The organism is Streptomyces sp. NPDC001270, from assembly GCF_042896695.1.
Taxonomy (GTDB): domain Bacteria; phylum Actinomycetota; class Actinomycetes; order Streptomycetales; family Streptomycetaceae; genus Streptomyces.
In genome coordinates, this window is sequence record NZ_JBIAXM010000012.1 from 1 (window position 1) to 57,671 (window position 57,671).

A 57,671-nucleotide genomic window follows, 5' to 3' on the forward strand; every position below is an offset into this window, starting at 1 on the left:
CGGAGATCGCGCGGACGGACAACAAGGTCGCGCTGTTGCTGGCGTTCGTCGGTGCGGTGCTGGCCGGTGCCTGGACGGTCGGCCGTGAACTGCCCCTGAACTGGCCCGCCGCGATCGTCGGCGGTGTGGGCGTGGCGCTGCTGGTCGGCGCTGCTGAGCGGCTGCTGCGGTCGGTCCGCCCGAACTTGAAGGGCCGGCACGGCTTCCCGCTGTGGGCCACCCTCACCCCCGAGGAGATCACCGACACGGTCTCGGGTGACCTGGCCGCGGACATCGCCGGACTGTCCCGGCTGGCCGTGGCCAAGTTCACCTCCCTGTGCCACGCCGTCCAACTCATCCGTGCCGGTGGGGCCCTGCTCATCCTCGCTGCTGTGCTCACCGTCTTCGGGGGTGCGGCGTGAAGTGCAGCGCCCGTATGACCAACAGCTTCATCGGCGAGTGGGATCTGTACGTCGTCACCGACGGCACGTCGCGGGAATGGCCCGAGCATTCCTTCGAGCGGACCGGGCCGGTGCCCACGGTGCAGGAGCGGACAGACGCGCTGGCTCTGCTCGGCTACGTCCTCCCGGACGGTGCTGTCTGGGAATGGCAGGAGATCCCCGACGGCGCCATGGACCGGGTGGAACTGCTGGCGTCGGTCGACGTCCGGCCGATGGACGGTGCGGCATGAGGTACATCAACGTCAAGAGGCTGCTGACCGTGCTGCCGGCCGTCGCGATGACGGCCGTGTCCATGGTCCTGACTCTGGCCGTGGTCGTGATGTGGCTGGGCACGGCCATGCCCTGGTACGTCGCCCTGATCGTCGGTCTGGGCATCGACGGCGGATGGCTGGCCACCCTCGCCTATGAGCGCCGACTGGCTGCGCAGGGCGACCACAGCACCGCCGTGACCGCCGTCGGCTGGTCCTTCGGCGCGGTCGCATCCGGTGTCCTGGTCACCCACGCACTCACGGCCGACGAGTCGATGGGGGCGTGGCTGGCCGTGGCGTGGCTGCCACTCGCCGCCAAGGCCCTGTGGCTCGTCCACGGGCTGTGGGAGCGCACCGCCCTCACCCCCGGCGCGCTGAACACGATCCGGGGCATTCAGCAGGAAGCCCGCGACGACGCGGCCGTGGCCCGTGCTCGCCTGCGGGCGGAAGCGGCCACGGAGGAGACGCGGCTGACGGCCGTGACGGAGGCGGGGGCACGCGTCGCACGCGTCCAGGCCGAGACCGCCGCCACCCTCGCCGGGGCGTGGTCGACGCTGGAGACGGCCCGCAAGGGCGAGAGCACCGGACGCGCCCTGACCAGCGTGACGACCCGCGTCACACCCGGCGTCACACCCTCGTGGGAACTGCCGGTGTGGGGCCCCTCGGAGTCGGTTCCGGCGCTGGAGCCGGCCCCCGTCCTCACGGACGATGCGCTTGACGTGCTGGTCGACGAGATCCGCCTGAGTGAGGATCCGGCACTGTCGTACCGGGAGATGGCCGCCCGCTTCCGCGCGGCCGGCCACTCCGCGTCCGAGGTCCGCCTCCGTGCGGCGTGGAAGCGCGTGGCCTGATGGCTGCGCTGCCGGTGTTCCGGTGGCACCTCGCACCGGACGGATACGCCACCTACCGGCAACTGAGGGCCCGCGGTCTGCGGCCTGGTGGTCAGGGCGTGGCTGCTCAGCTGGAGCGGCCACGCCGCCGGCGCCCGCCGCTGGTCGCCTACCTCTACCGCATCGACCAGGCCAAGCCCGTACGCCCGATGACGCCGGCGAAGCGGGCGGCGCTGGCCAAGGCGAACACCGCCCGCCGCACCTGCCCGCAGTGCTGCCGGGATGCGGGCTACGTCATCCCTCCCTCGCTCGGCGCGTGCGTGCCGTGCACCTACCCCGACCCGCACGGGTCCGAAGGGACTGCCTGAGATGGGCAACTCCGAGATCCGCCGTATCGACCGCGAGATCGGCAAGGCCGAACGCAAGCTGGAGGCCGTCCGCGAGGGCGAGTTGTGGCCGCTGACCGGGGCGGAGAAGCGCAAGGTACTGACCGCGCTCGCCGGCGGCTCCCGCAGCGTCCTGCGGGGCAACAGCACCTCCCGCGCCGAAAGCAGGCTGGACCGGCTGTCGGACCAGATCGAGACGCGTCTTCGGACCGAGTTGAGCGCGCTGCATACCGAGCGGGAGACGCTGGTTCGCGAGGACGCCAAGACCAAGGCCAAGAACACGGCCGCGGGCAAGAAGTCGTCCGGGTGGTGGTGACCGTGGTCCGGCAGGACACGCCGCCCGGCGAGTGCCCGCAGTGCTGGCAGCACGCCCACGACCGGCGCGTACACCGCCACCTGAAGCCTCGTGAGGACTGCCCGCAGTGCGTGGACCACATGGTCAACGGCTGCCCCTACATCGTGCCCAAGAAGAAGTCCTGGTGGTGGTGAGCATGGACAATCGCTGCCCCGCCGCTCACCCGGACGACCCGACTTCCTGTGCCGGTTCGGTCGTCGTGACTGTGCTCGATGCCCGCAATGCCGGGGCTGACGGGTGCGAGCACCACGCCGCCCGTCTGCTGGCCTCCCTGGACCGCGGACGCGTCTACCCCCTGCCGGATGCCCCGGACGGCGCGGCCGTCCGCGTGTTCACGGCGGCCGGCACGATCCGCCCCTTCTGCTGGCTGGCCGGTCCCCGCACCGACCCGTACCGGCTCAGCCGTGCCGAGAACCGCGCACGACGCCACGACTTCCCCTCAGGAGACCTTCCGTCATGACCGAACTCGCCGCGGAGGAACCCACCGTGGGAACCGTCCACCGCCTCGACGACCACCGCCCCGCCCCTGCCTGCACGGCGCCGGTCGACCTCTCCAAGTCGTCCCTGACGTCCCTTCCCACGGGCACCGACGCCCCGGAGGGCGAGGCCGTCGACCGGCCTGGTAACCCGCTGGCCGACTGGCTCGTCCTTCCCGACACCGACGTCCTGCCCGCCTGGGCCCGCTCAGGAGCGTCCGTGATCGCCAACGTCCGCGCATTCGGGCGGCTGACCTGGTGGCACACCCGCTACCACGGCTTCCGCACCCCGAAGTACCTGTTCAAGACGGTGCTGCTGGCCGCCCGCGGCTTCTACCGGGCTGCCGCCGGTCTGTGGCCGACGCTCTCGGCGCAGGACCACAGCGCGGTGGTCAAGGCCCTGCGGGCGCAGTCCAAGGCCAAGCCAGAGGATGTGGAACTGGCCGCCCGGCTCCAGATCGCCCACGGCATCCGCACCCGGGCCCGTCGTTGGCGGTTCGGTGCCGCCGCCGCCGCGGTCGCTGCCGCCGCGATCGGTGTCTGGCTGGCGCCCCCGCTGCTCCAGGCCGGGATCGGCGCGGCCGTCGTCACGCCTCTGGCCTACCTCGGGCGGGGCAAGGAGACGCGGCTGCTGGACCAGGCCGCGCCCCCGTTGAAGGTGGACATGTCCGCACAGCAGCTAAACGACGCGCTGCGGGCCGCCGGCCTCCTCAAAAGCGGTGGCGGCAGGGACGACAAGGACCTTCCGAAGGTGCATTGCACGATGGGCCCGGTCCGGGACGGCCGTGGCTGGGCCGTGATCTTCGACATGCCCCGCGGCGGCGGCAAGACCGCCTCCGACGTCCTGGCCAAGCGTGAGGTCATCGCGCAGGAACTCGGGGTCGACGAGATCCAGGTCATCATGTCCCGCGTCCGCGCGGCCAAGGGCGGCAACGCCGGCCGCGTCTCGATGTGGGTCGCCGACGATGACCCCTACCTCGGTCCGCTCAACCCGTCCCCGCTGCAGAAGGCGGAGAAGTTCTCCATCTGGGAGCCGGTCCCGTTCGGTCAGGACGCCCGCGGCAACCGGGTGGCGGTGCCGGTGATGTGGCAGTCGATGTTCTTCGGCGGTCTGCCCCGCCGCGGCAAGACGTTCTCCCAACGCCTGCTCACGGCGGCCGGCCTGCTCGACGCGTACGTGCGGCACTACGTCGCCGACGGCAAGGGCGGCGCCGACTGGATGCCCATGAAGGCAGTCGCCCACCGGCTCGTCATGGGGGCCGAGGACGACGCGATCGAAGCGCTGAAGGCCATGCTGAAGGAGCTGCTGGCGGAGATGGAGCGGCGGTTCGCGCTGCTGCGGGACCTGCCCGCCTCGGTGTGCCCGGAGGGCAAGCTCACCCCGGACATCATGGTCAAGTACAACCTGCCGGTCGTCTTCGTCACCATCGACGAACTCCAGGAGTACTTCACCGCGATGGACCGCGAGGACCGCGACCAGGTCATCGACGACCTGTGCCGCGTCGCCCGCCGCGGGCCGGCCGCCGGGTTCATCTCCAACTTCGCCTCCCAGCGCCCCGACGCGGAATCGGTGCCGCCGAAGCTGCGGGAGATCATCACCATCCGCTACTCCACGCAGGTCGTCGACCGCACCAGCTCCGACATGGTGCTGGGCAAGGGCAAGGCCGCACAGGGCGCGGACGCCTCCGTGCTCTCCGAGGACCACAAGGGCGTGGGCGTGCTGGTCACCGGCCCTGCCTCGTTCGTGACCGTCCGCGCCGACTACCTCGACGGCCCCGGGTTCGCCGCCCTGTGCCGCAAGGGCCGCGCCCTGCGCGAGACGGCCGGACAGCTCACCGGGGACGCGGCCGGCGACGTCACCGCCGCCGCCGACGCCGCCGGCGTGAGCGTGCCCGCCATCGTCTCCGACGTCCTGGAAGTCATGCGGCACTCCCCGCGCATGTTCACCACCGACCTGCTCGCCGCTCTCGTCAACCTCGACGAGGACACCTACGGCGACTTCAACGCCGAACGCCTCGCCGCCGACCTGGAGACAGCCGGCGTGAAGCGGACCAGCAAGCAAGTCAAGATCGGCGGCGCCAACGGGGCCGGCTACCAGCGCCGCGACATCGAGGCCGCCGTCCCGGCGGAGATCCTCCTCAGCACCGGCAGGTAAAGCCCTCCCCCTCTACCCATCCCCCACCGCAGACCCCCTCCGGCCGGTCGTTCGCGGTCTTCCGCGACCGCTACCGGGTAGAGGGGGCTCTTTACCCCGGTAGAGGGGGAGGTAAAGCCCCCTGACCTGCAAGGTAAGGCCGGTAAAGGGGGCCCGGCGGCCCCCGCCCCAACCCCTCCACAGCCCCCGTTTCGAGGGCGCCCCCGCATGCCCAGCCGAACCCGGAAGGGATCCCGCATGTCCCCCGACACCACCCCCAACACCACCCGCCCGGACACCGGGATGAGCGACGACGCGGCCACCGCCGAAGCCCGGCGGATCATCCACGAGGCGGCCCGTGACCTGGCCCAGACACCCACCGCCCACCGCGACACCACCCCGCTGCCGCGGTACGGCGACACGCCCCCCGTGCCACAGCCCGGCATCCCGCCCATGACCCAGCGCGCCACCGATGCGAGCCGGCTCATCCTCACCACCGGACTCGCCACCGTGCCCCCCGGCCTGATCGCCATCGGCCTGCTCCTCGCCTCCGGACAAGCTGACCCGACCGTCGTCGGCATGATCTGCGCCGCCCCCGCCGCCGTCGCCGTGCCCATCCTCGCCATCGCCCGACTCCTCCGCCGGGCAAAGGACGCCATGCCCGACGTTCACCACCACCACTACACCGGGTCGGTCACCCAGCAGCACACCACCCAGACCACCCACACCCACGGACTCATCGCCCGCACCCACAACGAACTGCCCCGCTGACCAGGAGGAACACCCCCGCATGAACCCCCGCACCCTGACCCGACTACGCATCCACGTCCACGGCTGGTCACGCCGCACGCTGATCCTCACCGACACCCCCGACCCCAACTGCGCCAACTGCGAGGGAGACGGCGGCTTCGAGCACGACTACGGCGACCACAACGGCGAGTACGCCGGTACCAAGTGGGAGCCCTGCGAATGCTGGAACGAAAACCGCAGCTGGACCCTGCTGACCCTCCCGCGCAAGCCCCGGTGGCTGCGCCGTCGTGGCACTGGCCGTGACCCGTGGGGCCCCGGCGGCTACAGCGACGAACCGCCCTTCTAGCTGCGCCAAGGGCGGCCCCGTCTCGCCAAAGTCCGAGGCCGCCCTTGTCCAACCTGCCGTGAACTGACCTGTTGGAGGTCTCCCAGCATGACCCATGACCCCCGTTCCGCGCTGCTGTCCACGGCGCTGCATCTGGCCGCGTCCGGCGTGCCAGTGCTTCCCCTGCGCCGGGGGAAGCTGCCGTTCGGCAACTGCCCCGCCTGCACCGCCAACGCGTGCGGGGGACGACCGAACATGAAGACACCGGGGCCCTGCGCCTGCCCGCAGCCGTGCCACGGCTGGGCAGCCGCCACCACCGACCCACACATTCTCACCTCCCCCGCGTGGGCGTCGGCGTGGCGGCACGCGGCGACGGTCGCCTACCACCCCGGCGGTGCCGGGGTGACGGTGGTCGACCTGGACAACGCTGCGGCCGTCGACTGGGCCCGCCAGACCCTGCCCGCCACCCGGACCGTGCCCACCAGCCGCGGCGAACACTGGCTCTACCGCGGCACCATGCCCTCCGCCAACGGAGTACGGCCCGGCGTGGACATCAAGTCGACCATGGCCTACGCCCGTTGGCTGGGACCCGGAAACGGCCCCACAGCCGCTCTCCCGGACGCCGTACGCGCCCTGGCAGTAAAGGAGCCGACCCCGCCCCGCAGGGCTCCACAGACGCTCACAGTGCCCCTCAGGGGAGGGCAGGGGGAATGCCGACACCGCACGCCCGTCTACCTGGACCGTGGCATCGCCATGGCCGAGCAGCGCATCACCGAGGCCCGCAGCGCCGTCCACGCCACCGTCTACCGGACGTTCCTCGCTGTGCTGTCCACCCACGGCCGTTGCGGCTGTCTCACGGACGCCCATGTTGCGCGGCTGTTCACCGCCGCTCAGGCCAAGGGCGAGTCCCCCCGGCACTGCACCGACGCGTGGACCAACGCCTTGACCACGTTGGGACTGTGACCATGTCCGAGGACGACAAGAACCCGGCCCGCGAGATCATCACCGACTACGCACAAGCGCACTTCCGGTACTTCCGCACCGCCGACGGGACCGTGTACGCGCAGAAGAACGGCCACCCCGTGGCCCGTCCGATCCGCTCCCAGGGCACGACGGGAAGCCACCGCCAGGAACTCATGGTCGGCCTGTTCAAGGACGGGCACGGCGTGTTCAACGGGACCGCCCTCAAGGAGGCACTGGACTTGATCGAAGCACTCGCGCTGACCGAGGACGTACAGTCCGTGCACATCCGCGTCGCACCCGGGTTCGACGGGGCGACGTGGCTGGACCTGGGCCGCGCCGACGGGCAGTCCGTCCGCATCCACCCCACCGGATGGGACATCACCATCCCCGACCCGCGAGAGGTGTGCTGGCGCCGCACCCAGCTCACCGGCGAACTCCCCCTGCCTGCCAAGGACACCGACGGCAAGGGCATCGATCTTCGCTGCGGCTGTGCAACTTCGCCACTGCGGAGACGGAGTGCCTGGCCATCGCGTGGCTGATCGGCTGTCTCGGACCGTCCGTTCCCGTCCCCGCCCCGTTCCTCACCGGCCCGCAGGGCGCCGGCAAGTCCACCGGCGGCCGGATGCTCGTACGGATCATCGAAGGCATGAGCGGCGACCTGCGCCGGGCCCCGAAAGACGAAGAGAACCTGATCGCGGCCGTGGCCGCCGGATGGGTCACCGCCCTCGACAACCTCTCCCACATGACCCCGGACCTGTCCGACGCCATGTGCTGCATCGTCACCGGCGCCGAGAACGTCAAACGCGCCCTATTCACAGACGGGGACGTCTTCCGCGCCCGCTACCGCCGCCCCCTGCTCCTGACCGGCATCGACGTCGGAGTCATCCGCCCCGACCTCGCCGAACGCCTCCTGCCGCTGCGTCTGGAACGGCCCCGGGTCCGGCGCACCGAGGCGGAACTGTGGACGGAGTACGCGGAGGCGCTGCCCGTCGTCCTCGGCTCTCTCCTCGACCTGACGGTCAAGGTCCGCGCGGTGGAGGCAGAGACCCCCACCGACCTGCGCATGGCGGACTTCGCGCACCTGTGCGCACAGCTCGACGCCGCCACCGGCCTGGGGGCGCTCACCGCCTACCGGGCCAGCCTGGATGACCTCAACGACGACGTCATCGAGGGCGACCTCCTCGCGCAGACCGTCCTCCGGCACGCCGCGGACATCGAGCCGGGCGCCGAGCAGCGGATGACCTCCACGGAGTGGCTGTACTGCCTCACCCGCCTCTACACCGGCGAGGACTTCCGCCCCCTGCCCAAGGGCTGGCCCACCACCGGCAAAGTCCTCTCCGACCGCCTCAAGCGTCTCCAGCCGACCCTGGCCGCCCGGGGCGTCCTCATCGACTCGGGCCGCACCAAAGAGGGCCGCTACATCGAGATGACCCGCTCACCCGCCCCACCCTCGCACGAACAGCAGGCATTCTGACCGGCACCCGCGACCACACAAGCAAGAAGAGCACCAGCGCCCGGCGTGCTCCTCTTGCTGTTCGGCGGCGGCGCCGCCCTGCGGTAGGCGCGCCGCGAAGCGGCTCCTTCTTCACGCCCTGAGCCGCACTGCACCACCACAGACACTCCCCCTTTCTTCCTAAGTGGAGAACGCTGCGTCACCTGCGTCACCCGGGGGCGGAAAACGCCCCGTGACCTGTGCATACAGCGGTGACGCAGGACGGCGAAGTCTGCGTCACCCCGCGTCACCTGCGTCACCGATGACGGACGGACTGCGTCACCGATGACGCACCCCCACTCCTCTGCGTCACCCAAAACCCGCAGGTCAGAAGCCTGAATGACGCAGATGACGCGGGTGACGCAGAAATCCGCACCTCGGACACGCGCCCCGCCTCGCTCTCTCCTTACCCCGAGAAGGAGTCACCACCTTGTCCCGCGACCACAAGCTCAAGCTCCCCGAAGTCCTCGAAGAGATCGAGATGAGCCGCGCCGCCTTCTACCGCATGCGCGCCCGCGGCAAGGCACCCAAGCTCATCAAGCTCCCCAACGGACAGATCCGCTGCCGCCGTAGCGACCTCGACGCGTGGTGGGCCAAGCACGAGATGTCCGCCTGAACCACCACCGCCCCGAAGGGACCCCGCTGTTCGGCGGGGTCCCTTCCTCATGAAGGAGAGCAATGCACAGCTACGACGTGCGCATTTGGAGCGTCCGAAAGCGTTCGAGCAAGGCCGCCCCGTTCCAACTGCGGTGGGTGGTTGACGGCGAGGAGTTCCAGGAGAAGTTCGCGACCAAGACGCTCGCGGACGCCCGGCGTGCGGAGCTGCTGACGGCGACGCGCAAGGGGGAGCCGTTCGACACGGAGACCGGGCTCCCCGTCTCCGAGGTGCGCGAGCGGAACCGTACGAGCTGGTACACCCACGCTCGCGCGCACGCCGCCCGCAAGTGGCCGACGGCGGCAGCGAAGCACCGCGCGAGCATCGCTGAGAGCCTGACCATCGCCACGATGGCTCTGTGCCCGGCAGGGAAGGGGCGCCCGTCGGACGAAGTCTTGCGCCGCGCGCTCTACCAGTGGGGATTCAACGCCGGACGGCACGGCCAGGAACCGCCCGAAGCTGAGGCAAAGGCCCTGACGTGGGTCGAGCGCAACGCCCCGGCCGTGGTCGACCTGGACAGTGCCAAGCGCGTGCGCACGGTGCTGGAGCACCTGGCCAAGCGCCAGGACGGGAAGTCGGCCGCGGCGAACACGTTCCGGCGCCGCCGTGCGGTGCTGAGCAACTGCCTGCGCCTGGCCGTGGAACACGAGTTGCTGCCCGGCAACCCGCTGCACCGCGTGCACTGGGAGACCCCCAAGGCGGTGGAAGAACTGGACGTGCGCAGCGTCGCCACGCCTGCACAGGCACGGGCCCTGCTCGATGCAGTCCGCGCCCAGGGCACCCGCGGTGCCCACCTGGTCGCCTTCTTCGCCTGCATCTACTACGCCGCGATGCGGCCGGAAGAAGTGTCCATGCTGAGCGCCGACCAGTGCGACCTCCCAGCCGAAGGGTGGGGGCGACTCCTGCTCGCGGGCGCCCGGCCGCAGGTCGGCTCTGCGTGGACAGACGATGGCAAGCCCTACGAGGAACGACAGTTGAAGCACCGGGCCCGGCGGGCGGTCCGGCCGGTACCCATCCCGCCGGTACTGGTCACCATCCTGCGCGCCCACATCGACGCGTTCGGCACGACGACCGAGGGACGGTTGTTCAGCGCCGCACGAGGCGGCCCGGTCCGGTCGCAGGAGTACGGCGCGGTGTGGAAGGAAGCTCGCAGGAAGGCACTTACCACCGCGCAGGTCGCCTCTCCGCTGGCCGCCATCCCGTACGACCTGCGACATGCATGCGTGTCGTTCTGGCTGCGCTCCGGGCTGAGCTTGGCCGAGACTGCCCGCCGGGCGGGACAGAGCGTGGCCGTCCTCCAGCGCTACTACGCCAAGGTGCTCGACGGCGAGGAAGCCAAGATGAACGCGCTGATCGAGCGGGGGTTGGCGGAGCACGAGGACGGGGCCACGGGGCCCTGAATCCTGGCCGCAGGTTGGCCGCACGCGCTGGTCAGACCTGGGATTCAGGTGAGTCAAGGTGAGACAACCCCCATGCAGAAGGGGTGCCCCTCGCCGAGGGGCACCCCTTCTGACCCGCCACTTCTATGACCTGCGCGGAGGCGGTGGGATTTGAACCCACGGTGACATCGCTGCCACGACGGTTTTCAAGACCGTTCCCTTCGGCCGCTCGGGCACGCCTCCCCGCGCCGTGCTGTCGTCGGCGCGGGGACAAGACTAACCGGTCGGCAGGTGCGCCGGGTCAGCCGTCGCCCTCACGGGAGCCGAGGGTCAGCTGGGCCGTGTGCTCCTGGCCACCGCGCTTGTAGGTGACGGTGACCTTGTCGCCGGGCTTGTGGGTCCAGATCTCGCCGATCAGGGTCGGGCCGCTGTCGATCACCCTGTCGTCGAGCTTGGTGATGACGTCGCCGGGCTTGAGGCCCGCCTTGGCCGCCGGACCGCCCGTCTCGACCGCCGCCGATCCGGAGACGCCCTGGTCGGTGATCGTCGCACCGTTGGTGGTGTCCTCCAGGGAGACGGACGCGCCGATCTTCGCGTAGACCGGCTTGCCGGTCGCGATCAGTTGCTGGGCGACGTACTTGGCCTGGTTGATCGGGATGGCGAAGCCGAGGCCGATCGAGCCGGACTGGCTGGAGCCGCCCAGTCCGCCGCCGCCGGTGGACTGGATCGCGGAGTTGATGCCGATGACCGCGCCGCCGGCGTCCAGCAGCGGGCCGCCGGAGTTGCCCGGGTTGATGGACGCGTCGGTCTGGAGGGCGCTCATGTAGGACGCCGCGCTGCCGGAGCTGCCGTCGCTGGAGGCGACCGGGCGGTTCTTGGCGCTGATGATGCCGGTCGTCACCGTGTTGGACAGTCCGAAGGGGGCGCCGATCGCGATCGTCTCGTCGCCGACGGCCACCTTGTCGGAGTCGCCGAGGGCGAGCGGCTGGAGGTCGGACGGGGCGTTCTTCAGCTTGATGACGGCGACGTCGTAGCCCTGCGCGTGGCCGACGACCTCCGCGTCGTACTTCTTGCCGCTCGGAAACGTGGCGGTCAGCTTGCCGCCGTCCACGGCGTCCGCCACCACGTGGTTGTTGGTGATGATGTGACCCTGTTTGTCGAAGACGAAGCCGGTGCCGGTGCCACCCTGGCCGTTCGTCCCCTCCGAATCGATGGTGACCGTACTGGGCAGCGCCTTGGCCGCGACGGCCGCGATGGTGCCCGGGGAACGCTTGACCTGCGAGGCGGTGCCGCCGTCGGAGGCCGAGACGGTGGTGGAGCCGCTGTCGTCGTTGTTCTTGGCCAGGGTGTAGCCCAGGCCGCCGCCCAGGCCGCCCGCGACCAGCGCGGCCACCAGGACCGCCGCGACCAGCCCGCCGCGACCGTTGCCGCGCGGCTTGGGGGCGGGCTGCTGGTACGAGGCTCCCCAGCCGGAGCCGGCACCCGCGCCGCCGTCCGCGTAGGAAGGGGTGGCCGGGGGCGGGGGCGGCCAGGAGCCGTCCGGGGCGGGGCCGGAGGCCGGCGTGCCGTCCGACGGGCCCGCGGCGGACTGCGCGGCGGATTCCGGAGTGCCGGGGGTGCCCGGGGGCACCGGCGGGACCGGGACCGTCGGGGCGCTCTCCTCGGGCGGGGCTGCCTGCGGGGAAGCAGCGGGAGATGCCACCGGCACGGGGGGTGCGGACGGGGCCGGAGGTACCGTAGTGCCCTCGTTCTCGGTGCTCACAGCTTCTTCTCCTCGGTCCACGGCTGTTGCTCTCGGTCGCACTCGGTCACGCGCGTTCAGGATTGTTCACGGTCCGGCGCGATGCAGCTGTGCATGTGCTTTTGTCTGACGTCAGCTTTTCCCACGGGACGTCAGAGCACCATAAGCGGTCGCTGTGGGTCCGAGGCCAACCTTTATATAGGGCTTTTCTGACAAAACTTCTATTCATGAGCGAAGTCACTGCCACCGTTCGCTTCACGTACGCGCCCGTGCCGCCGCGTGTACCTCCCCACGATGGCACCATGACGCGGTGACCCACGCACCACAGCACGACGTCCAGGTCGTCGCCCACCGGGGGGCCTCCGAGGACGCCCCCGAGCACACCCTCGCCGCCTACAAGAAGGCGATCGAGGACGGGGCGGACGCCCTTGAGTGCGACGTACGGATGACCGCGGACGGCCACCTCGTCTGCGTCCACGACCGGCGCGTCAACCGTACGTCCAACGGGCGCGGGGCAGTGTCCGCCCTGGAACTGGCCGAACTCGCCGCTCTGGACTTCGGCTCCCGGAAGACCCGCGAGAACTGGCGCGGCCGGGACGAGGAGCCCGACTGGGAGGTCCGTCCGGAGGACCGCGCGGAGACCTCCGTACTCACCCTGGAACGGCTGCTGGAGCTGGTCACGGGCGCCGGACGGCGGGTGGAACTGGCCATCGAGACGAAGCACCCCACACGTTGGGCCGGACAGGTGGAGGAGCGGCTGCTGGCACTCCTGAAGCGGTACGGGCTCGACGCCCCGGCCGGCACCGCGCACCCGCAGGTACGGATCATGAGCTTCTCGGCGCGCTCGCTGCACCGGGTGCGGGCGGCCTCGCCCACCTTGCCGACGGTGTACCTGATGCAGTTCGTCTCGCCCCGGCTGCGGGACGGGCGGCTGCCCGCCGGGGTCCGGATCGCGGGCCCGTCGATCCGGATCGTACGCAACCACCCGGCGTACATCGAGCGGCTGAAGCGGGCCGGTCACCAGGTGCACGTGTGGACCGTCAACGAGCCCGAGGACGTCGACCTCTGCGTCGGGCTGGGTGTCGACGCCATCATCACCAACCGTCCCCGCGCGGTACTGCGCCAGCTCGGGCGGTGACGTCGGAGCCGATGGCACCGGTTCCACGGAGGGCGCCCCGTGTGATGTAAAGCGCCTCGTAAGACCGGTTCACCCCCCTTGACCCCATCCGCATCCCTGAAGCATGCTCCCTTCTCGGCCAGAGCATCGAAATCAAGCCACACCCTCACGGCTCCATCACGAGGGGCGCTCCGGCGCGTTCGCTCCGTGTTCGAACGTTGCGAGTGCGTCCCCGGCCGCGGATTGGCCGGTTTCCAGTACAGGCCAATGGGGCATCCACACCGTGGCGTGGGGCGAAGGAGGTCTCGGGGGTGGCGTTGGTGGTGGCACAGGAGGTGCCCACGTCGTCGAGCATGGCCGTACCCCATGGCCCTGCGGGCGTGGGGAAAGCGAGACACCGGATGCGTGATCAGTTGCGCAACGGTGGCGTATCAGAATCGGTCATCGACGATGCCGTACTGATCCTGTCAGAACTTTTGAGCAATGCCTGCAAGCACGGGCGTCCGCTCGGTGACGCCCCGGCAGGTGACGGGGACGTCCGCGCCGCGTGGTCCGTGGACCAGGGCGGCCGGCTCGTCGTCGAGGTGACGGACGGGGGCGGTCCGACCCGCCCGGCGCCGGCCACCCCGTCGGTCACCGCGCACGGCGGTCGTGGGCTGAACATCATCACGGCGCTGGCCGACGACTGGGGCGTCCGGGACGACACCCGGGGCGAGGTCACCGTGTGGGTCGTCGTCCACGTGGACGTGCACGATCCGGACGCCGGGCACCGCCGGGACGACTTCGCCGCACGGGTCGCGGCGCCGGCCGTCTCCGCGCTTCCCGACCTCGGGTTCGCGGACGCCTTCGACGACGCGGACTGACGGCTCGAACCGAAACTTCAGCGGCTCGAACCCCGACGGCTCGTTTCCCGGTGGCCCGAACTCCGGTCCGCTCGTTCCCGGTGGCTCGTTCCAGAGGGGCCCCGGTCGTCCCCCGTGGCCGTCCCCCGGTCGATCGTCGGCCCCGGCTGCGGGCAGCGACGCGGCGTCGGCCGAGCGGGGCGACGCGTCAGTCGCGCGGGGGAACTCCGCGACCGCGCGACGGGACTCACCCGGCAAGCGGGGCGACTCGTCGGCCGCGCGGGGCCGATCGTCGGGCGACTCGTCGCAGGGCACCGCACAGGGCACCGCCCGGCGTGCGCCCCGTCGTCCACAGGGACCGCCCGTGTCATCCACAGGAGCCGCGTCATCCACAGGTCCCGGTCGGGCCCCGCGCGAGCGGCTAGGCTCCGCCCGTACGAGATGAGCCGTAACCGGGAGACAGCCACCATGGCCAAAAAGCGACCCCAGACGAAGGCCAAGCACCCGCAGACCACGGGTGGTGTCGGTGCCGTAGGCGCTGACGGGCAGGTTCCGGTTGTCGGCGCCCGCGAGCCCTGCCCCTGCGGCAGCGGCCGCCGCTACAAGGCGTGCCACGGCCGGGCCGCCGCGCATGCCGCGACCGAGCTGGTGCAGCGTCCCTTCGAGGGCCTGCCGAGCGAGGGGGACTGGGTGGCGCTGCGCGAGCTGGTGCCCGCCGCCACCGCGCAGCTGACCCTGAAGGACGACCTGCCCGAGGGCGTCCCTTCGGTGACGCTCGCCACGGTGCTCCCCATGGCGTGGCCGGCCCTGCGCCGCGACGACGGCACGGTGCTGCTCGGCCTGCAGAACGACACCTCGTCCGGTGACATCAGCCGCGACCTCGCCGACACCCTCCAGCGGGCCCTCGTCGCCGAGCCGGGCACGCCCGTCCAGGGACGGCGCGCGCCGGCCGACGGCCCGCGGCTCCAGGACCTCCTCGCCCCCGAGGGCACCTTCGAGCCAGTCGTGCACAGCGGCTTCGAGTTCTGGGTGCCGGACGCGGAGAACGCCACCCCGGACGTGGCCGCCTCCCTGGAGCGGGCCAACGCCGCGGCCGTCCCCACGGTGAAGCTGACCGGCGTGGACTGCGCGTACTGGTGCGAGACCACGGAGAAGAACCACCTGCGCTGGGTCATGCCGTACCCGGAGGAGCAGCTTCTGGACGCCCTCGCCCGGCTGCACGCGGCGGGCCGCTCGGATCTCGGCGACGGCACCCGCCTTGTCGGCTCCTTCCGCGCCCATGGGCTCACCGCGCCGGTGTGGGACCTGCCGAGCTCGGTCTCGGCCGAGGACGTGGAGAAGCCGGCCGCCGAGTTCGCCGAGCGACTGACCGGGGCCCTGGCCTCCGACGCCCCGCTCACCCCCGACGAGCGACGCGCGCGCGGAGGTCTGACCAACCGACAGGTCACGCTCAACTGAGACACAGACTCCGCACAGGTGTACGACCGTCCGGCCGGTCGGTCGCACCCCGGGCCGTCGCATTGGGTGACTCCTGTCACAACTCCCCGATGTGACAGGGAAATCGGTGTCCGAATAGCCGAGACGGAATTTGCGAACCGCCGATCTCTTGTTACCGTTCCAGTAGCCCGGTTGCTGGTGCATCCCCCGTCGCCAGCAACCGGGCCTTTCCATGCCCGGCCACCCTGTACGGAACGTGACTGGTCGTCAACTTCTGTCGAGCGGTTCGGAGTTGCTTCCCGAACGCAGCAGCAGCGGCCCCCGGTCCCCGCGGGTGGAGAACTCCGTGACCGCGCCGTAACCGTCCGGGCCGCCCCGGAAACGCTCGCGCGGTGTGTCACAGGTGCCGGGCGCGTCGTCTGCTCCCACCAGGCACCGCGTCCGCACAGTACGGTCGCCGGGCGCCAGCAGACTGAGCACGGACTCCAGTGCCGCCCCGGTGGCATTGCGGTAATAGGTGCGCGCCCAGGTCTCCGCGCCCCGCGTCAGGACACAGGTCTGGGCCTCGATGCCGCCGGGTGAGGAGAGTTCCGGCCCGCAGCGGGCAGCCGTGGCAGGACCCAGGCCGAGCCGCAGCGGGGAGGAACTGCTGGACACGCCGGACGGGACGGGTGACGCCTTCTCGTCATCGCGTGCGTCGCCGTGCCCACGGTCGTACGAGAGGTCGTACGGCGTGTCGTGCACGGCACGGCGTACGGCCGCTGCGCCCTTCTCGCCGACGGGGCCCGCGGACGCCACGGCCAGCGGCAGCGCCAGCGCGCAGGCCGCGACGCCCGCCAGGGCGAGCAGACGTACGTTCATGTGCGGACGATAACGAGCGGGAACGGGGCCCCGGTCCCGCGCGCGCCCGACACCCCTACAACTCCGGCGCGCTCACACCCGTACGAGTGAGCGCGTCGACCGCCGCGTCCACCACGGCCTCCACGTCGGGCACCCAGGGCGCGGCCGAGCCGGGCAGCGGGGCGCGCTCCCAGCGGATGGCGCCCTGGCCGGTCTCGGAGGGCGGCAGGGCGAGGTAGCCGCCCGTGCCGTGGAAGCGCAGGGAGCCGGGGACGAAGTCCTTGGCGTAGAGCAGTTCGCCCAGCTGTTCCATGGAGTACGGCCGCACGAGCAGGGCCCACCGGGTGGGTGAGGCGACCACCGGGCCGAGCCGCATGCCCCGGCGGTCGAGCGCGTCGAGGGCGCGGGCCGCCGCGAGGGCGGGCAGGCTGACCGCGCAGGGCGCACCGCCCCCGGTGGCGAGGACGATGGGCGCACCCGGCCGATTGGTCCACCACCAGCGCACCATGCGCTCGTCGGTGGTGGCCGCGAGGAGGCCGGGGTCGAAGGGGTGCGCACCGGGCACCGTGCACTCGGGGTCGGGACATGCGCAGCGGGCCCGGCCCTGCGGGTCCGGGGCCACGCCCGGGAGCACCGGCCACTGCCACTCCGCAGCGAAGGTGAGGGCCGCGCCGATCAGGTCAGGCCCCCCGCCGTTCCGCCTGGACAGGAGCCTGCGTCGCCTTTTGAGGATCTCGCGCATGAGCGCTCGTTCCTTTCCGTTGCACCGCTGGCAACACCGTGGACCACATCACATCATGTGTCGATCACTTCACTGTGCGTACCTGTTGGCGCATCACACCCCTGCTCCGGGCAAGGGGACCCCCAAGGGGTCGAGCGTTGGCCGTTTCCGCATCCCTACTGCACTGCGCCTGTCAAAAACACGGCCGCGGCGTGGGGTGGCGAAGTCTGGCGTTTCGCCGTCCCGCGCATTTCTCTCTGCCTCGCCACGGGAGGATGGGGCACGGTCGTCGGTGGTTAAGACGCCCGGGTCGGTCGCCAGGTTCCGGGTGGCCCCCAACCACCCCTGGCCTTCTCCGAGTACGTACCCATCACGACCGTTGTGACGCTCCGTGGAGCAAACCCAGTCGACCGCAATGAACCGATACCCGAGGCAGTTTCAAGCCAACTTCACTCTAGCGCAAGAGGTCCGGCGGAAACCCACAAGAGGCCCACGGACACCAGGAATCCCCGCAGGACAATGCTGGACATCTCCTCACGAGTGCGTGTACATGTGGAGACATTGCTAGCTACGCAGAATGACATGGGGGTTTGCGATGCTATTCAGCAATACGCACTGGTCTGAAGGCCGTGTGCCATGAGCGCCTCGCATCCTCCGAAAGTGGCTCGAATCGATTCTCCGATCGCCACATCCGCACACACTGTCGCGCCCGTACCAGCCGCTCCGAGTGCGCCCCCCGTGACGAAGACCACTGTTCCGAACGTCCCGGCACCCGGTGCCCTCCTCCAGGACCGGCTGGCCGGCTGGGTCTCCGACCTCACGACCCTCCACGAACTCACCGAACGCCTGGCCCGCACCGACTCGCTCGACCCCGCGCTCCAGGAACTGCTGAGCGCCGGAGCCGCCCTCGTGGGCGCCCGGCGCGGTCTGTTCGTCCTGGAGCCCGACGACGGTCTCGGTCCACGCCGGACGGTCGGTCTGGGCCTCGCGCGGTCCGATCTCGGCCACATCGAGACCGTGCCCCGCTGCGCCCTGCCCTACGGCAAGCTCCTCGACACGACCGCCGGACTGCCCGGCGGCGACGGCGAGATCGTCCACTCCGACCTGTTCGCCGAGGACGGCCTCGACCCCCGCCACCGCGAGGTGGCCGTCCGCCTCGGCTACGCCGCCAGTTACGCCCTGCCGCTGTCCACCGAGGACGCAGGGCGGCTCGGCGCGGCCGTCTGGTTCTACGACGAACCGGCCGAGCCGCACGAGCGGCAGCGCCACCTCGCCGGCCTGTACGTGCGCTACGCCACCGAACACCTCGCCCGGCTGCTGGAACTGGAACGCACGCGCGCGTGCATGGCGACCGTCACCGAGGAACTGCTTCCCTCCCGGCTGCCCCGGGTGGCCGGCGTGCAGCTCGCCGCCCGGCACCGCAGCGGCCCGCGCGGCGGCGGCGACTGGTACGACGCGCTGCCGCTGCCGGACGCCGCGCTCGGCCTCGCGGTCGGCTCGGTCACCGGCCGCGGGCCGAGCGCGGTCGCCGCGATGGGCCGGCTGCGCGCGTCCCTGCGGGCGTACGCCGTGATGGAGGGCGAGGACCCCGTCGCCGTCCTGTCCGACCTCGAACTGCTGCTGCGGCTGACCGAGCCCGCCCGCTCCGCCACCGCGCTGTTCGCCTACTGCGAACCCGCGCTGCGCAAGGTCACGCTGGCCGGCGCCGGACACAACCCGCCGCTGCTGATCGGCGAGCGGCGCACCGAGTTCGCGGAGACCTCCGTGTCCGCGCCGCTCGGGATGCTCGCCTGCTGGGAGGCGCCGAGCGTGGAGATCGAGGCGGCGGCCGGAGAGACGGTTCTGCTCTACACCGACGGGCTGCTGCGCCGTACCGGCGACCCCATGGACCGCGCTTTCGCCCGGCTGCACGCGGCGGGCGCCAGCGCCCCTCGCCCGCTGCGCCGCGACCCCGACGCCCTCGCCGACCACGTGCTGCGGGTCATGCTGCCGGACGGCCCGGACGCGGCGGACGGCGAGGAGGACGTCGTCCTGCTGGCGGCACGCTTCGAATGACTACTGCCCGCCCCACGGGGTGCGTCCCGGGCGGCTGATGTCCGCTTCGGCGGGCGGTTCGCTCTGCGGGCGGTTCGCTTCGGGCGACCGCCGTCCGCGCCGGTGGGTGGTTCGCTTTGAGCAACCGCCGTCCGCTTGAGCAACCGCCGTCCGCGCCGACGGTGCGCATCGGTTGACCGCTGTCCCGTCGGCGGCGCGGGCGGGGCCGGGCCGGACGCGAGTCGCGTGACCGGGCCGGACCGCGCGGGCCGGACCGGACGCAAGCGGGTGGCGTCCCGGCGCCGGGCGCAAGCGGGTCGCATGACCGGGCATAACAGGTCTTCCCGCCCCGGGACCGACCCGGTGCGACCGTACGATGATGGGGATCCCCCCTGCTCGTGCGGAGCCCAGAGCGCCGAGCGTCCGGGGAGGATCCGTGCCGTATCGAGGAGGATGACCGTGGCCGACGAACTCAACCCGGAGACCCCGGAGACTGAGTCGGAGGAGCCGATCAAGCAGCGCAAGAACGGCCTGTACCCGGGCGTTTCCGACGAACTGGCCGAGAACATGAAGTCCGGCTGGGCCGACACGGAGCTGCGCGACCTGAAGCCGGTGGAGCAGGCCGAGCACGCCGCGCGCCGCCGGGCCGCGCTGTCCGCCCGCTTCCCGGGCGAGCGCCTGGTCGTCCCGGCGGGCAACCTGAAGGTGCGCTCGAACGACACGGACTACCCCTTCCGGGCCTCCGTCGAGTACGCGTACCTCACCGGGAACCAGACCGAGGACGGCGTACTCGTCCTGGAGCCGACCACCGACGGCCACCAGGAGACGATCTACCTGCTGCCCCGCTCCGACCGGGAGAACGGCGAGTTCTGGCTCTCCGGCCAGGGTGAGCTGTGGGTCGGCCGCCGCCACTCGCTGACCGAGTCCGCGGCGCTGTACGGCATCCCGGCCGCGGACGTCCGCGAGCTGGCCGACACGCTGCGCGAGGCCACCGGGCCGGTCCGCGTCGTGCGCGGGTACGACGCGGAGATCGAGGCCGCGCTCACCGACAAGGTCACCGCCGAGCGCGACGCCGAGCTGCGGGTCTTCCTCTCCGAGGCGCGGCTGGTCAAGGACGGGTGGGAGATCGGCGAACTGCAGAAGGCGGTCGACTCGACCGTGCGCGGCTTCGAGGACGTCGTGAAGGTCCTCGACCGGGCCGAGGCGACCAGCGAGCGCTTCATCGAGGGCACCTTCTTCCTCCGCGCGCGGGTGGAGGGCAACGACGTCGGCTACGGCTCCATCTGCGCCGCCGGACCGCACGCCTGCACGCTGCACTGGGTCCGCAACGACGGCCCGGTCCGCTCCGGCGACCTGCTCCTGCTGGACGCCGGCGTCGAGACCCACACCCTGTACACCGCGGACGTCACCCGCACGCTGCCGGTGAGCGGCACCTACAGCGAGATCCAGAAGAAGATCTACGACGCCGTGTACGAGGCCCAGGAGGCCGGTATCGCGGCGGTGCGGCCCGGCGCCAAGTACCGCGACTTCCACGACGCCGCCCAGCGGGTGCTCACCGAGCGGCTCGTCGAGTGGGGTCTGGTCGAGGGACCGGTCGAGCGGGTCCTGGAGCTGGGTCTGCAGCGCCGCTGGACCCTGCACGGCACCGGCCACATGCTCGGCCTGGACGTCCACGACTGCGCGGCCGCGCGGACCGAGACGTACGTGGACGGCGTGCTGGAGCCCGGTGTGGTGCTGACGGTCGAGCCGGGCCTGTACTTCCAGAGCGACGACCTGACCGTGCCGGAGGAGTACCGCGGCATCGGCGTCCGCATCGAGGACGACATCCTGGTCACGGAGGACGGCAACCGGAACCTCAGCGCCGGGCTGCCCCGCCGGTCGGACGAGGTCGAGGCGTGGATGGCCGCGTTGAAGGGCTGAGGTCGTGATGAATGGCCGGGTACCGCCAAGTACTCGGCCATTCATCTATTTTACCCGTTTCACTAGCTTCGCCCGCTTAGCCTGCTTTGTCCGCCGATGGCTCGGGCCGGATCCACCCGGCCGCCCGCACCGCTCGCGGCGCACGGGCACCGGCATCGGCGTCGGCAGTGGCAGGGACGTCGGCAGTGGCAGGGACGTGGCATGTGCGCTGTACTGACGGAGACCGAGGGGGACACCGAGGGATCGTGGACGACTTCTGGACCGGCGTCGGTGTCGATCCGCGCCTCGAACCAGACATGCCGGACATGAGGGACGGGCGCCGGGACGGCCTGCAACGGATCCTCCGGGACGCCGTACGGGACGGCCGGCTGACGCCGGGCACGCGGTTGCCCGCGACCCGGCAGGTCGCGGCGGAGCTGGGCATCTCACGGGGCACCGCGAAGGCGGCCTACGACCAGCTCGTCGCCGAGGGCTATCTGACCGCGCGGCAGGGCTCGGGCACCCGGGTGGCGGCGCTGCCGTCCGGGGACGCGGACGCGCCGGAGGCGGCCGCACACGCGCGTGCGCCGCGTTTCGACCTGCGGCCCGGCCGCCCCGACGTCGGAGCCTTTCCGGCGGCCGCCTGGCTGCGCGCGCTGCGCCGCGCCCTCGCGGTGGCGCCCTCCGTGGCGTACGGCTACGGCGATCCGCGCGGCCGGATCGAGTTGCGCACCGCGCTCTCCGGCTATCTGGGACGGACCCGGGGGGTGCTCGCGCCGCCGGAGCGGATCGTGGTCACCTCCGGGTTCGTCCAGGGCCTCGCGCTGCTCACGCGCGTGCTGGGCGGGGGCACGGTGGCCATGGAGGACCCTGGGCTGCCGTTCCACCGGGAGGTGGTGCGGCGCAACGGCGCCCGTGTGGTGGCCGTGCCGGTCGACGAACGCGGGGTCCGCGCCGAGGCATTGGGGGACGCGGCGGCCGTGGTCGTCACGCCCGCCCACCAGTTCCCCACCGGGGTGACGCTGCACCCGGAGCGGCGCCGGGCGCTCGGCGACTGGGCACGCGCGCGGGGCGGGCTGATCGTCGAGGACGACTACGACGGGGAGTTCCGCTACGACCGCCGGCCCGTCGGCGCGCTCCAGGGCATGGCCCCGCACCAGGTCGTCTACCTGGGCACCGCCTCCAAGACGCTGGGCCCGGGGCTGCGGCTGGGCTGGATGGTGCTGCCGCCGCACCTGGTGGACGCGGTCGCCGACGCCAAGCTGCACAGCGACCACCACACGGAGTCCCTGGGCCAGTTGGCGCTGGCGGACCTGATCGACAGCCAGGGCTACGACCGGCACGTGCGCGCGTGCCGGCTCCGGTACCGGCGCCGGCGGGACCGGCTCCTGGGCCGGCTGGGCGCCGACCGCCGGGTGAGCGGGATCGCGGCCGGCCTGCACGCCCTGGTGGAGGTCGGTGACGAGGCGGAGGTACGGGCCCGGGCCGAGGCGGCGGGACTGGCCCTGGGCTGCCTGGGCGACCACTGGCACACGCCCGGCGGCACGGGACGGCCGCAGGGGCTCGTCGTCGGGTACGGGACGCCACAGGAACGGGTTTATCCACAGGCTCTGGAGGCGCTGGCCGAGGTGCTGGACGGCCGCTGAGCGGAAAAGGGTCACCTCGATGCGGTGGTCGCAGCGGCGGCAGTCCCAGAGGAAGTGGCCACCGAGGCGACGGTCACAGACCCAGAGGTCACCGAGGCGACAGTCACAGACGCAGAGGTCACCGAGGCGGCGGTCACGACGCAGAGGTCGCACAGGCAGAGGTCACAGGCTCGGATGTGCCAGACTCAGAGGTCGCACAGGCGGTGTTCACACCGCAGCGTCTTTCGTCGTGGAGGCTAGACCGCAACGAGCGGAGCGCCCTTCGTCCACTTGAGCATCTTGTCGAAGCTCACCACCGTGCCGCCCCGGCCGGGCTTGTTGCCGATGTGGACGTGATCGGCGAGTTCCCTGATCAGACAGAGCCCGCGGCCGTGCTCCGCATCCACCCGCGCGGGCCGTATGGCCGGGGGGTGCGCGAAGCCCGGCCCGGAGTCGGTCACTTCGATCCGGCACCTCTCGCCGTCCAGATAGGCGGTCACCCGGTACACCCCCGAGGCGCCGCGCGCGCCGCCGCCCCCGTGCTCCACGGCGTTCGCGCATGCCTCGGTCAGGGCGACGGACAGATCGTAGGAGATGTCCGGATCCACGCCCGCCGTCTCCATCGCGCCGAGCAGCAGCCGTCTCGCCAGGGGAACGCTCGCGGCCTCGCGGCGCAGATGGAGTGACCACCAGATGCTCATGCTCCAGCCTCCTGGCCGCGGCTCGACATACCGTTACCTATTGCCGCGCGCGCCCGGGTGTAAGCACACCGTTGACGTGACGCCGCCCATACGGGGGATGCACTCAGACATGAATCGGTGTATGGAGAGAGTTTCGTACCTGCCGTAGGACACGCGTGGGTCGAGTGGGATGATGAGCGCGCCATGTCTGCCCCCCACCCGCGTACGGCGCGCTCCGGACACCAACTCCGGATCCTGCGGGCCGCGGTGTTCGCCGCGGTCTGCGTCGTGCTGTCCGCGGCCGGGCATGCCCTGGCCTCCTGCGCCTCCGTCCCGCTGTGGACACTGGCCGTCGGCTTCCTGGGCTCCCTGGTGCTTGTGGCGCCGCTCGCCGGGCGGGAGCGCTCGCTGCCGGGCATCGCCGCGCTGCTCGCGTTCGGCCAGATCGTGCTGCACGCGTTGTTCGGGCTGGGGCAACACGGTATGACTGCCATGTCGTCCGGCGCGGTGCCGTCGGGTTCGACGGGCGCCATGGGTTCGATGGGGTCAATGGGCTCCATGGACTCGATGAGCGGGACGACCGACGCCACCCTGGTCGAACAGGCCGCGCGGCTCGTCTGCGGCGCCGGCGCCGCGGCGATCTCCCCTGCCCACGCCTACCGGATCCTGGCGGACGCCCACCTGATCACCGGCTCCTCCGGTCCGGTCCCCGGCTCCGCCGGCCTGAACGCGACGCAGCACGCGGCCGCCGCCACCACCGGTTCCGCCGGTTCCGCCGGCACCTCCTCCTTCTCCTTCTGTTCCTTCGGCGCGCTGCTGCCGTCGCTGCCGATGCTGCTCGGCCACCTCCTCGCGGCGGTCGTCGCCGGCTGGCTGCTGCGCCACGGCGACCTGGCCCTGCTGCGCCTGATGGAGCTGTCGACGCGCGGGGTCGCCGAGGCGGCGCTCGTACGGTCCCTGCGCGGGGCGCTCGCGCTGGCCCGCGCGCTCCGCGGCGGCCTCACGGGCGAGCGGAATCCCGGCCCGCGGCTGCGGCGCAGCACCCCGCACGACACGCCCGCCCCGCACACCACCGCGCTCCAGCACACGGTGGTCCGGCGCGGTCCCCCGGCCGCGCCCGCACTCGTCCTCGCCGCCTGACGCGACGCGACCCCGCTCCACCGAGGTCCGGCCAACCAGGATCCAGCCACTGCGATCCGGCCACCGGGATCCGGGAGGAGAAGGCCGCCGCGTACCGCGGCACGCGCGCGTGCGTACGCGCGCCCTTCTTCCTGACCGGAGATCCACCGGAACTCACTCGGAGTGGAGTGCTTTCTGCCATGAAGGCTTCTCGTATCGCCGCCGTCACCGCCGTCGCGGGCTCGGCCGTCCTCGCCCTGTCCGCACCCGCCTTCGCGCACGTCACCGTGCAGCCGGAGGGCGTGGCGGCCAAGGGCGGCTACGCGGTCGTCGACTTCAAGGTCCCCAACGAGCGCGACGACGCCTCGACCACCAAGGTGGAGGTCAACCTCCCCACCGACCACCCGCTGGCCTCGGTGATGCCGGAGGCGGTCGACGGCTGGACGGTGCAGGTCACCAAGTCCACGCTGGCCAAGCCCGTCGAGGTGCACGGCGAGAAGATCAACCAGGCCGTCACCAAGGTCACCTGGACCGCCGACGGCAAGGGCATCCAGCCCGGCTACTTCCAGAAGTTCCCGCTGTCCGTCGGCGCCCTGCCCGAGGACACCGACGAACTCGTCTTCAAGGCCGTCCAGACGTACGACAACAAGGACGTCGTGCGCTGGATCGAGGTGCCGGAGAAGGGTCAGGCCGAACCGGAGAACCCGGCCCCGGTCCTCGCCCTGACCGCCGCGTCCGACGACGGGCACGCCGACTCCGCCGCGGGCACGGGCAGCTCCTCGAGCCAGACGGACACGGCGGCCACCGGCAAGGACGCGGCCACCACCAAGGCGTCGGACTCCTCCGGCGGCAGTGACACCACCGCGCGGGTGCTCGGCATCGTCGGCATCGTCGTCGGCGCGGCCGGCATCGCGTACGCCCTGATCACCGGGCGGCGCCGGACCACCGCCTGATCTCGTTCACCAGTGGTGTGCACCGGGGCCGGGCGGCCCCCGCACCGACCCCGGCGCACACCGGAACTTTCACATCTGGGACATTTTTCTATGCGCAAGACAACGTTCGCCGCGGCCGCGCTGCTCGCCGCCGCCACTTTGACCCTCTCCGCCTGCGGCAGCGGGGACGACAGCAAGTCGCCCGTGGCCGTGGTCTCGGAGGAGTCCGGCTCGACCAAGGCCGCCACCGTCCTCGATCAGCCGTTCGAGAAGCCGGACCTGGTCCTCACCGACGCCCAGGGCAAGAAGTACGACCTGCGCGCGGAGACCAAGGGCCACCCCACGCTGGTCTACTTCGGCTACACGCACTGCCCCGACGTCTGTCCGCTGACCATGAACAACCTCGCGGTCGCCAAGAAGGCGCTGCCGAAGGCGGAACAGGACGAGCTGCGGGTGGTGTTCGTCACCACCGACCCGGGCCGTGACACACCCGCCGAGCTGGGCAAGTGGCTCAAGGGCATCGACCCGCAGTTCATCGGTCTGACCGGTGACTTCGCCACCATCCAGGCCGCCGCCCGCTCCCTCGGTATCTCCATCGAACCGACGAAGAAGGACAAGAACGGCAAGCTCATCTCCGTGCACGGCACCCAGGTCGTCGCCTTCTCACCGAAGACCGACGCCGGCTACCTCCTCTACGGCGAGAACGCCACCGTCGACGACTACACCAAGGACCTTCCCAAGATCGTCAAGGGAGCGAATCCGTGACGCGCCTCGCCCTGCCCGCCGCCGCACTGGCGGGCACGCTGGCCCTCGCGGGCTGCGGTGGCTCCGACGACTCAAAGGCAGATCTTTCGGTCAGTTCCGTCTATATGCCTCAGCCGGTCTCGACGGCCGACATGGCGGCCGGGTTCCTGACGATCGTGAACAAGGGCGGTACGAAGGACGAGTTGACCTCGGTCACCAGTGACCAGGCGGGCCGGATAACCCTGCACTCCACCAGCGGCGGGACCATGCAGGAAGTCGCCTCCTTCGCCATACCCGCGCACGGCCGGCTCGTCTTCGCGAGCGGCGGCAACCACCTGATGTTCGAGAACCTGAAGCACCAGCCGAAGCAGGGCGACACGATCACGCTCCGGCTGAAGTTCGCCGACTCCGGTCCCCTCACCGTTGAGATGCCCGTGAAGTCGGCCACGTACAACCCGTCGACCGATCACTGAGGAGGGAACCACCTTGACGCGGACCACCACCTCCCGCCTGCGGATCCTGGTGCTGCTGCTCCTGGCCGTCAGCGGCGCGCTGCTGGCCGGCGCCGGCCCGGCCTCCGCGCACGCAGCGCTGCTCGGCAGCGACCCCGCTCAGGGGGTGGTGGTCGACAAGGCTCCGGACAAGGTGTCGCTCACCTTCTCCGAGCAGGTCGCGATGAACAACGGTTCAGTGCGGGTGCTGGACCCCAAGGGCAAGCGGGTCGACAGCGGCGAGCCGGCCCACGTCAGCGACGCGACGTACGCGGTGCGGCTCGTGAGCGGCCTGGGGGAGGGCACGTACACCGTCGCCTACCAGGTCGTCTCCGCCGACAGCCATCCCGTCGCCGGTGCCTACACCTTCTCCGTCGGCGCCCCCTCCAAGACCACGGTCTCGGTCTCCGGCGAGACGGTGGGCGACGGAGTCGTCGGCTGGCTCTACGAGTTCGGCCGCTATGTGTCGTACGCCGGCTACGTCGTGCTGGTGGGCGGGGCCGTCTTCGTCCTCGCGTGCTGGCAGCGCGGGTCCGGGGCGCGGGCCGTGCAACGCCTCGTCGTCGGCGGCTGGCTCGCCCTGACCGCCGCCACGCTCTGGCTGCTGCTCCTGCGCGGCTCCTACACCGGTTCCGGGACCTTCGGCGAGATCTTCGACCTGGACCTGCTCGGTCAGGTGTTGCAGACCAAGTCCGGGGCCGCGCTGGTCTCCCGGTTGCTGCTGCTCGCCGCCGCCGCGCTGTTCCTCGCCGTGCTCTTCGGCGCCTACGACAAGCGGAAGGACGAGGAGAAGCGCGACCTGACCTTCGGGCTCGCGGTCGGCGGGACCGTGGTCGCCGCCGGGCTCGCGGCGAGCTGGGCCATGGCCGAGCACGCCTCGACCGGTCTCCAGCCGGGGGTCGCCATGCCGGTCGACGTGCTGCACCTGCTGGCCGTCGCCACCTGGCTGGGCGGTCTCGTCGCCCTCCTCGTCGCGCTGTACCGGGCGCCCGCCGGGACACCGGTCGGCGCCACCGCCGTACGCCGCTTCTCGGCCATCGCCTTCGGATCCGTACTCACCCTGGTCGCCACCGGCGTCTACCAGTCCTGGCGGCAGCTGGGCTCCTGGTCTGCGTTCACCGACACCCGGTACGGACAACTGCTGCTCATCAAGATCTGCCTGGTGGCGCTGATGGTCGGCATCGCGTGGACCTCCCGACGGTGGACGGCCCGGCTCGCGAACGCGTCCACCGCGCGGACCGGGGCGGCAGGATCCGAGTCGGCGGGACCCGAGACGGCGGGACCCGAGACGGCGGGATCCGAGACGGCGCGGGCCGGAACGAGGCGGGCCGAGACGGCGACGTCGGACGCCGAGCTGTCCGAAGCGGGGACGGCCGACGCGGACCAGTCCGAGGCGGGAACGATCGAGAAGACCCCGGCCGAGGTACGGACGTCGGAAGGGGCGTCGGAAGGGACGTCGGCCCAGGTACAAGCGGCGGAATCGGCCGAGAAGGAGCAGGTCGCCGCGTCGGCCACGGCCCGTGGGGCCGCGCTGTCCGAGCCGGCCGCCTCCGGCGAGTCCGCACCCGCCGGTACCGTCACCGCGCGCGCCGCCCAACTGGCCCGGCAGCAGGCCGCCGTGGACGCCGCCCGGCAGAAGCGGCTGCGGGACGCCGACCCGAACCGTTTCGGGCTGCGCCGCTCGGTGCTCGCGGAGGCGGGCGTCGCCGTCGTCCTGCTCGCCGTCACCACCGTGCTGACCCAGACCGAGCCCGGACGCACCGAGCTGGAGGCGCAGGCCGCCCAGACGTCGTCCCCGTCCTCCTCGGCGTCGGCGTCGTCCGGCGTGGTGGCCCTGGACATGCCGTTCGACACCGGCGGCCAGGACGGCAAGGGCGTGGTACGGATCGACCTCGACCCCGCGCGCGTGGGCGGCAACGAACTCCACGTCTATGTGCAGCGGCCCAACGGCCGTGCCTTCGACATCCCCGAGGTGAAGATCGCCTTCACCCTCGAAGCGAAGAACATCGGCCCGCTCCCCGTGACGCCCGACCACATCACCACCGGGCACTGGTCGGCGAGCGGAGTGCAGATCCCCATGGCCGGCGACTGGAAGGTCGCCGTGACCGTGCGCACCTCCGACATCGACCAGACGACCGTCTCCAAGAACGCGCAGATCGGCTGAACCGCACCATGCCAGACCAGTCCACGCCCTCCGGAAAGCCCACAACCGAGCAGTCCGCAACCGACCAGTCCGCAGCCGAGCAGTCCGCAGCCGAGCAGTCCGCAGCCGAGCAGTCCGCAGCCGAGCAGCACCGCCACGGGGCGGGCATATCACGGCGGACGCTGCTCGGTACCGCCGGTGCCACCGGTCTGGCGCTCGGCGCGGCGGGCGGCGCCGTGGGCTACACGACCGCGCCCGCCCAGGCCACACCGCTGACCTCGGTGGGCGCCGACCGGGCGATGTTTCACGGGAAACATCAGCCCGGCATCACCGAGGGTCTCCAGGCCCGCGGTCACCTCATCGCCTTCGACCTGGCGGCGGGCGCGGGCCGCACCGAGGCGGCGGCCCTGCTGCGCCGCTGGTCGGCGACTGCCGGGCGACTGATGGCGGGCGAGCCGACCGGGCACGACGACACCGATGTCGCCCGGGACGCCGGGCCGTCCTCGCTGACGGTCACCTTCGGCTTCGGACGCTCCTTCTTCACCCGCACCGGGCTGGAGAAGCAGCGGCCGGCCGCCCTCGACCCGCTGCCCGACTTCTCCTCCGACCAGCTCGACAAGGCACGCAGCGACGGCGACCTGTGGGTGCAGATCGGCGCGGACGACGCCCTGGTCGCCTTCCACGCCCTGCGCGCGGTCCAGAAGGACGCGGGCACCGCCGCCCGGATGCGCTGGCAGATGAACGGCTTCAACCGCACCCCCGGCGCCACGTCCCGTCCCATGACGGCCCGCAATCTGATGGGGCAGATCGACGGAACCGGCAATCCGAAAACCACGGACGCGGACTTCGACCAGCAGATCTTCGTGCCCGGGTCGGGCGAGCCCGCCTGGATGGCGAACGGCTCGTACGCCGTCGTACGCCGGATCCGCATGCTCCTCGACGACTGGGAGAAGCTGTCGGTCTCCGCCCAGGAGGGCGTCATAGGGCGCCGGAAATCCACCGGGGCACCGCTCAGCGGAGGCACCGAGACGACCGCGATGAACCTGGAGAAGGCCGACGCCCAGGGCAATTACGTCGTCCCCATCAACGCGCACGCCCGTATCACCCGGCCCGACCAGAACGGGGGCGCGGCCATGCTCCGGCGACCGTTCTCGTACCACGACGGCTTCGACCCGGACGGGACGCCGGACGCGGGGCTGCTGTTCGTCTGCTGGCAGGCGGATCCGCTGCGCGGCTTCGTGCCGGTGCAGCGCAAGCTGGACCGGGGCGACGCGCTGTCGAAGTTCATCCGCCACGAGGCCAGCGGCCTGTTCGCGGTCCCGGGCGGGGCGGCGGAGGGCGAGTACGTGGGGCAGCGGCTGCTGGAAGGGTGAGGCCCCGGTGAGACGCGGTCCGGTTGTGGTCGGGACCTGGTGATAGGCGGGAGGCCGTGTCCGGCCTGGGCCCGGTGAGACGCGGTCCGGTGGCGGTCGGGCCAGACCCGCGGTCCATGTCCGGCGTGGCCCCGTGAGACGCGACCCGGCTGCGGTCGGGACCTGGAGAAACGCGATCCGCGTCCGGCCCGCGCCCCGTGCGGCATGGTCGGGTTCCGGTGGGGCCGGGTGGCACGCGGTCCGTCTCCGGTGAAGCGCCCGTGAGCGCGACCCGGCTGCGGTCGCGGGGCGCCTGCCCCGTTGTCGCCGTCGGGGCCCGGCGATACGCGTGAGCCGGGTTCGGCCGCGGCCACTAGGGTGAAGTCATGCCAGCGAGCTACGCGTATCTCGGTCCCGAGGGGACCTTCACCGAGGTCGCCCTGCGCACGCTTCCTGAGGCGGCCACCCGGGAACTGATCCCGTACGTGTCCGTGCAGTCCGCGCTGGACGCGGTGCGCGCCGGGGACGCCGAGGCCGCGTTCGTGCCCATCGAGAACTCGGTCGAGGGCGGGATCACCACCACCCTGGACGAACTGGTCGCGGGCGCCCCGCTGATGATCTACCGCGAGGTGCTGCTGTCGATCACCTTCGCGCTGCTGGTGCGGCCCGGCACCCGACTGTCCGACGTCAAGACGGTCACCGCCCACCCGGCGGCCCAGCCGCAGGTCCGCAACTGGCTCCAGGCCAGCCTCCCGGACGCCCGCTGGGAGTCGGCCGCCTCGAACGCGGACGGCGCCCGCCTGGTCCAGGAGGGCCGGTACGACGCCGCCTTCGCGGGTGAGTTCGCCGCCGCCCGCTACGGGCTCGTCGCCCTGGAGACCGGGATCCACGACACGGAGAACGCCCAGACACGGTTCGTGCTGGTCGGCCGGCCCGCCCGGCCCGCCGCACCCACCGGGGCGGACAAGACCTCGGTGGTGCTGTGGCAGCGCGACGACCATCCGGGCGGGCTGCGCGACCTGCTCGGCGAGTTCGCCACCCGGGGCATCAACCTCATGCTGCTCCAGTCCCGGCCGACCGGGGCCGGCATCGGCCACTACTGCTTCTGCGTCGACGCCGAGGGGCACATCGCCGACCGCCGTATGGCCGAGGCCCTGATGGGGCTGAAACGGATCTGTCTGCAGGTACGATTCCTCGGCTCGTACCCACAGGCGGACACCGGGCCGGACGAGGTGCGGCCCACGCCGCACGGCACCTCGGACGCGGAGTTCGTGGCGGCGGCGGACTGGCTGGCGCAGTGCCAGGACGGTCGTTTCTAGCCAGTCCTACCTGCATATCTTCGTTATCCACAGGAGTTATCCACAGGCACCCATCTCGACCTGGGGACAAGTCGACAAGGAGGGGTCAGACGGTCGACAAATCGGTTCGAGAGGTCGGAGGGGGTCATCGTCACGCCGGTCGGCCGTCGTCCACCCGTTTCTCATGGTTCATCTTTTGGGGCGACCTCTTTCCACCCGAAAGTGGGTGTCACCCCAGTTTGAACGGGGAATTCTTCAGCTCTACCCGGACTTCCGGAGTGATCAATTCCGTAATCCACAGAACTTCCACACAGCCTGTGGATAACTCTCCCGGAGGCGTCGACCCCTGTGGACAACCTCGCCCCCAAGTCCCTTTCTCCTCAAGGAATTCGAGTCAACCCGACGCTCCGCGCATACTCCGTCCCGGGGAGTGAGACGGCCTCAATTGACACACTGGGCAATTGCCGCACAACTGAACGTAAGCCGTCATTTCGGAAAGTGATCGAATAACGATTCGTTGGCGGCACCCCCACACCGGTAGCCTTGGGCCCGTGATTGACCTTCGCCTGCTCCGTGAGGACCCCGACCGTGCGCGCGCCTCCCAGCGCGCCCGTGGAGAGGATGTCGCGCTCGTCGACTCCCTCCTGTCCGCCGACGAGCGGCGCAGGTCGTCCGGCGTCCGCTTCGACGATCTGCGGGCCGAGCAGAAACAGCTCGGCAAGCTCATCCCGAAGGCTTCCGGCGACGAGAAGGCCGAACTGCTGGCACGCGCCGAGCAGCTCAAGGCCGATGTCAAGGCCGCCGACGCGGACCGCGACGCGGCCGACACCGAGACCCAGGAACTGCTCCTCCGGCTCGGCAACCTCGTCCACCCCGACGTGCCCGTCGGCGGCGAGGAGGACTTCGTCACGCGGGAGACGCACGGCACGATCCGCGATTTCGACGCGGAGGGCTTCACTCCCAAGGACCACCTGGAGCTGGGCCAGCTCCTCGGCGCGATCGACGTCGAGCGGGGCGCCAAGGTCTCGGGTTCGCGCTTCTACTTCCTCACCGGCATCGGCGCCCTGCTGGAGCTGGCCCTGGTGAACGCCGCGATGGCCCAGGCCACGGCGGCCGGATTCACGCCGATGCTGACCCCGGCACTGGTCCGCCCGCAGTCCATGGCCGGCACCGGCTTCCTCGGCCAGGCAGCCCAGGACGTCTACCACCTCGACAAGGACGACCTGTACCTGGTCGGCACCTCCGAGGTGGCGCTGGCGGCCTACCACATGGACGAGATCCTGGACGCCGACCGGCTGCCGCTGCGCTACGCGGGCTTCTCGCCCTGCTTCCGCCGCGAGGCCGGTTCGCACGGCAAGGACACCCGGGGCATCTTCCGGGTGCACCAGTTCGACAAGGTCGAGATGTTCTCCTACGTCGCCCCCGAGGAGTCGCAGGAGGAGCACCGGCGGCTGCTGGAGTGGGAGAAGCAGTGGCTGATCTCGCTCGAACTGCCGTTCCGCGTCATCGACGTGGCCTCGGGCGACCTGGGTTCCTCGGCCTCCCGCAAGTTCGACTGCGAGGCGTGGATCCCGACCCAGGGCAAGTACCGCGAGCTGACGTCCACCTCGGACTGCACCGAGTTCCAGTCCCGCCGGCTGCAGATCCGGGTCCGTGACGGCAAGAAGGTCCGCCCGCTGGCGACGCTGAACGGCACGCTGTGCGCCGTACCGCGCACCATCGTGGCGATCCTGGAGAACCACCAGCAGGCCGACGGCTCCGTGCGCGTGCCCGAGGTGCTGCGCCCGTACCTGGGCGGCCGGGAGGTCCTGGAGCCGGTGGCCAAGTGACCACCGGATTCCCCTACGGCCTCATCGCCACCGACCTCGACGGCACGCTGCTGCGCTCCGACGGGTCGGTCTCCCGGCGCACCCGTGACGCGCTCGCCACGGCCGCCGCGGCGGGCGCGGCCCACATCGTCGTCACCGGCCGCGCCGTCCCCTGGACCCAGCACATTCTCGACGACCTCGGCTACCGGGGCCTCGCGGTGTGCGGTCAGGGTGCGCAGGTCTACGACGCCGGGGAGCACCGCCTGCTGACGTCCGTGACCCTGGACCGTCCGCTGGCGGGAGTGGCCCTGGCCAAGATCGAGGCCGAGGTCGGCCCGCTGTTCCTCGCGGCGAGCCGGTCCGGCCTGGACGGCGAGGTGCTGGTGGGCCCCGGGTACGCGGTCAACGGGTCGCTTCCGTCGACGCCGTTCACGGACGTGGCCGATCTGTGGGCCGCCCCGCTGACCAAGATCTACATACAGCACCCGGAGTTGTCGGACGACGAACTGGCCGAGGCCGCGCGGCGCGCGGCAGGCGGATTCGTCACGGTCGCCATGGCCGGCGAGGGCGTCGTCGAACTGCTTCCGCTGGGGCTGACCAAGGCCACGGGACTCTCCGTGGCGGCCCGCCGCCTCGGCCTGAAACCGGCCGACACGATCGCCTTCGGCGACATGCCCAACGACATCCCGATGTTCGGCTGGGCCGCTCACGGGGTGGCCATGGCCAATGCCCACGAGGAACTCAAGGCGGTGGCGCACGAGGTGACGTCCTCCAACGACGAGGACGGCATCGCGGTGGTCCTGGAGCGCCTGCTGAACGGCGACAACTGACCGACCGCCCGCCGGGAAGCCGCCCCTCCGAGCCGTGCCGCCGCCGGCGGACGGGCCGCCCGCCGGCGATCCCCCTGGGGCCGGCCACCGGAAGCCGCTCCCGCCGCCCAGCGGTCAGTGGTCAGGCGCACGCATGCTTTCGCCCTGCGGTTGACGGTGGTGCGGCGGTGGTGCGGTCGGCCCTGGTGCAACTGACCTCGGGACCTGAGGCCGGACCGGTGTCCCCGGGCCCGCAGCCCGCCCAAGCACCGAGCCCCTTCGGACCGGCCCCCGGTCGAGAAGCCCGGCCAAGTCCCAGTGACAACGTCTCGCGGAGGATGCACGGATCGAACGTGCGCGGGCTTTCCAGCCCGACCACGGCTTAGCAAGCCGGTGCCTTACCACTCGGCCAATCCTCCGGGTGGGCGGCCCACGCGAGAGCGACATCGCGTGCTCGAAGCGGCCGCCCCGGGCAGCTCCCCGTGCGGAGCGGGCTCAGGCGGCGGAGTGGGTAGTCACACCGCAGCCCGCCACAGGCTGCCCTGACGGGAACCAGACGTACTGTCGTGCATGGACATCGCCCGGCTCCTCTCCCAGAACGTGGCGCCGGGTCTGTCCCGGCGGTGTGGGCACGGACCACTGTGCCGGGCCGGGCGAACCGACGCCACTGAATTAACCGGCGGACGCCTACCGTCGGCGCCACCTGCGCCGACGCGCCTTGCTGAAGAACCAGCCCGCCGGTGGCTCGTCCGACCGCCATGGCTGGGGCTCGGGCTCATGGGAACGCCAGCGTGCGGCGAGCATACGGGCCCGGCCGGACGGCTCGGATCTGTCGGCGCCCCGTATGAAGTCGTCGTCCAGGACGACGCCGTCCCACGCCTCGTCCTCGGATCGCCCGCCGTCGTCGTACTGTGGCGCCTCGTCAGCCATCCCCGTGCCTCCTAGCGGTGCATCGCATCCCCCATTTGTCCCAGTGTGCCCGGCCCGAGGTGAAGCCCCCGTCAAGACCGGGGCTTCACCTCAGAAGCGGTCTACTCCTCTCCGGCCAGGGTCAGCGACCGCAGCTTCTGCCCCGCGTACCAGGTGGCCAGGACGGTGACCACGACCAGCAGCACCGTCGCCGTGACCAGTCCCACGTCCGAGGTGATCAGATCGCCGCCGGCGACCTGGTGGGCGACGGCCAGTGACCACTGCTGCACGCTCAGCGTGCGCACACCGGGCACCAGGGAGCCGAACAGCGCCTCCCAGACGAGCGCGTAGACCAGCCCGAAGACCACCGCGTGCCGGGAGACCGTGCCCAGCAGGAGGAAGACCGCCGCGTACGCAATCGAGGCGACCAGCGAGGCGACCGTGTAGGCGACGGCGACCTGCTGCCCGTTGCCGTTCAGGATCAGGCCCGCGATCAGGGTCGGTACCGCGGAGAACACCATCGTCACCGCGACCGCCACGATCAGCTTGGTGAAGATGATCGTCGGCCGCTTGATCGGCTTGGACAGCAGATACACCACGGAGCCGTCGTCGATCTCCGGACCGATCGCGCCGGTGCCCGCGATGACGGCGACGATCGGCACCATCGCGGCGAGCGCGAAGCCGCCCAGAACGTCCGCGGCCGTCTGGTCGTCGGCTCCGGCGAGGGCCCGCACGGCCACCGCGATCACGATCAGCAGCAGGGGCAGAGCGCCCAGGATGAGGGCCCGACGGCGGCCGAGCAGAGCCCGGTAGGTGAGCCGGGCGACTGTGGGGTCGTACATCTTCGGCCTCCTACGCCGCGACCAGATACGAGAAGACGGACTCCAGGGACTCGTCGGACGGCGAGACCGTGAGCAGCCGGATGCCGTGGTCGCGGGCGACCTTCGGCAGCAGCGTGGTGAAGCGGCCGAAGTCGACGGCCTGGATGCGCAGCGCACCCTCGGTGAGGTCGACCTCGATGCCGGACGTCGACGGATCGGCGATCAGCGCCGCCGCGAGGGCCCGGTCGTCGCTGGAGCGCACCAGGTAGCGGTGCGGGCGATCGGTCATCAGGCGGCGGATCCTGCGGAAGTCGCCGCTGGCCGCGTGCCGCCCGGCGACGATGACCTCGATGTGCCAGGCGAGTTGCTCGACCTCTTCGAGGATGTGCGAGGAGAACAGCACCGTGCGGCCCTCGTCGCCCATGCGCCGCAGCAACTCCATGAGCTGCATGCGCTGGCGCGGGTCCATGCCGTTGAACGGCTCGTCGAGCAGCAGCAGCGAGGGTTCGTGGACCAGCGCGGAGGCCATCTTCACGCGCTGGCGCATGCCCTTGGAGTACGTGGAGATCTTCCGGTCCTGCGCGTACTCCATCTCGACCGTGGCCAGGGCGTGCTGGGCCGCCTTGTCCCCCAGGCCGTGCAACTCGGCGTTGGCGACGACGAATTCGCGTCCGGTGAGGAAGTCGTACATCGCCTCGCGCTCGGGGACGATGCCGATGTGCCGGTAGATGTCCTCGTTGCGCCACACCGGCTGTCCGTCGAGGGTGACCGAGCCGGTGGAGGGGGCGAGGAAGCCGCCCATCATGTTGATCAGGGTGGATTTTCCGGCGCCGTTGGGGCCGAGCAGGCCGGTGACACCGGGGCCGATCGTCATGGTGACGTCGTTGACGGCGACCACGTTGCCGAACCAGCGGGAGACGTGGTCGATGGAGAGCGTGGTCACAGTCCCACCTTCTGGTAGCGGCGCAGCAGGAGGCCGTAGCCGGCGGCGATCAGGCCCAGCGCGACGAGCAGATGGACCACGCCCGCGCCGGTGGACGGGCCGGCCCCTCCGGGGTAGGCGGAGGTGGCCCCCAGGAAGGCGGACTGCACACCGTCGACGAGTGTGATCGGTGAGAACAGGCCGATCCAGGCGATCGCGCCGGTGCTGCCCTGTGCGTCCGCGATGGCCTGGAGCGTGGAGACCGCGCCGTAGGAGATGGTCAGCACGGCGATCACGGCAGCGATGCCGAAGCCGCGGCGCGGGGTGACGGCGGCGATGACCAGTCCGATGCCGGCGAACAGCAGCGAGAGCAGTGCCACGGAGACCAGCCCCTGTGCGAATTCCTTGGTCTGGTGCGCGAACCCGAGCTTCGCCAGCAGCGCGCCCACGTAGAGCACGGCCAACGGGGCCGCGGTGAGGATGAACAGCGCCGAGGCCAGCGCCGCGTACTTGGCGCGGACGTAGTCGGCGGTCTCGATGGGCCGCGAGAAGTACAGCGGCACCGTCTTGAAGCGCAGGTCCCGCGAGACGGACTGGGGCGCCTGCGAGGCGACGTACAGGCTGATGACCGCCTGCATGACGATCGCGTAGCGCGTGTAGTCCAGCGGCAGTTCCTTCGCCTTGGTGACGACGGCGACCGCGACCATGATGGCCGCGGGCACGCACATCACGATGAACAGCAGCATCGGCAGCGCCTTGGACTTCACCGAACGGCCGAGGCCGTAGGCGCCGCGCAGGGACTGCGAGTAGAGGGAGCGGCGGGCGTACGAGCGGCCCAGACGGGGGCCGTCGTAGGTGCGGTACCCGATGTTGTGGATCCGGGTCTGGTCTCCCGAGGGCGCGGCTACCGGGTGTTCAGCTGCCATGGCCGACCGCCTCCTTCCGCTGCTCGTCGCTGTCCCGGAACACCTCCGAGATGTGGTGCCTGCGCTGCTCCATGCGGACCAGTCCGAGACCGAGGTCGGCGACGACATCGCGGACCAGGTCGTACGTCTCCTCGCCGGAGGCGGTCAGCAGCAGGATGTGTCCGGCGCCGGGCAGGCCGCTGCCTTCGTCGTGGACGTCCACCCCACGCGCGTGGAGCGCGTCGCGCACCGCGTGGGTGCCGCTCGGGTGGGTGTCGCTGTCGGTGACCTCGATCGCCAGGGTGGTGGTGGTCTGGGTGAAGTCCCGGGTGGAGCTGGAGCGCAGGAGCTGGCCGCCGTCGACCACCACGACGTGGTCGCAGGTGCGCTCCAGTTCGCCCAGCAGGTGGGAGGTGACCAGGACCGAGATACCGAAGTCGGTGTGGATGCGGCGGATCAGGCCGAGCATCTCGTCGCGGCCGACCGGGTCGAGGCCGTTGGTCGGCTCGTCGAGGAAGACCAGCTGGGGGTCGTGGACCAGCGCCTGGGCGAGCTTCACGCGCTGCTTCATGCCGGTCGAGTAGCCGCCGATGGGACGGTAGCGCTCCTCGTACAGACCGACGTGGCGCAGGGTGTCCGCGGTGCGCTCGCGGGCGGAGGCCGGCGGGAGTCCGGACATCCGGGCCATGTGGACGACGAACTCGGTGGCCGAGACATCGGGCGGCAGGCAGTCGTGCTCCGGCATGTACCCGACCCGCTCGCGGATGTCGGCACCCTTGGTGGCGACATCGAGGCCGAGCACCTCGGCGCGGCCCTCGGTGGCGGGGGAGAGACCCAGCAGGATCTTGATCAACGTTGATTTGCCGGCCCCGTTGGCGCCCACGAGGCCCGTCACACCGGGTCCCACGTCCACGGAGAGCCGGTCAAGAGCGGTCACCCGGGGGAACCGCTTGCTCAGGCTTTCGGTCGCGATCACAGTCACGCCTTCGACGGTAGTGACCCGTGGCCATGGCGGTCGTCAGACCGGAGAGCCGTCTTCGCGTCACTCTCCAGTCGTACGGACCCGTAGGGGACGCCCTGCCTGAGAGCTACCCAGAGTTGTCCACAGCCGACGATCTCGCCTATTGACGCGGCCTCTAACAACTGTCACATTCACCAGTGTCACGTTACGGGCGAGTAGCGCAACCGACGGCCGGGCCGGGCCGGGCTCCCGCACGGACGGCGGCCCGGGGAAGGCGGGGCGGTGTCGGCATGACAACGGCAGTGGCGGACGAACTCCATACGAACCTGCGGGGATTCAGGCGGGTCCAACGCCTGGCCTACGAGTGCGCGGAGGCGGTCGCGGCGCACCTGAGGCCGGGCACCACCGAGCGCGAGGCAGCCCGCATGCAGCGCGAGTGGCTGCGCGGGCGCGGGGTGCGGGACTGGTTCCATCTGCCCTTCGCGTGGTTCGGGGACCGCACGGCGTTCGTGAACTTCCACGTGCCGCCGCAGTTCTTCCCGACCGACCGCCGTCTGGAGCCCGGGATGCCGTTCATCCTGGATCTGGCACCGGTGTACGAGGGGTTCACGGCCGGCATCGGCTACTCGGGTTCGCTCGGCGTCAACCCCGTGCAGGACCGGCTGCTGACCGACCTCCTGGCCCACCGCGAGCTGATCCTGCGCAAGGTGCGCGAGCGGCGCCCGCTGCGGGAGATATACGCGGACGTGGACCGCCTCATGGTCCGCCAGGGCTATGCCAACCGGCACCGCGCGTACCCCTTCGGGGTGATCGCCCACAAGGTGGACCGGGTGCGGCAGCGCCGCTGGTCGCCGCGGCTCTTCGGATTCGGCACCCAGGCCCTGAAGGGGCTGGCGTCCGACGCGCTGCACGGCCACCGCGAGGGCTGGTCGCCGCTGTGGTCCCCCCACCGGTTCTCCGACCACCCGCCGCAGCCCGGCCTGTGGGCGGTCGAACCGCACCTCGGCTTCCGGGGTACGGGCGCGAAGTTCGAGGAGATCCTGGTGGTCACCGGCTCCCGGGACCCCGAGCAGAGCGCATTCTGGTTGGAGGACGAGCCGCCGTGGTGGTCCCCCCGCGCGCGGGAGTGCGACTACGGCCACGGGAGCGAGTCCGGGGCCGGCGGCGGGAGCAGAGCCGGGAGCAGGATCAGGGTCGGTGGCGAGATCGGGGCTGGGGTCGGGACCGGGGGCGGTTCCGACCCCGGAAACGGATGCGGCCCCCGGGGCGGGTACGACCCCGGGAGCGGGTACGGGCCCGCGGGTGCACGACGCTGGGCGGAGGACACGTGATGACGCTGAAGGACGCGCGGGAGCGCCGGGTGCGCACCGGCGGGGTCGAGCTGTGCGTGGCGGAGCTGGGTGACCCGGAGCAGCCGACGGTGGTGCTCGTGCACGGCTATCCGGACAGCAAGGAGGTCTGGTCGGAGGTCGCCGCCCGGCTCGCCGACCGCTTCCACGTGGTGCTGTACGACGTGCGCGGCCACGGCCGCTCGACGGCCCCCGAGCCGTTGCGGGGCGGGTTCACGCTGGCCAAGCTCACGGACGACTTCCTGGCCGTCGTGGACGCGGTCAGCCCGGACCGGCCGGTGCACCTGGTGGGGCACGACTGGGGATCGGTGCAGTCCTGGGAGTTCGTCACGGTCGACCGCACCGAGGGCCGCATCGCATCGTTCACCTCGATGTCCGGTCCGTCCCTCGACCACTTCGGGCACTGGATCAACGCGCGCGTGAAGCGTCCCACGCCCCGCCGGGTGGGCCAGCTCCTCGGCCAGGGCGCCAAGTCCTGGTACGTGTACCTGCTGCACACGCCCGTCCTGCCCGAACTGGCCTGGCGCGGCCCGCTCGGCAGGCGCTGGCCGAAGATCCTGGAGCGGGTCGAACGGGTCCCTGGCGGCGACTACCCGACCCCGTCCCTGCCGCGGGACGCCGCGCACGGCGCCTGGCTGTACCGGGACAACGTGCGGTCCCGGCTGCGCGGACCGCGCCCGGACGCGTACGCGCACGCGCCCGTGCAGCTCATCACGCCCCTGGGGGACGCGTTCCTGTCCGAGAAGCTCTACGACGAACTGGAGCGGTGGGCACCGCAGTCGATCCGTCGCACGCTTCCGGCCAAGCACTGGATCCCGCGCACTCGCCCGGACCAACTGGCCGCCTGGGTCGGCGAGTTCGTCGACCGGATCGAGGGCGGACGCGCGGAGCCCGCGGTGCCCACCGGCAAGTACGCGGACCGCTTCGGCGGACAACTGGTGCTGGTCACCGGCGCGGGCAGCGGCATCGGGCGGGCGACGGCGTTCGCGTTCGCGGAGTGCGGCGCGCGCGTGGTGTCGGTCGACCGGGACGCGGAGGCCGCCGCCCGCACGGCGGAACTGTCTCGTGTGCTCGGCGCTCCCGCCGCCTGGGCGGAGACCGTCGACGTCTGTGACGAGCAGGCCATGGAGAAGCTCGCCGCCAAGGTCACCGCCGAGTACGGCGTGGTGGACGTGCTGGTCAACAACGCCGGAATCGGCCTTTCCGGATCCTTCTTCGCCACGACGTCCGACGACTGGCGTGCGGTCCTGGACGTCAATCTCTGGGGTGTCATCCATGGCTGCCGCCTGTTCGGCGGGCGGATGGCCGAGCGCGGCCAGGGCGGCCACATCGTCAACATCGCCTCGGCGGCGGCCTATCAGCCCTCCAGGGTGCTGCCGGCCTACAGCACCTCCAAGGCCGCGGTCCTGATGCTCAGCGAGTGCCTGCGCGCCGAACTCGCCGGCCAGGACATCGGGGTGACGGCGATCTGCCCCGGTTTCGTCAACACCAACATCACCTCCACCGCGCGTTTCACGGGTGTCGACGAAGAGGAACAGCGCCGTCGGCAGCGGCGCACCGCGCGGCTGTACGGGCTGCGCAACTATCCGCCGGAGAAGGTGGCGGAGGCGGTTCTGCGGTCGGTGGTGCGCGACGAGGCGGTGGTCCCGGTCACCGCGGAGGCCCGCGGCGCGCGCCTCATGTCCCGTTTTCTGCCAGGTGTGTTGCGCCGGATCGCCCGGGTGGAGCCGCGACTGTGAGGACGGGGCGGGCCGACGCCCGCCTGGGTGCGTGGATTTGATCGGTCAGACGGAGTACGTGGCAGTCCTTTGACCGGAGTTGACGTGCTCGCCACTGAACGTGGTTCTGTGGAGCGGTACTTGGACGGACCGACGGCAAGTCACGGCAATGTAAACGATCTTGACGAACCGCCCTGAACTGCCCAGGAGTTGTCCACAGATTCTCCAATTCCCCTGTGGATAACTGCACTTGACTGTGGACCAAACCTGAAGGTGAAAACAACCTGCGTGATCCACGTCTCCCCCGGCTTCCTGGTGGAGTGAACACTCGAAGAGAGAGAAACGAGAGGTCGACCTCGGACTGCCCCCGGCGACCCCGCCGCCGTACCTCTACCACGGCACCGTCGCCCGGAACCTGGACGCGATCCGCGCCACCGGCCTCCAGCCGATGAACCGGCATGACGTGCACCTCTCCGCCGACCGGGCGACCGCGACCCGGGTCGGCGCCCGCCGCGGCCGCCCCGTGGTGCTGTCGGTGGACGCGGGCGCCATGCACCGCGACGGTCACGTGTTCCACGTCAGCGCGAACGGGGTGTGGCTCACCCAGGCCGTACCACCCCACTACCTGCGGTTTCAGCAGCCCGCCGACCCACGGTGACCGGTGGGTGGCCTGGACCGCATCCCCACCGCCGAGGCCGCCGTCGCGGGTGTGCGGACCGTCAGCCCAGTTGTGCGATCGCCTCCATGGCGATCAGCTCGAAGACGCTCTCGTCCGCGGCGAAGTCCGAGTCCGGGATCGGCCAGTGGATCACGATCTCGGTGAAGCCGAGTTCCCTGTGCCTGCCGGCGAAGTCGACGAAGGCGTCGAGGGACTGCAGGGGACGCCCGCGGTCCGGCGTGAACCCCGTGAGCAGGACCTTGTCCAGGGCGTCGGCGTCGCGGCCGATCTCCGCGCACGCCTTGACCAGCTTCTCGGCCTGGTCGCGCAGGGCCTGCCGGGACTGCTCGGCAGTGCCGGTCTCGTACAGCTTCGGGTCACCCGTGGTCACCCACGCCTGCCCGTGACGCGCGGCGAGCCGCATCCCCCGGGGGCCGGTGGCCGCCACCGCGAAGGGCAGCCGGGGGCGCTGCACGCAGCCGGGAACGGTGCGCGCCTCATGCGCCGAGTAGAAATCGCCGGTGTGCGAGACACCGTCCGTCCCGTCCTCGGTCAGCAGCCGGTCCAGCAGCGGGACGAACTCCGCGAAACGGTCGGCGCGCTCTTTCGGCGTCCAGGATTCCTGGCCGAGAACGGTCGCGTCGAAGCCGTTGCCGCCCGCGCCGATACCCAGCGTGATCCGGCCGCCGGAGATGTCGTCCAGCGAGATCAGCTCCTTGGCGAGGGTCACCGGATGCCGGAAATTGGGCGACGTGACGAGGGTTCCCAGGCGGATCCGTTCCGTGACACCCGCGGCGGCCGTCAGCGTCGGTACCGCCCCGAACCACGGACCGTCGCGGAACGACCGCCAGGAGAGGTGGTCATAGGTGTACGCCGTGTGGAACCCGAGTTCCTCCGCGCGCTGCCAGGCGGAACGGCCTCCCTCGTGCCAGCGGCGGTACGGGAGGATCACTGTGCTCAGGCGCAGACTCATGGCTCAGAGCCTACGGCGACGCTCGACGAGCCCGGAAAGAGCGCCCAGCGGGAAGCCCGCGCCGTCCTGTCCCGTCCCGCGTGGCCAGGGCCGACGCCGCTCCAGCAGGCCACGGCGGGAGGGGCAGACGCCGGCGCAGCCGGACCTGCACCGACGATGCCGGCCGCCGCCGCATTCGGGCCGTATACGGCTCAGCCGTGCGAACCACCGCACGGCCGTGCTGGCATATGCGCGAGAATGGCCCGGTGACCTCAGCGACCCGACAGCCCGCGCCCCCGACTGCCGCCGTTCCGCCCCGCCTGATCGCCACCGATCTGGACGGCACCCTGCTCCGCGACGACAAGTCGGTCTCCCCGCGTACGGTCGCCGCGCTGGCCGCCGCCGAGGAGGCGGGCATCGAGGTCTTCTTCGTGACCGGCCGCCCGGCCCGCTGGATGGACGTCGTCAGCGACCATGTGCACGGTCATGGCCTGGCGATCTGCGGCAACGGCGCCGCCGTGGTCGACCTGCACGGCGGCCCCGGCGCCCACCGGTTCGTGAAGGTGCGCGAACTGGCCCGGGAGAACGCCCTGGACGCCGTACGGCTGCTGCGCGACGCCGCACCGGGCACGGTGTACGCGGTCGAGCAGACCTACGGCTTCCACCAGGAACCGGACTACCCGTATCTGCACATCGAGGTGCCCGACTCCCTCCTGCCCGCCGAACGGCTCCTCGCGGCCGGCGGACCCGGCGGCAGCGAGCCGGTGCTCAAGATCCTCGCCTACCACCCCGACCTCGACCCCGACGCCTTCCTCACACTCGCCCGGCTCGCCGTGGGCGAGCGCGCCACCGTCACCCGCTCCAGCCCCAGCGCCCTGCTGGAACTGAGCGGCCCGGGCGTCTCCAAGGCCAGCACGCTCGCCCTGTGCTGTGCCGAGCGCGGCATCTCGCCCGAGGAGGTCGTCGCCTTCGGGGACATGCCCAACGACGTCGAGATGCTGACCTGGGCCGGCCGGTCGTACGCCATGGGCAACGCCCACCCGGACGTGATCGCGGCCGCGTCGGGGCGGACGGACGGCAACAACGACGACGGCGTGGCGGCCGTCATCGAGCGGATGCTGGCGGAGCCTGCGTAGTCACCACGGCCGTGCACCGCGCAGCCGCACACCGCGCCGGGCCAGCCACGGCACCGGATCCACCGCCGATCCCGCCTCCGCCGTGACCCGTGCCTCGAAGTGCAGGTGCGGCCCGGTCGAATTGCCCGTCGTGCCCGACAGGCCGATCCACTGCCCCGAGTCCACCCGGTCCCCCTCCCCGACGGCCACGGCGGCCAGATGCGCGTACTGCGTGCAGTAGCCGTCGGAATGCCGGATCACGATCTGGACGCCGAAGGCGCCCCCGCACGACACCTCCACCACATGGCCCGCACCGGCCGCCCGCACCGGCGTGCCGATGGGCACCGCGAAGTCCTGCCCGGTGTGCCGGTGCGCCCACCGTTCGCCGCCGCGGCCGAAGCCCGCGGACAACTGGTACGTCCGCACCGGTGCGACCCATGCTTCGCCGACCCGGGTGCGGGGCTCGTCCAGCCGTGCGGCGGCGTAGCACCGGCCCGCGGCCACCGAGACGTCCGCCCGGCCCTGCAACTGGCCGCGGGCCGTCACCAGCTTCCGTTCGATGTCCCGCCGCAATCCGGCGAGTTCCGTGGTCCGCCGTCGTACCGCGCGCCAGGCCGTTCTGGCCCGCGCCTCGTCCGCGGCCAGCCGCGCCTCGGCCCGGCGGCTGCTGTCCACGGCGTTTCTCACCGCGAGGCTCGTCCGCGACCAGGCGTGCTGACCGCGCATCAGCTGGTCGGCGCCGGTCGCGAGCAGGAGCCGCGCGGTCAGCGGCAGGCCCCCGCCCGACCGGTACTGGGCACGGGCGAGACGGCCGAGGTCAGCGTGCAGCACGGAGATCCGCCGTCGCTCACGGCCGAGCAGCCGTTCGGCGCGCAGGGCCCCGGAGCGCTGCTTCTCCGCCTCGCGCCGCCCCGTCTCGTACTGCCGCGTCGCCACGGCCGCGTCCCGGTACAGCTGCGTCACCCGGAGGCTGACCGCCGGCACCTCGCCGGAGCGGGGCCCGGTGCCGGGTCCGTCTCCGGCCGCGTGGGCGGGCGGGGCCCCGAGGACGGTGAGTGCCCACAGCAGGGCCCAGACGGCCGGTGGACGACAGCGGTACGTGCGCATGCCGGCGATGGTGGCGTGCCGGGACGGCCGCGGTCACCCGCGACGCGTACGCCGGGGGACCGGTTGCCGCCAATGGCGCAGCGCCGGCCGGACCGACGACCGGGTACGACACGCACGGACGGCCTACGAGGCGGACCGACGACCGGGTACGACGGCCGACCGTCGGCCGGGTGCGGCGTACACCGGCAGGCAGGTACGAGGTGCACCGAGGGACAGGTACGACGTGCGTCGACGGCTCACCACGGGGCCAGGACCGACGACGGGCCACACCGCACGCGCCAACGGCTCGCCACGGTGCCGGCCGACGCGTCGGTTCGCGCGCACCGGCCGCTCAGAACGGTGCCTGCCACACCACCGTGGTGCCCGCGCCGTCTGGCCCGATGCCCGGCCCGAGCCGGCTGTCGCCGCCCAGGAACTCGGCACGCCGCTCAAGGTTGCGCAGCCCACTGCGCCGCCCGGCCTCCGCGACGGCGACCCCGACACCGTCGTCCGCGACGGTCAGCCGGACTCCGGGCCGACCGGTCGGCAGAGTCGCGGTCGCGTCGACGACGACCTCGATCCTGGACGCCCCGGCGTGCCGGAAGGCATTGGACAGCGCCTCCCGTAGGACGGCGATCAGGTTCCTGCCGGTGTCGTCGCCGACCAGGGTGTCGACGGCGCCCACGAAGCGGTACGTCGGCCTGAAGCCCAGCGGTACGGCCGCCATGTCGATCTCCCGCAGGATCCGGGTACGCAGCCCGGCCGACACCTCCGCGGGGTCCTGCTGGAGCGCGAAGATCGCAGCGCGGATCTCCTGGATCGTGACGTCGAGTTCGTCGACCGCCTTCCCCACGCCCTCCCGCACCTCGGGCACGACCGACCTGCGCTGCGCGCTCGCCAGCATCGTCCCCGTCGCGAACAACCGCTGGATGACCAGGTCGTGCAGGTCACGGGCGATCCGGTCGCGCTCCTCGAACACCGCGAGCCGTTCCCGGTCGCGCTGGGCCCCGGCCATCATCAGTGCCAGCGCGGCCCGCGCGGCGAACTGCACCGCGAGGCTGCGTTCCGCCCCGGTGAACGGCCGCTCCCCCCGCGCCCGCGGCATGACCAGAGCACCGAGAACGCGGCCGTCGCTCTGCAGGGGCACCATCATGACCGGTCCGTAGCCGCTAGCGTACTCGGTGCGCAGGCGTCCGTCGGCGGCCACGTCGTCCATGAACACCGGCTGCCCGGCAAGCAGTTCGGCGACGATCGCGCTCCGTGCCGGAAGCACCGCGCCCAGCAGGTCCGAGGGCCGGTCCGAGGCGACGGCGACGGTCTCCAGGCCGCCGTCGGCGGCGGGCAGCAGTACGGTCCCGGCCACCGAGCCGGAGAGCCTGCGTGCCTGCTCCGCGACGACCTGGAGGGCGTCGTGCGCGTCTCCGCCGGACAGCAGGGCGGTGGTGACGGCCACCGACCCGTCGATCCAGCGCTCCCGCTGCCTGGCGGCCTCGTACAGCCGGACGTTGCCGATGGCGATGCCGGCTTCCCCGGCCAGCACCCGGACGACGGTCAGATCGGCGTCGTCGAACGACCCGCCGCCGCGTTTCTCGGTCACGCAGAGGCTGCCGAAGATCTTCCCCTGCGCCCGGATCGGGGCGCCGACGAAGCCGGTCATCGGCGGATGGTGCGGCGGAAAGCCGCAGGAGCGCGGGTCCGCGGTCAGATCCCCGAGGCGTACCGGGACCGGGTCGTGGACGAGCGCGCCGAACAGCCCGCGGTGCCCGTCCGGAAACCGGCCGATGCGCCGGGCGACGGTCTCGTCGACGCCGTGGTGGACGAAGTCGGCGAGCCCGTTGCCGTCCTCGGCGACGATTCCGATCGCCGCGTACCGGGCGTCGGCCAGATCGGCGGCCGTCCGGCAGATCCGGTCGAGCGTGGAGTGCAGTTCGAGGCCGCCGCTGTCCGCGCACCGGACACTCTTCGACTGCGGCGGCACGGCCGGTAACGGCTCGGGCGAGGGGCGCGGGGGATGCGCCCCGGCGTCGGAGGGCGGTACGACGGACATGGAGCAGAGCGTAGATAGTCCCGTTTGCCAGGGAAAATCGAAGCCCGGCGGGGAAACCTGGCTACGCTGCCGCGACCAGCAGTTCCGCTGCCGCCTCCCGTTCCGCCATCGCCCGCAGCGGCCCGTCCACCGCGGCCAGTTCCGCGTACGTACCGCGCTGCACCACGCTGCCCTCGTCCAGCACGATCACCTCGTCCACAGCGTCGAGTCCGGCCAGCCGGTGCGTGATCAGGAGCGTGGTACGGCCCTCGGTGGCGGCCAGCAGATCTGCGGTGAGCGCGTCGGCCGTGGGCAGGTCCAGGTGCTCGGCGGGCTCGTCGAGCACGAGGACCGGGAAGTCGGCCAGCAGCGCACGGGCGAGCGCCAGCCGCTGCCGCTGCCCGCCCGACAGCCGCGCCCCGTGCTCACCGACGAGGGTGTCCAGCCCATCGGGCAGAGCGTCCGCCCAGTCGAGCAGCCGGGCCCTGGCGAGCGCGTCCCGCAGTTCGGCGTCGCCGGCGTCCTTCCGTGCGAGCAGCAGGTTCTCCCGCACGGTGCTGTCGAAGAGGTGCGCGTCCTGGGCGCACAGCCCGACCAGGCGCCGTACGTCGTCGCCGTCGACGGCACAGGCGTCCACACCGGCCAGCGTGTAGGAGCCCGCGTCCGGATCGACGAACCTCAGCAGGACCTGGCCGAGGGTCGTCTTGCCGGCCCCGGACGGGCCCACCACGGCCACCCTGCGCCCCTGCTCCAGCGTCAGGTCGAACCCGGTGAGCGCGTCCCGCCGCTGCCCCGGGTGCCGGGCGGTGAGTCCCTTCACGACGAGCGGGAACGGGGACACGGGTGCTTGCCGGGGCCGCTGCGGCTCTCGTACGGGCTCCGCCGCGTCCAGGATTTCGTGCACGCGCTCGGCGCTGCGCCGCACCCGCTGGCGGTGGCGCACGGCGAGCGGCAGTCCGAGCACCGCCTCGAAGGCGGCCAGCGGTGTGAGGACGACCACGGCCATGGCCACGCCGTCGAGCCGTCCCGCGGTGACCGCCTGGGCGCCCAGCAGCGCGGTCGCCACCACGGTCAGGCCGGAGATCAGCGCGGTGAGGCCGTCGCCGAGTGCGGTGGTGGCGGCGGCGCGCGAGGCGATCCGGGTGAGTGTGCCGTCGGCCTGCCGCGCCTGGCCGGTGCGGGCGGGCAGTGCACCGGCGACGGTCAGTTCGGCGGTGCCGGTGAGCAGGTCGGTCACGCGGGTGGCGAGCAGCCCTCGGGCCGGCGCCAGCCGCTGCTCGGCGTGCCGGGCCACTGTGCCGGTCAGCAGCGGCACGCCGACGCCGGCCGCGAGCAGGCCCACCGCGAGCGCCGCCCCGGCCTCGGGCAGCAGCCACGCCGTGAACGCCACGGACCCGGCGGAGACGGTGAGCGCGACCCCGGCGGGCAGCAGCCAGCGCAGCCAGTAGTCCTGGAGTGCGTCCACGTCGGAGACCAGCCGGGACAGCAGGTCGCCCCGGCGGGCGGTACGGAGCCCGGCGGGGGCCAGCCGTTCCAGCCGGCGGTACACCGCGACCCTCGTGTCGGCCAGCATCCGCAGGACCGCGTCGTGTGCGACCAGCCGCTCCGTGTACCGGAACACGGCCCGCCCGATACCGAACGTCCGCGTCGCCGTCACAGCCACCATCAGATACAGCACCGGCGGCTGCTGGGAGGCGCGTGAGATCAGCCATCCGGAGGTGGCCATCAGCCCGACGGAACTGCCGAGGGCCAGGCTGCCCAGCAACAGCGCGAGCGCGAGGCGGCCGCGGCGGGGGCCGGCCATGGCCCGGACCCGGGCGAGGACACCGGATACGGGGACGCGGGACCGGTCGCCGCCGTCGAGGGCGAGAGCAGGGGCGAGCGTTCGGGTGGTGTCCGGGGCGGACGTCCGAACAGTGTCAGGGGCGTCCACGGACGGGCCGTGTTCCGCCGCCACGGGCGAGGACACAGAGGCGGCCTCCGCCGGGAAGGCCGGCGTGAATGCGGCCTCGGACGCAGGCCGGCGGGTGGCCGCGGTCTCCGTCGACGGGCGGACAGACGCGCTCCCCTCCAGCCGCACCACCCGGTCCGCCACCCCCAGCAGCGCGGGCCGGTGTACGACGAGCAGGACCGTGCGTCCCACGGCCAGCCGCCGTACCGCCGCCACGACCTCGGCCTCGGTCGCTCCGTCCAGCGCGGCCGTCGGCTCGTCCAGCAGCAGCAGGGGACGGTCCGCCAGGAAGGCCCTGGCCAGCGCCAGCCGCTGCCGCTGACCGGCGGACAGCCCGGCCCCGTCCTCGCCGAGCGCGGTCGCCGCGCCGTCGGGCAAGGCGTCCACGAACTCCAGCGCGCCCGCGTCACGCAGCGCACGGCGCACGGCCGCGTCGTCCGCGTCCGGACGGGCCAGCCGCACGTTCTCCGCGATCGTCCCCGCATACAGGTGCGGCCGCTGCGGCACCCAGGCGATCCGTGCCCGCCACTGCTCCGGGTCGATGTCCGCGAGGTCGGTTCCCCCGATGCGCACCCGGCCTCCGACGGGCCGTGCGAAGCCCAGCACCACGTTCAGCAGCGTCGACTTGCCCGCACCGCTCGGTCCGACGAGGGCGACGGTCTCGCCGGGTTCGACGGTGAAGGACACATCCGTCACGGCGTCCGTGGACCGCCCGGGATAACGGACGGTGACCTCTTCGAAGGTCAGCGCGCCCGAGGGCACCGCGTCTTTCCCGGCCTCCGGGAGGGGGGTTTCCAGCACGGCGAAGATCTCTTCGGCCGCCGCCAGCCCCTCCGCCGCCGCGTGGAACTGCGCCCCCACCTGACGTAGCGGCAGGTATGCCTCCGGAGCCAGGACGAGGATGACCAGTCCGATGTACAGGTCCATGTCGCCTTGGACGAGCCGCATACCGATCGTCACGGCGACCAGCGCGACGGACAGGGTCGCCAGCAGTTCCAGCGCGAAGGAGGAGATGAACGCGATCCGCAGGGTGCGCATCGTCGCCTGCCGGTACTCGCCGGTGATCCGCCGGATGGACTCGGCCTGCGCCTTGGCCCGCCCGAAGACCTTCAGGGTCGGCAGACCCGCCACCACGTCCAGGAAGTGGCCGGACAGCCGGGACAGCAGCCGCCACTGACGGTCCGTCCGGGACTGGGTGGCCCAGCCGATCAGCACCATGAAGACCGGGATCAGCGGCAGAGTACCGACGATGATCGCCGCCGACACCCAGTCCTCGGTGACGATCCGCGCCAGCACGGCGACCGGCACGACAACGGCGAGCCCCAGCTGCGGCAGATAGCGCGAGAAGTAGTCGTCGAGGGCATCGACTCCACGGGTGGCGAGGGTGACCAGCGATCCCGTCCGCTGTCCGCTCAGCCAGCCCGGGCCGAGCGCCGCCGCCCGATCCAGGAGCCGTCGGCGCAGCTCCGACTTCACCGAGGCGCTCGCACGGTGTGCGGCGAGTTCAGTGAGCCAGGAGACGACCGCACGACCGACTGCGACAGCGGCCAGCAGCATGAGGGGAGTGCGCAGTTCACCGACCGGCAGGTGGTGCTGGAAAGCACCGACGACCACCTCGGCGATGAGCATGGCCTGGGCGATGAGCAGGCCGGCTCCGAGCGCTCCGAGGCCGACGACCGCGGCCAGGAAGAGGCGGGTGGCCCGGGCGTAGTGAAGGAGACGCGGATCGATCGGTTTCACGTGAAACATGCCCTTCGGTCCGGGGAGGGGTGTTTCACGTGAAACATCGCGAAAACCCCTCCCGGCAGACTCAGTGACCGGCTTCGGGAGCGACGTGCTGCGTCCCGATCCGCTTGCGGAACACCCAGTACGTCCAGCCCTGGTAGAGCAGCACGATCGGCAGGGCGATCACCGCGCACCAGGTCATGATCTTCAGGGTGTACGGGCTCGACGAGGCGTTGGTGACCGTGAGGTTCCAGTCCGCGTTGAGCGAGGACGGCATGACGTCCGGAAAGAGCGACAGGAAGAACATCGACACGGCTGCCACGACAGTGATGCCGGAGAGCGCGAACGACCAGCCTTCGCGGCCAGCCTGGTTCGCCACGAGTGCGGCCACCAGCGCGACCACCGCCACGACCATGGCCACCAGGCTCCTGTCGTTACCGCTGTCGACCTGTGTCCACAGCAGGAAGACGAGAGCCAGCACGGCCGTCACGAGACCGACCCGCAGCCCGAGCTTCCGGGCCCGGACCCGGATGTCTCCGACGGTCTTGAGCGCGACGAACACCGCACCGTGGAAGGTGAACAGCGTCAGTGTGACCAGACCGCCGAGCAGTGCATACGGATTGAGGAGGTCACCGAGGCTGCCGACGTAGTCGAAGTGCTGGTTGATCTTCACACCGCGCACGATGTTGGCGAAGGCGACGCCCCACAGGAACGCCGGAATCAGCGAGGCCCAGAAGATCGCCCTCTCCCAGTTGCGCTGCCAGCGCTCCTCGGGACGCTTCGCCCGGTATTCGAAGGCGACGCCCCGGACGATCAGGCACAGCAGGATCACCAGCAGCGGCAGGTAGAAGCCGGAGAAAAGCGTGGCGTACCACTCCGGGAAGGCAGCGAAGGTCGTGGCGCCTGCGGTGATCAGCCACACCTCGTTGCCGTCCCAGACGGGGCCGATCGTGTTGATCAGCACCCGCCGCTCGGCACGGTCACGAGCCAGCAGTTTGGTGAGGACGCCGACTCCGAAGTCGAAGCCCTCCAGAAAGAAGTAGCCGGTCCACAGGACGGCGATCAGGACGAACCAGACATCGTGAAGTTCCATGACTGCAGCTCCCCCGGCCTAGTACGAGAAGGCCATCGGCTTGTCGGCGTCACGGGAGTCGCCGCCGATCTTCGTGGGCGGGTTGAGGTCGGCCTCGGTCAGTTCGGGCGGGCCGGCCTTGACGTACTTCACCAGCAGCTTGACCTCGATGACGGCGAGGATGGCGTAGAGCGCGGCGAAGGCGATCATCGAGGTGAGGACTTCGCCCTGCGAAACCTCGGGGGAGACCGCGTGCCGCGTCTGCAGGACGCCGTAGACGACCCACGGCTGACGGCCCATCTCGGTGAAGATCCAACCCCACGAGTTGGCGATCAGCGGGAAGCCCAGGGTGCAGATCGCGATGCGCCAGTACCAAGGCGTGAGCTTCGGGCCGAGTGCCTTGTTCTTGAACAGCACCAGGTGCGGCACCTCGTCCTCGGCCACCCGCAGATGCTGCGGCAGCATGAACTTCTTGCGGGTCAGCCAGAGACCGACCAGCCCGATGGCGAAGGACGCCATGCCGAAGCCGATCATCCAGCGGAAGGCCCAGAAGGTGACGGGGATGATGGGCCGGTAGTCGCCCGGACCGTACTTGGCCTGCTCGGCCTTGTTGGTGTCGTTGATGCCGGGGATGTACGAGCCGAAGTCGTCGTCGGCGAGGAAGGACAGCACCCCCGGGACCGACAGTTCTACGCTGTTGTGCCCCTTGCTGACGTCGCCGTATGCGAACACGGAGAACGGCGCGGAGTTCTGGCCATCCCACAGGGCCTCGGCGGCGGCCATCTTCATCGGCTGCTGCTTGAACATGACCTTGCCGAGGGTGTCGCCGCTCACCGCGGTGAGCAGACCTGCGACGACGACGGTGACGAGGCCGAGGCGCAGCGAGGTCTTCATCACACGGATGTGCCTCTTGCGGGCCAGGTGGAAGGCGGCGATGCCGACCATGAAGGCACCGCCGGTCAGGAAGGACGCCGTCAGCGTGTGGAATGCCTGGGTGAGTGCGGTGTTCTGGGTGAGCATCGCCCAGAAGTCGGTGAGTTCGGCGCGCCCCTTCACCTTGTCGATCTTGTAGCCGACGGGGTGCTGCATCCACGAGTTGGCGGCGAGGATGAAGTACGCCGACAGGATCGTTCCTATCGAGACCATCCAGATGCAGGCCAGGTGGATCTTCTTGGGCAGTCTGTCCCAGCCGAAGATCCACAGACCGATGAAGGTGGACTCGAAGAAGAACGCGATGAGTGCTTCGAAGGCGAGCGGGGCGCCGAAGACGTCACCGACGAACCGCGAGTAGTCCGACCAGTTCATGCCGAACTGGAACTCCTGCACGATGCCGGTGACGACCCCCATCGCGATGTTGATCAGAAAGAGCTTCCCCCAGAACTTCGTCGCTCTGAGGTACTTCTCGTTCTCGGTGCGTACCCAGGCGGTCTGCAGCCCGGCCGTGAGGGCGGCCAGAGAGATCGTCAAGGGAACGAAGAGGAAGTGGTAGACGGTGGTGATGCCGAACTGCCAACGCGCCAGTGTCTCCGGCGCCAAAGCCATTTCCACGTCGTCAACTCCTTACATCGCCGTGGTACAGCGGCGTTTTCGCCCCTTTTGTCACGCACACCATTGGGCAACCGGGACGTGCTTGTGAACGCGTTCACATTCACAAGCAAGTATGACGCATGGCCGTTCGACACCTGCGACGCGGGGGGGTACTTCGACTCGGACCGACCGGATCCGGACAACCACGGACCGGAGGCCCCACATACGACATCCGCCCCGGGTTCCTACCCGAGGCGGATGGGTCACCTTCGATACGGATGTGCCCGTTTCACGTGAAACGGGCACATCAGCGGGCGTCGCGCCTGAGGAAGCAGAGCCCTACAGCCCCTTGTGGAACTCCTCCGCCACCTTCAGGAAGATGTCGTTCCCCTCGTTCTCCCCGATCGTCACCCGCACGCCCTCACCGGGAAACGGCCGGACCACGACGCCGTGCTCCTCGCAGGTTGTCGCGAAGGCACTCGTGCGCTCCCCCAGCCGCAGCCACACGAAGTTGGACTGCGTCTCGGCGACGGTCCAGCCCTGGGCGCGCAGGGCATCGACCACCCGCGTCCGCTCACACACCAGCGAGCCGACCCGGCCGAGCAGTTCGTCCTCGGCACGCAGCGAGGCGATGGCCGCCTCCTGAGCGAGCTGACTCACCCCGAACGGCACCGCCGTCTTGCGCAGCGCCTCGGCCACCGGCTCATGGGCGACGGCGAAGCCGACCCGCAGCCCCGCGAGGCCGTACGCCTTCGAGAAGGTCCGCAGGACGCAGACGTTCGGCCGGTCGCGGTACAGCTCGATTCCGTCCGGCGCCTCGGGGTCACGGATGAACTCCCGGTACGCCTCGTCCAGCACCACCAGGACGTCACCGGGCACCCGGTCGAGGAACCGCTCCAGCTCGGCCCGCCGTACGACCGTGCCCGTCGGGTTGTTCGGGTTGCACACGAAGATCAGGCGCGTCCGGTCAGTGATCGCGTCGGCCATCGCGTCCAGGTCGTGCACCTCGCCCGGGGTGAGCGGCACCTGTACCGACCGGGCACCACTGACCTGCGTGACGATCGGGTACGCCTCGAAGGACCGCCAGGCGTAGATGACCTCGTCGCCGGGTCCGCTGGTGACCTGCAGCAGTTGCTGGGCCACGCCTACGGAACCCGTACCGGTGGCCAGATGGCTGAGCGGAACGGCGAAGCGCTCCGACAGCTCGTTCATCAGCCCGGTGCACGCCATGTCCGGGTAGCGGTTGAAGGACGAGGCGGCCGCGGTCACGGATTCCATCACGCCGGGCAGCGGGGGATACGGGTTCTCGTTCGAGGAGAGCTTGTAGGCGGCCGGGCCGCCCTGCGCCGCGGGCCTGCCCGGCTTGTAGGTGGGGATACCGTCCAGCTCGGCGCGCAACTTGGGGCTCGTCTCGCTCACCACAGTCCTCCTCGCGACCACCGGCCGCTCGTCAGCGCCGGCATCCAATACTCCTTACCTTATGAGGATTCGGCCTCCCTGCGTACAGGTGCGAGCGGGCGAGAAGCGATGAGGGGAGAAACCCCACGAACCCCACTGGCATCACAGGCATCACGGCAGGAAGGCGCATAAAACGGGGGGCGCGTCGCACATATATCTACGCGCTGGTGGCTTGCGCCCTGGCGCGCGTCCCTCATGCAGGTGAGTTGAGACCTCTTCGAAACATCGGGCACTTGGCAGGCCCATGCGCGCCGACAAGTCACGTCTTGCCATAGGACCGGTCAACTGCCTTCCATTCCAAGGACGTTACCCCTAAATGACCTTGCAGAAACGTGCCTGTCAACGCGTGCATATGCGTCCGCACTACCCCACCGCATGAGCCCTACTATCGGCTCGCCATGACAGCAGCAGGGAAGCACCAGGTGAGCCGCGCGGAAACCTCACGTCGAGGCAGCCGGCCGGGTCGGGCGGGCATCAGGGACGTGGCCGCCGCCGCCGGAGTCTCCATCACGACCGTCTCCGATGCCCTGAACGGCAAGGGCAGGCTCCCGGACGCCACCCGCCGCCATGTCCGCGAGGTCGCGGACCGGTTGGGCTACCGCCCGTCGGCCGCGGCGCGCACGCTCCGCACGGGCAAGTCCGGTCTGATCGGTCTGACCGTGACGACCTACGGGGATGAACCTTTCACCTTCACCGAGTTCGCCTATTTCGCCGAGATGGCCCGGGCCGCCACCTCCGCCGCGCTCGCCCGGGGCTACGCGCTGGTGATCCTGCCCGCGACCTCGCGCCACGACGTATGGTCCAACGTCGCCCTGGACGGCACCGTCGTCATCGACCCGTCCGATCAGGACCCGGTGGTCAGCGAGCTGGTCCGGCAGGGCTTACCGGTCGTCTCCGACGGCCGCCCGGCGGGTCCGATCCCGGTCACCGCCTGGGTCGACAACGATCACGAGGCCGCCGTCCTCGGCATCCTCGACCACCTCGCCGCCGCGGGCGCCCGCCGCATCGGCCTGCTCACCGGGACGACGACGGACACCTACACCCATCTGTCGACCACCGCCTACCTGCACTGGTGCGAACGCGTCGGCCAGGACCCGGTGTACGAGGCATACCCGGCACACGACCCCTGCGCGGGCGCGGTCGCCGCGGACCGGCTGCTGGCCCGCCCGGACCGCCCGGACGCCGTCTACGGGCTGTTCGACCCCAACGGCACGGACCTGCTCGCCGCCGCCCGCCGCTACGGTCTGCGCGTTCCCGACGACCTGCTCCTGGTGTGCTGCAGCGAATCCATGGTGTACGCAAACACCGAGCCGCCCGTCACCACGCTCTCCCTGAAGCCACGCCGCATCGGCACAGCCGTGGTCCAGCTCCTCATCGACGCCATCGAAGGGGTCGAGTCGGAGCAACCGGTCGAGCAGGTGATACCGACCGAACTGATCGTGCGCACCTCGTCCCAGCGGCGTCCACCGCGCACGACGATCAGCCCCCCGCGGGTGCCGGAAGAGCGCTGAGCGCCGCGCCGGCCGGCCGTGATGCGTCGTCGTTCGTCCGCGGCGCCATCGTGGCCGGCCGCTCCCCGAGTTCCCGGGTTCGCTCGAACGGGGGCACCGCCCATGACGCCGTTCCGCGCCGGGCAAACGTTGTCCGCGGGCGCGCCGGACGGCGGGGCGGACGGCGAAACGCGCCGCGGACCAGGCGGTGACAGCAGCGACCAATCGGGGCGAAAGCCACGACGAACGGGAGTCCTGCTCCGATTCACCACCCCTGGGTCATCACATGGCGCGATCCGCATTCCTATGATGGGCCCACGACACCGCGACCGCTGCGACCAGGCAGTCCGACGCGGTGCAGACGCGGCGTGATGGTGGAGGGGTCGGATGACTCAGGGGGCCGGTCGGGGACCCGAAGTGGAGCGGGCGGAGACGTTGCGCGACTTCCGGGTGCCCGCGTACGTCAACGAGGCCGGTCCGTACGTCCACAGCACCGACCCCGGCGGCACTGCTCCGCCCGCCGAGGAGGGCTACCCGGAGGGGTACACGCCCACCGAGCGCGACCTGCCCGTCATCGACCGCGGCGACACGCTCCAGATGCCTGTGGAACCGGCACCCGTCCCGGCCGCACAGCCCCCGGCCGGCCCAGGTCCGCTGTACGTCGTCGGCGATGTGCACGGCTATTTCGACGAACTGGTGGCGGCCCTCCAGCAGCAGGGCCTGATCGACGACGCGGGCAACTGGTGCGCGGGCAACACACGTCTGTGGTTCCTCGGCGACTTCACCGACCGCGGTCCCGACGGCATCGGCGTCATCGACCTCGTGATGCGGCTGTCCGCCGAGGCCGCCGCGGCCGGCGGCTACTGCAAGGCCCTCATGGGCAACCACGAACTGCTCCTGCTGGGCGCCAAGCGGTTCGGTGACACCCCGGTCAACTCCGGCGCGGGCACCGCCACCTTCC

General features: G+C 71.2%; 48 protein-coding genes, 2 tRNA genes and 3 pseudogenes (1 of these 53 running past the window's edge). 35 read left to right on the top strand and 18 right to left on the bottom strand.

What is annotated here, in order from left to right; all coding sequences use genetic code 11:
• The 14 genes and pseudogenes from ACFY2B_RS21010 to ACFY2B_RS21075 all read left to right on the top strand — a co-directional run.
• On the top strand, positions 1-401 hold a 401-nt coding region (locus ACFY2B_RS21010; protein ID WP_390764602.1), incomplete at its 5' end, for a Pycsar system effector family protein.
• Between the two features lie 14 nt (positions 402-415).
• Positions 416-670 carry a DUF6303 family protein gene (locus ACFY2B_RS21015; RefSeq protein WP_390764603.1) on the top strand — a complete coding sequence of 85 codons (255 nt, stop codon included), beginning with the start codon at positions 416-418 and terminating at the stop codon, positions 668-670.
• Entirely contained in the window at positions 667-1,539 is an 873-nt protein-coding gene (locus tag ACFY2B_RS21020) for a protein spdB (RefSeq protein WP_390764604.1), read from the top strand. The genes ACFY2B_RS21015 and ACFY2B_RS21020 overlap by 4 nt, the downstream gene beginning before the upstream one ends.
• Positions 1,539-1,886 carry an RRQRL motif-containing zinc-binding protein gene (locus ACFY2B_RS21025; protein WP_390764605.1) on the top strand — a complete coding sequence of 116 codons (348 nt, stop codon included), beginning with the start codon at positions 1,539-1,541 and terminating at the stop codon, positions 1,884-1,886. The genes ACFY2B_RS21020 and ACFY2B_RS21025 overlap by 1 nt, the downstream gene beginning before the upstream one ends.
• Before the next feature lies 1 nt (position 1,887).
• A complete protein-coding gene (locus ACFY2B_RS21030; protein ID WP_390764606.1) occupies positions 1,888-2,220 on the top strand; it encodes a hypothetical protein in 333 nt (110 codons plus the stop codon).
• The gene (locus ACFY2B_RS21035) at positions 2,217-2,393 is read left to right on the top strand and encodes a pRL2-8 (protein WP_390764797.1); all 177 of its coding nucleotides are present in this window, start codon (positions 2,217-2,219) and stop codon (positions 2,391-2,393) included. The genes ACFY2B_RS21030 and ACFY2B_RS21035 overlap by 4 nt, the downstream gene beginning before the upstream one ends.
• 2 nt (positions 2,394-2,395) lie before the next feature.
• Positions 2,396-2,719 carry a hypothetical protein gene (locus tag ACFY2B_RS21040; RefSeq protein WP_390764607.1) on the top strand — a complete coding sequence of 108 codons (324 nt, stop codon included), beginning with the start codon at positions 2,396-2,398 and terminating at the stop codon, positions 2,717-2,719.
• On the top strand, positions 2,716-4,890 hold the full coding sequence (locus ACFY2B_RS21045) for an FtsK/SpoIIIE domain-containing protein (RefSeq protein ID WP_390764608.1): 2,175 nt from the start codon (positions 2,716-2,718) through the stop codon (positions 4,888-4,890). Before ACFY2B_RS21040 ends, ACFY2B_RS21045 begins: the two co-directional genes overlap by 4 nt.
• Before the next feature lie 237 nt (positions 4,891-5,127).
• A complete protein-coding gene (locus ACFY2B_RS21050) occupies positions 5,128-5,640 on the top strand; it encodes a hypothetical protein (RefSeq protein WP_390764609.1) in 513 nt (170 codons plus the stop codon).
• Positions 5,641-5,674: 34 nt separating this feature from the next.
• Positions 5,675-5,965 carry a hypothetical protein gene (locus ACFY2B_RS21055; RefSeq protein WP_390764798.1) on the top strand — a complete coding sequence of 97 codons (291 nt, stop codon included), beginning with the start codon at positions 5,675-5,677 and terminating at the stop codon, positions 5,963-5,965.
• Between the two features lie 87 nt (positions 5,966-6,052).
• Positions 6,053-6,907 (top strand): bifunctional DNA primase/polymerase, encoded by an 855-nt coding sequence (locus tag ACFY2B_RS21060; RefSeq protein ID WP_390764610.1) that lies wholly within the window; start codon positions 6,053-6,055, stop codon positions 6,905-6,907.
• Positions 6,908-6,909: 2 nt separating this feature from the next.
• Positions 6,910-8,381: pseudogene (locus ACFY2B_RS21065) on the top strand (ATP-binding protein).
• 448 nt (positions 8,382-8,829) lie between these two features.
• Entirely contained in the window at positions 8,830-9,015 is a 186-nt protein-coding gene (locus tag ACFY2B_RS21070; RefSeq protein WP_390764611.1) for a helix-turn-helix transcriptional regulator, read from the top strand.
• A gap of 62 nt (positions 9,016-9,077) precedes the next feature.
• Positions 9,078-10,454, top strand: coding sequence for a tyrosine-type recombinase/integrase (locus ACFY2B_RS21075; protein ID WP_390764612.1), 1,377 nt, complete (start codon positions 9,078-9,080; stop codon positions 10,452-10,454).
• Between the two features lie 135 nt (positions 10,455-10,589).
• On the opposite strand, the gene ACFY2B_RS21080 is transcribed toward ACFY2B_RS21075, so the two are convergent.
• Positions 10,590-10,676 (bottom strand) — tRNA-Ser (locus ACFY2B_RS21080).
• 58 nt (positions 10,677-10,734) lie between these two features.
• Complete coding sequence (locus ACFY2B_RS21085; RefSeq protein ID WP_390764613.1) at positions 10,735-12,195, bottom strand: S1C family serine protease; 1,461 nt, start codon at positions 12,193-12,195, stop codon at positions 10,735-10,737.
• A 289-nt stretch (positions 12,196-12,484) separates the two neighbouring features.
• Here ACFY2B_RS21085 and ACFY2B_RS21090 point away from each other — a divergent pair, with 289 nt between their 5' ends.
• The 3 genes from ACFY2B_RS21090 (at position 12,485) to ACFY2B_RS21100 (ending at position 15,591) form a co-directional block, all read left to right on the top strand.
• Entirely contained in the window at positions 12,485-13,312 is an 828-nt protein-coding gene (locus ACFY2B_RS21090; RefSeq protein WP_390764614.1) for a glycerophosphodiester phosphodiesterase, read from the top strand.
• A gap of 290 nt (positions 13,313-13,602) precedes the next feature.
• Positions 13,603-14,154, top strand: coding sequence for an ATP-binding protein (locus ACFY2B_RS21095; protein WP_390764615.1), 552 nt, complete (start codon positions 13,603-13,605; stop codon positions 14,152-14,154).
• A 447-nt stretch (positions 14,155-14,601) separates the two neighbouring features.
• Complete coding sequence (locus tag ACFY2B_RS21100; RefSeq protein ID WP_390764616.1) at positions 14,602-15,591, top strand: DUF5926 family protein; 990 nt, start codon at positions 14,602-14,604, stop codon at positions 15,589-15,591.
• Positions 15,592-15,837: 246 nt separating this feature from the next.
• On the opposite strand, the gene ACFY2B_RS21105 is transcribed toward ACFY2B_RS21100, so the two are convergent.
• Positions 15,838-16,431, bottom strand: coding sequence for a hypothetical protein (locus ACFY2B_RS21105; protein WP_390764617.1), 594 nt, complete (start codon positions 16,429-16,431; stop codon positions 15,838-15,840).
• Positions 16,432-16,486: 55 nt separating this feature from the next.
• Positions 16,487-17,152: a bifunctional DNA primase/polymerase gene (locus ACFY2B_RS21110; protein ID WP_390764618.1), complete on the bottom strand. Its 666-nt coding sequence runs from the start codon at positions 17,150-17,152 to the stop codon at positions 16,487-16,489.
• 615 nt (positions 17,153-17,767) lie between these two features.
• Here ACFY2B_RS21110 and ACFY2B_RS21115 point away from each other — a divergent pair.
• From ACFY2B_RS21115 to ACFY2B_RS21125, 3 genes are all read left to right on the top strand, one after another.
• Positions 17,768-19,186: a PP2C family protein-serine/threonine phosphatase gene (locus tag ACFY2B_RS21115; RefSeq protein ID WP_390764619.1), complete on the top strand. Its 1,419-nt coding sequence runs from the start codon at positions 17,768-17,770 to the stop codon at positions 19,184-19,186.
• 432 nt (positions 19,187-19,618) lie between these two features.
• The gene (locus ACFY2B_RS21120) at positions 19,619-21,085 is read left to right on the top strand and encodes an aminopeptidase P family protein (protein WP_390764620.1); all 1,467 of its coding nucleotides are present in this window, start codon (positions 19,619-19,621) and stop codon (positions 21,083-21,085) included.
• 245 nt (positions 21,086-21,330) lie between these two features.
• Positions 21,331-22,710: a PLP-dependent aminotransferase family protein gene (locus tag ACFY2B_RS21125; RefSeq protein ID WP_390764621.1), complete on the top strand. Its 1,380-nt coding sequence runs from the start codon at positions 21,331-21,333 to the stop codon at positions 22,708-22,710.
• A 236-nt stretch (positions 22,711-22,946) separates the two neighbouring features.
• Here ACFY2B_RS21125 and ACFY2B_RS21130 read toward each other — a convergent pair whose 3' ends face one another.
• Complete coding sequence (locus tag ACFY2B_RS21130) at positions 22,947-23,390, bottom strand: ATP-binding protein (protein ID WP_390764622.1); 444 nt, start codon at positions 23,388-23,390, stop codon at positions 22,947-22,949.
• A 183-nt stretch (positions 23,391-23,573) separates the two neighbouring features.
• On the opposite strand from ACFY2B_RS21130, the gene ACFY2B_RS21135 reads away from it, so the two are divergent.
• The 9 genes from ACFY2B_RS21135 (at position 23,574) to ACFY2B_RS21175 (ending at position 34,086) form a co-directional block, all read left to right on the top strand.
• Positions 23,574-24,509: a hypothetical protein gene (locus tag ACFY2B_RS21135; RefSeq protein ID WP_390764623.1), complete on the top strand. Its 936-nt coding sequence runs from the start codon at positions 23,574-23,576 to the stop codon at positions 24,507-24,509.
• Positions 24,510-24,688: 179 nt separating this feature from the next.
• The gene (locus tag ACFY2B_RS21140; protein WP_390764624.1) at positions 24,689-25,441 is read left to right on the top strand and encodes a YcnI family protein; all 753 of its coding nucleotides are present in this window, start codon (positions 24,689-24,691) and stop codon (positions 25,439-25,441) included.
• A gap of 90 nt (positions 25,442-25,531) precedes the next feature.
• A complete protein-coding gene (locus tag ACFY2B_RS21145; protein WP_390764625.1) occupies positions 25,532-26,185 on the top strand; it encodes an SCO family protein in 654 nt (217 codons plus the stop codon).
• The gene (locus ACFY2B_RS21150) at positions 26,182-26,637 is read left to right on the top strand and encodes a copper chaperone PCu(A)C (RefSeq protein WP_390764626.1); all 456 of its coding nucleotides are present in this window, start codon (positions 26,182-26,184) and stop codon (positions 26,635-26,637) included. Before ACFY2B_RS21145 ends, ACFY2B_RS21150 begins: the two co-directional genes overlap by 4 nt.
• Before the next feature lie 13 nt (positions 26,638-26,650).
• Entirely contained in the window at positions 26,651-28,819 is a 2,169-nt protein-coding gene (locus tag ACFY2B_RS21155; RefSeq protein ID WP_390764627.1) for a copper resistance protein CopC, read from the top strand.
• Positions 28,820-28,827: 8 nt separating this feature from the next.
• Positions 28,828-30,171 (top strand): iron uptake transporter deferrochelatase/peroxidase subunit, encoded by a 1,344-nt coding sequence (efeB, locus tag ACFY2B_RS21160; protein ID WP_390764628.1) that lies wholly within the window; start codon positions 28,828-28,830, stop codon positions 30,169-30,171.
• Positions 30,172-30,536: 365 nt separating this feature from the next.
• On the top strand, positions 30,537-31,469 hold the full coding sequence (pheA, locus tag ACFY2B_RS21165) for a prephenate dehydratase (RefSeq protein ID WP_390764629.1): 933 nt from the start codon (positions 30,537-30,539) through the stop codon (positions 31,467-31,469).
• A gap of 530 nt (positions 31,470-31,999) precedes the next feature.
• Complete coding sequence (serS, locus tag ACFY2B_RS21170; protein WP_390764630.1) at positions 32,000-33,277, top strand: serine--tRNA ligase; 1,278 nt, start codon at positions 32,000-32,002, stop codon at positions 33,275-33,277.
• Positions 33,274-34,086 carry an HAD family hydrolase gene (locus ACFY2B_RS21175; RefSeq protein ID WP_390764631.1) on the top strand — a complete coding sequence of 271 codons (813 nt, stop codon included), beginning with the start codon at positions 33,274-33,276 and terminating at the stop codon, positions 34,084-34,086. The genes serS and ACFY2B_RS21175 overlap by 4 nt, the downstream gene beginning before the upstream one ends.
• 311 nt (positions 34,087-34,397) lie before the next feature.
• On the opposite strand, the gene ACFY2B_RS21180 is transcribed toward ACFY2B_RS21175, so the two are convergent.
• The 6 genes from ACFY2B_RS21180 to ACFY2B_RS21205 form a co-directional block, all read right to left on the bottom strand.
• A tRNA-Ser gene (locus ACFY2B_RS21180) sits at positions 34,398-34,484 on the bottom strand.
• A gap of 268 nt (positions 34,485-34,752) precedes the next feature.
• A complete protein-coding gene (locus tag ACFY2B_RS21185; protein ID WP_390764632.1) occupies positions 34,753-34,995 on the bottom strand; it encodes a hypothetical protein in 243 nt (80 codons plus the stop codon).
• A 101-nt stretch (positions 34,996-35,096) separates the two neighbouring features.
• Entirely contained in the window at positions 35,097-35,816 is a 720-nt protein-coding gene (locus ACFY2B_RS21190; protein ID WP_390764633.1) for an ABC transporter permease subunit, read from the bottom strand.
• A 10-nt stretch (positions 35,817-35,826) separates the two neighbouring features.
• Positions 35,827-36,738, bottom strand: coding sequence for an ABC transporter ATP-binding protein (locus ACFY2B_RS21195; RefSeq protein WP_390764634.1), 912 nt, complete (start codon positions 36,736-36,738; stop codon positions 35,827-35,829).
• Positions 36,735-37,643, bottom strand: a complete 909-nt coding sequence (locus ACFY2B_RS21200; protein ID WP_390764635.1) for an ABC transporter permease — start codon at positions 37,641-37,643, stop codon at positions 36,735-36,737. The genes ACFY2B_RS21195 and ACFY2B_RS21200 overlap by 4 nt, the downstream gene beginning before the upstream one ends.
• Positions 37,633-38,598 carry an ABC transporter ATP-binding protein gene (locus ACFY2B_RS21205; protein ID WP_390764799.1) on the bottom strand — a complete coding sequence of 322 codons (966 nt, stop codon included), beginning with the start codon at positions 38,596-38,598 and terminating at the stop codon, positions 37,633-37,635. Before ACFY2B_RS21205 ends, ACFY2B_RS21200 begins: the two co-directional genes overlap by 11 nt.
• Positions 38,599-38,873: 275 nt before the next feature.
• Between ACFY2B_RS21205 and ACFY2B_RS21210 the strand changes: the two are divergent.
• From ACFY2B_RS21210 to ACFY2B_RS21220, 3 genes and pseudogenes are all read left to right on the top strand, one after another.
• A pseudogene (locus ACFY2B_RS21210) lies at positions 38,874-39,686 on the top strand (M24 family metallopeptidase); the annotation flags it as partial.
• 227 nt (positions 39,687-39,913) lie between these two features.
• The gene (locus tag ACFY2B_RS21215; protein WP_390764636.1) at positions 39,914-41,671 is read left to right on the top strand and encodes an SDR family oxidoreductase; all 1,758 of its coding nucleotides are present in this window, start codon (positions 39,914-39,916) and stop codon (positions 41,669-41,671) included.
• Positions 41,672-41,996: 325 nt separating this feature from the next.
• A pseudogene (locus ACFY2B_RS21220) lies at positions 41,997-42,308 on the top strand (RNA 2'-phosphotransferase); the annotation flags it as partial.
• A gap of 61 nt (positions 42,309-42,369) precedes the next feature.
• On the opposite strand, the gene ACFY2B_RS21225 reads toward ACFY2B_RS21220, so the two are convergent.
• Entirely contained in the window at positions 42,370-43,281 is a 912-nt protein-coding gene (locus ACFY2B_RS21225; protein ID WP_390764637.1) for an LLM class flavin-dependent oxidoreductase, read from the bottom strand.
• Positions 43,282-43,508: 227 nt separating this feature from the next.
• Between ACFY2B_RS21225 and ACFY2B_RS21230 the strand changes: the two genes are divergently transcribed.
• Entirely contained in the window at positions 43,509-44,396 is an 888-nt protein-coding gene (locus tag ACFY2B_RS21230) for a Cof-type HAD-IIB family hydrolase (protein WP_390764638.1), read from the top strand.
• On the opposite strand, the gene ACFY2B_RS21235 is transcribed toward ACFY2B_RS21230, so the two are convergent.
• From ACFY2B_RS21235 to hisC, 6 genes are all read right to left on the bottom strand, one after another.
• Complete coding sequence (locus ACFY2B_RS21235; RefSeq protein ID WP_390764639.1) at positions 44,397-45,482, bottom strand: M23 family metallopeptidase; 1,086 nt, start codon at positions 45,480-45,482, stop codon at positions 44,397-44,399.
• Between the two features lie 331 nt (positions 45,483-45,813).
• Positions 45,814-47,508, bottom strand: a complete 1,695-nt coding sequence (locus tag ACFY2B_RS21240) for a GAF domain-containing sensor histidine kinase (RefSeq protein ID WP_390764640.1) — start codon at positions 47,506-47,508, stop codon at positions 45,814-45,816.
• 61 nt (positions 47,509-47,569) lie between these two features.
• Positions 47,570-51,187 (bottom strand): thiol reductant ABC exporter subunit CydD, encoded by a 3,618-nt coding sequence (gene cydD, locus ACFY2B_RS21245; RefSeq protein WP_390764641.1) that lies wholly within the window; start codon positions 51,185-51,187, stop codon positions 47,570-47,572.
• Between the two features lie 61 nt (positions 51,188-51,248).
• Complete coding sequence (gene cydB / locus ACFY2B_RS21250; protein ID WP_390764642.1) at positions 51,249-52,256, bottom strand: cytochrome d ubiquinol oxidase subunit II; 1,008 nt, start codon at positions 52,254-52,256, stop codon at positions 51,249-51,251.
• 18 nt (positions 52,257-52,274) lie between these two features.
• Complete coding sequence (locus tag ACFY2B_RS21255; protein ID WP_390764643.1) at positions 52,275-53,783, bottom strand: cytochrome ubiquinol oxidase subunit I; 1,509 nt, start codon at positions 53,781-53,783, stop codon at positions 52,275-52,277.
• Between the two features lie 318 nt (positions 53,784-54,101).
• The gene (gene hisC, locus ACFY2B_RS21260; protein WP_390764644.1) at positions 54,102-55,181 is read right to left on the bottom strand and encodes a histidinol-phosphate transaminase; all 1,080 of its coding nucleotides are present in this window, start codon (positions 55,179-55,181) and stop codon (positions 54,102-54,104) included.
• Positions 55,182-55,618: 437 nt separating this feature from the next.
• On the opposite strand from hisC, the gene ACFY2B_RS21265 reads away from it, so the two are divergent.
• Together ACFY2B_RS21265 and ACFY2B_RS21270 are read left to right on the top strand one after the other, a co-directional pair.
• Positions 55,619-56,731, top strand: coding sequence for a LacI family DNA-binding transcriptional regulator (locus ACFY2B_RS21265; protein WP_390764645.1), 1,113 nt, complete (start codon positions 55,619-55,621; stop codon positions 56,729-56,731).
• 366 nt (positions 56,732-57,097) lie between these two features.
• Positions 57,098-57,671, top strand: partial view of a metallophosphoesterase gene (locus tag ACFY2B_RS21270; RefSeq protein WP_390764646.1) — the 5' portion only. The gene runs 503 nt beyond the window's last position; 574 of the gene's 1,077 nt are visible here — the first part of the coding sequence; it begins with the start codon at positions 57,098-57,100; the stop codon falls past the right edge of the window.

Excerpts from the sequence above, each read along its gene's own strand:
- ACFY2B_RS21060 (WP_390764610.1), top strand. The coding sequence starts at position 6,053 with ATGACCCATGACCCCCGTTCCGCGCTGCTGTCCACGGCGCTGCATCTG.
- ACFY2B_RS21140 (WP_390764624.1), top strand. The coding sequence starts at position 24,689 with ATGAAGGCTTCTCGTATCGCCGCCGTCACCGCCGTCGCGGGCTCGGCC.
- ACFY2B_RS21265 (WP_390764645.1), top strand. The coding sequence starts at position 55,619 with ATGACAGCAGCAGGGAAGCACCAGGTGAGCCGCGCGGAAACCTCACGT.
- ACFY2B_RS21230 (WP_390764638.1), top strand. The coding sequence starts at position 43,509 with ATGCGCGAGAATGGCCCGGTGACCTCAGCGACCCGACAGCCCGCGCCC.
- ACFY2B_RS21040 (WP_390764607.1), top strand. The coding sequence starts at position 2,396 with ATGGACAATCGCTGCCCCGCCGCTCACCCGGACGACCCGACTTCCTGT.
- ACFY2B_RS21225 (WP_390764637.1), bottom strand. The coding sequence starts at position 43,281 with ATGAGTCTGCGCCTGAGCACAGTGATCCTCCCGTACCGCCGCTGGCAC.
- ACFY2B_RS21235 (WP_390764639.1), bottom strand. The coding sequence starts at position 45,482 with ATGCGCACGTACCGCTGTCGTCCACCGGCCGTCTGGGCCCTGCTGTGG.
- ACFY2B_RS21200 (WP_390764635.1), bottom strand. The coding sequence starts at position 37,643 with ATGGCAGCTGAACACCCGGTAGCCGCGCCCTCGGGAGACCAGACCCGG.
- cydD (WP_390764641.1), bottom strand. The coding sequence starts at position 51,187 with ATGTTTCACGTGAAACCGATCGATCCGCGTCTCCTTCACTACGCCCGG.
- ACFY2B_RS21115 (WP_390764619.1), top strand. The coding sequence starts at position 17,768 with ATGAGCGCCTCGCATCCTCCGAAAGTGGCTCGAATCGATTCTCCGATC.
- pheA (WP_390764629.1), top strand. The coding sequence starts at position 30,537 with ATGCCAGCGAGCTACGCGTATCTCGGTCCCGAGGGGACCTTCACCGAG.
- ACFY2B_RS21045 (WP_390764608.1), top strand. The coding sequence starts at position 2,716 with ATGACCGAACTCGCCGCGGAGGAACCCACCGTGGGAACCGTCCACCGC.
- ACFY2B_RS21145 (WP_390764625.1), top strand. The coding sequence starts at position 25,532 with ATGCGCAAGACAACGTTCGCCGCGGCCGCGCTGCTCGCCGCCGCCACT.
- ACFY2B_RS21185 (WP_390764632.1), bottom strand. The coding sequence starts at position 34,995 with ATGGCTGACGAGGCGCCACAGTACGACGACGGCGGGCGATCCGAGGAC.
- ACFY2B_RS21020 (WP_390764604.1), top strand. The coding sequence starts at position 667 with ATGAGGTACATCAACGTCAAGAGGCTGCTGACCGTGCTGCCGGCCGTC.
- cydB (WP_390764642.1), bottom strand. The coding sequence starts at position 52,256 with ATGGAACTTCACGATGTCTGGTTCGTCCTGATCGCCGTCCTGTGGACC.
- efeB (WP_390764628.1), top strand. The coding sequence starts at position 28,828 with ATGCCAGACCAGTCCACGCCCTCCGGAAAGCCCACAACCGAGCAGTCC.
- ACFY2B_RS21110 (WP_390764618.1), bottom strand. The coding sequence starts at position 17,152 with ATGCGCGAGATCCTCAAAAGGCGACGCAGGCTCCTGTCCAGGCGGAAC.
- ACFY2B_RS21120 (WP_390764620.1), top strand. The coding sequence starts at position 19,619 with ATGACCGTGGCCGACGAACTCAACCCGGAGACCCCGGAGACTGAGTCG.
- ACFY2B_RS21215 (WP_390764636.1), top strand. The coding sequence starts at position 39,914 with ATGACGCTGAAGGACGCGCGGGAGCGCCGGGTGCGCACCGGCGGGGTC.
- ACFY2B_RS21015 (WP_390764603.1), top strand. The coding sequence starts at position 416 with ATGACCAACAGCTTCATCGGCGAGTGGGATCTGTACGTCGTCACCGAC.
- ACFY2B_RS21025 (WP_390764605.1), top strand. The coding sequence starts at position 1,539 with ATGGCTGCGCTGCCGGTGTTCCGGTGGCACCTCGCACCGGACGGATAC.
- ACFY2B_RS21100 (WP_390764616.1), top strand. The coding sequence starts at position 14,602 with ATGGCCAAAAAGCGACCCCAGACGAAGGCCAAGCACCCGCAGACCACG.
- ACFY2B_RS21240 (WP_390764640.1), bottom strand. The coding sequence starts at position 47,508 with ATGTCCGTCGTACCGCCCTCCGACGCCGGGGCGCATCCCCCGCGCCCC.
- ACFY2B_RS21075 (WP_390764612.1), top strand. The coding sequence starts at position 9,078 with ATGCACAGCTACGACGTGCGCATTTGGAGCGTCCGAAAGCGTTCGAGC.
- ACFY2B_RS21135 (WP_390764623.1), top strand. The coding sequence starts at position 23,574 with ATGTCTGCCCCCCACCCGCGTACGGCGCGCTCCGGACACCAACTCCGG.
- ACFY2B_RS21050 (WP_390764609.1), top strand. The coding sequence starts at position 5,128 with ATGTCCCCCGACACCACCCCCAACACCACCCGCCCGGACACCGGGATG.
- ACFY2B_RS21190 (WP_390764633.1), bottom strand. The coding sequence starts at position 35,816 with ATGTACGACCCCACAGTCGCCCGGCTCACCTACCGGGCTCTGCTCGGC.
- ACFY2B_RS21130 (WP_390764622.1), bottom strand. The coding sequence starts at position 23,390 with ATGAGCATCTGGTGGTCACTCCATCTGCGCCGCGAGGCCGCGAGCGTT.
- ACFY2B_RS21105 (WP_390764617.1), bottom strand. The coding sequence starts at position 16,431 with ATGAACGTACGTCTGCTCGCCCTGGCGGGCGTCGCGGCCTGCGCGCTG.
- ACFY2B_RS21030 (WP_390764606.1), top strand. The coding sequence starts at position 1,888 with ATGGGCAACTCCGAGATCCGCCGTATCGACCGCGAGATCGGCAAGGCC.